Source organism: Limnothrix sp. PR1529 (assembly GCF_002742025.1).
Taxonomy (GTDB): Bacteria; Cyanobacteriota; Cyanobacteriia; order CACIAM-69d; family CACIAM-69d; genus CACIAM-69d.
Genome location: NZ_LIRO01000008.1, coordinates 57,672 through 114,697, shown reverse-complemented (window position 1 = coordinate 114,697; position 57,026 = coordinate 57,672). Strand labels below are relative to the sequence as shown.

55 protein-coding genes and 1 tRNA gene are annotated in these 57,026 nt (G+C 54.9%); 28 read left to right on the top strand and 28 right to left on the bottom strand.

Features of this window, described 5'->3' with window-relative positions:
- The first annotated feature begins 90 nt into the window (after positions 1-90).
- The 5 genes from AMR42_RS01320 (at position 91) to AMR42_RS01300 (ending at position 5,056) form a co-directional block, all read left to right on the top strand.
- A complete protein-coding gene (locus tag AMR42_RS01320) occupies positions 91-597 on the top strand; it encodes a cupin domain-containing protein (protein WP_234406458.1) in 507 nt (168 codons plus the stop codon).
- Between the two features lie 155 nt (positions 598-752).
- The gene (ccmA, locus tag AMR42_RS01315; protein WP_099531656.1) at positions 753-1,604 is read left to right on the top strand and encodes a heme ABC exporter ATP-binding protein CcmA; all 852 of its coding nucleotides are present in this window, start codon (positions 753-755) and stop codon (positions 1,602-1,604) included.
- A 16-nt stretch (positions 1,605-1,620) separates the two neighbouring features.
- A complete protein-coding gene (locus tag AMR42_RS01310) occupies positions 1,621-2,484 on the top strand; it encodes a carbohydrate ABC transporter permease (protein WP_099531655.1) in 864 nt (287 codons plus the stop codon).
- A gap of 223 nt (positions 2,485-2,707) precedes the next feature.
- Entirely contained in the window at positions 2,708-3,610 is a 903-nt protein-coding gene (locus tag AMR42_RS01305) for a Tab2/Atab2 family RNA-binding protein (RefSeq protein ID WP_099531654.1), read from the top strand.
- A gap of 675 nt (positions 3,611-4,285) precedes the next feature.
- Positions 4,286-5,056: a response regulator transcription factor gene (locus AMR42_RS01300; protein ID WP_234406456.1), complete on the top strand. Its 771-nt coding sequence runs from the start codon at positions 4,286-4,288 to the stop codon at positions 5,054-5,056.
- Between the two features lie 308 nt (positions 5,057-5,364).
- Here AMR42_RS01300 and AMR42_RS01295 read toward each other — a convergent pair whose 3' ends face one another.
- Positions 5,365-5,817, bottom strand: a complete 453-nt coding sequence (locus tag AMR42_RS01295; protein ID WP_099531653.1) for a hypothetical protein — start codon at positions 5,815-5,817, stop codon at positions 5,365-5,367.
- Positions 5,818-6,375: 558 nt separating this feature from the next.
- Between AMR42_RS01295 and cobS the strand changes: the two genes are divergently transcribed.
- Positions 6,376-7,263 (top strand): adenosylcobinamide-GDP ribazoletransferase, encoded by an 888-nt coding sequence (cobS, locus tag AMR42_RS01290; protein ID WP_099531652.1) that lies wholly within the window; start codon positions 6,376-6,378, stop codon positions 7,261-7,263.
- A gap of 91 nt (positions 7,264-7,354) precedes the next feature.
- On the opposite strand, the gene AMR42_RS01285 is transcribed toward cobS, so the two are convergent.
- The gene (locus AMR42_RS01285; protein ID WP_158234312.1) at positions 7,355-7,774 is read right to left on the bottom strand and encodes a DUF4359 domain-containing protein; all 420 of its coding nucleotides are present in this window, start codon (positions 7,772-7,774) and stop codon (positions 7,355-7,357) included.
- A gap of 181 nt (positions 7,775-7,955) precedes the next feature.
- Between AMR42_RS01285 and AMR42_RS01280 the strand changes: the two genes are divergently transcribed.
- Positions 7,956-8,028, top strand: a tRNA-His gene (locus AMR42_RS01280).
- Between the two features lie 328 nt (positions 8,029-8,356).
- Here the strand turns inward: AMR42_RS01280 and AMR42_RS01275 are convergent.
- Positions 8,357-9,415, bottom strand: coding sequence for an N-acetylmuramoyl-L-alanine amidase (locus AMR42_RS01275; protein WP_099531650.1), 1,059 nt, complete (start codon positions 9,413-9,415; stop codon positions 8,357-8,359).
- A gap of 505 nt (positions 9,416-9,920) precedes the next feature.
- Complete coding sequence (locus AMR42_RS01265; RefSeq protein WP_099531648.1) at positions 9,921-10,064, bottom strand: chlorophyll a/b-binding protein; 144 nt, start codon at positions 10,062-10,064, stop codon at positions 9,921-9,923.
- Positions 10,065-10,389: 325 nt separating this feature from the next.
- Here AMR42_RS01265 and AMR42_RS01260 point away from each other — a divergent pair, with 325 nt between their 5' ends.
- Positions 10,390-11,211 (top strand): HEAT repeat domain-containing protein, encoded by an 822-nt coding sequence (locus tag AMR42_RS01260; protein WP_099531679.1) that lies wholly within the window; start codon positions 10,390-10,392, stop codon positions 11,209-11,211.
- 58 nt (positions 11,212-11,269) lie between these two features.
- On the opposite strand, the gene AMR42_RS01255 is transcribed toward AMR42_RS01260, so the two are convergent.
- From AMR42_RS01255 to AMR42_RS01245, 3 genes are all read right to left on the bottom strand, one after another.
- A complete protein-coding gene (locus AMR42_RS01255) occupies positions 11,270-12,187 on the bottom strand; it encodes a sulfite exporter TauE/SafE family protein (protein ID WP_099531678.1) in 918 nt (305 codons plus the stop codon).
- 234 nt (positions 12,188-12,421) lie between these two features.
- Entirely contained in the window at positions 12,422-12,997 is a 576-nt protein-coding gene (locus tag AMR42_RS01250) for a rhodanese-like domain-containing protein (protein WP_234406454.1), read from the bottom strand.
- 144 nt (positions 12,998-13,141) lie between these two features.
- Positions 13,142-13,837 (bottom strand): MBL fold metallo-hydrolase, encoded by a 696-nt coding sequence (locus AMR42_RS01245; protein WP_099531647.1) that lies wholly within the window; start codon positions 13,835-13,837, stop codon positions 13,142-13,144.
- A gap of 455 nt (positions 13,838-14,292) precedes the next feature.
- On the opposite strand from AMR42_RS01245, the gene AMR42_RS01240 reads away from it, so the two are divergent.
- Entirely contained in the window at positions 14,293-14,637 is a 345-nt protein-coding gene (locus tag AMR42_RS01240; RefSeq protein ID WP_099531646.1) for a metalloregulator ArsR/SmtB family transcription factor, read from the top strand.
- Between the two features lie 152 nt (positions 14,638-14,789).
- A complete protein-coding gene (locus tag AMR42_RS01235; RefSeq protein ID WP_099531645.1) occupies positions 14,790-15,482 on the top strand; it encodes an HAD-IA family hydrolase in 693 nt (230 codons plus the stop codon).
- Positions 15,483-15,537: 55 nt separating this feature from the next.
- On the opposite strand, the gene AMR42_RS01230 is transcribed toward AMR42_RS01235, so the two are convergent.
- Positions 15,538-16,125 (bottom strand): pyridoxamine 5'-phosphate oxidase family protein, encoded by a 588-nt coding sequence (locus AMR42_RS01230; protein ID WP_099531644.1) that lies wholly within the window; start codon positions 16,123-16,125, stop codon positions 15,538-15,540.
- A 152-nt stretch (positions 16,126-16,277) separates the two neighbouring features.
- Between AMR42_RS01230 and AMR42_RS01225 the strand changes: the two genes are divergently transcribed.
- Positions 16,278-17,846, top strand: coding sequence for a DASH family cryptochrome (locus AMR42_RS01225; protein WP_099531643.1), 1,569 nt, complete (start codon positions 16,278-16,280; stop codon positions 17,844-17,846).
- A 299-nt stretch (positions 17,847-18,145) separates the two neighbouring features.
- Entirely contained in the window at positions 18,146-19,912 is a 1,767-nt protein-coding gene (locus AMR42_RS01220; protein WP_099531642.1) for an alpha/beta hydrolase, read from the top strand.
- Positions 19,913-19,999: 87 nt separating this feature from the next.
- Here the strand turns inward: AMR42_RS01220 and psbN are convergent, their stop codons facing one another.
- On the bottom strand, positions 20,000-20,140 hold the full coding sequence (gene psbN, locus AMR42_RS01215) for a photosystem II reaction center protein PsbN (protein WP_099531641.1): 141 nt from the start codon (positions 20,138-20,140) through the stop codon (positions 20,000-20,002).
- Positions 20,141-20,472: 332 nt separating this feature from the next.
- Between psbN and psbH the strand changes: the two genes are divergently transcribed.
- From psbH to sbcD, 5 genes are all read left to right on the top strand, one after another.
- On the top strand, positions 20,473-20,676 hold the full coding sequence (gene psbH / locus AMR42_RS01210; RefSeq protein WP_099531676.1) for a photosystem II reaction center phosphoprotein PsbH: 204 nt from the start codon (positions 20,473-20,475) through the stop codon (positions 20,674-20,676).
- 490 nt (positions 20,677-21,166) lie between these two features.
- The gene (locus AMR42_RS01205; RefSeq protein WP_099531640.1) at positions 21,167-21,499 is read left to right on the top strand and encodes a TatA/E family twin arginine-targeting protein translocase; all 333 of its coding nucleotides are present in this window, start codon (positions 21,167-21,169) and stop codon (positions 21,497-21,499) included.
- Positions 21,500-21,656: 157 nt separating this feature from the next.
- On the top strand, positions 21,657-22,358 hold the full coding sequence (pth, locus tag AMR42_RS01200) for an aminoacyl-tRNA hydrolase (protein WP_099531639.1): 702 nt from the start codon (positions 21,657-21,659) through the stop codon (positions 22,356-22,358).
- 106 nt (positions 22,359-22,464) lie between these two features.
- Positions 22,465-22,734 carry a DUF3146 family protein gene (locus AMR42_RS01195; RefSeq protein ID WP_099531638.1) on the top strand — a complete coding sequence of 90 codons (270 nt, stop codon included), beginning with the start codon at positions 22,465-22,467 and terminating at the stop codon, positions 22,732-22,734.
- Positions 22,735-22,962: 228 nt separating this feature from the next.
- Positions 22,963-24,420, top strand: coding sequence for an exonuclease subunit SbcD (sbcD, locus tag AMR42_RS01190; protein WP_099531637.1), 1,458 nt, complete (start codon positions 22,963-22,965; stop codon positions 24,418-24,420).
- Here sbcD and AMR42_RS01185 read toward each other — a convergent pair.
- Positions 24,417-24,914, bottom strand: coding sequence for an HNH endonuclease (locus tag AMR42_RS01185; RefSeq protein WP_099531636.1), 498 nt, complete (start codon positions 24,912-24,914; stop codon positions 24,417-24,419). The genes sbcD and AMR42_RS01185 overlap by 4 nt on opposite strands.
- A gap of 118 nt (positions 24,915-25,032) precedes the next feature.
- Here AMR42_RS01185 and AMR42_RS01180 point away from each other — a divergent pair, with 118 nt between their 5' ends.
- Entirely contained in the window at positions 25,033-25,728 is a 696-nt protein-coding gene (locus AMR42_RS01180; RefSeq protein WP_143472884.1) for a hypothetical protein, read from the top strand.
- 69 nt (positions 25,729-25,797) lie between these two features.
- Here AMR42_RS01180 and AMR42_RS20125 read toward each other — a convergent pair whose 3' ends face one another.
- Positions 25,798-25,938 carry a hypothetical protein gene (locus tag AMR42_RS20125; RefSeq protein ID WP_158234311.1) on the bottom strand — a complete coding sequence of 47 codons (141 nt, stop codon included), beginning with the start codon at positions 25,936-25,938 and terminating at the stop codon, positions 25,798-25,800.
- Here AMR42_RS20125 and psb29 point away from each other — a divergent pair.
- The 4 genes from psb29 to AMR42_RS01160 all read left to right on the top strand — a co-directional run bounded on the left by psb29 (position 25,922) and on the right by AMR42_RS01160 (position 28,693).
- Positions 25,922-26,668: a photosystem II biogenesis protein Psp29 gene (gene psb29 / locus AMR42_RS01175; protein WP_099531634.1), complete on the top strand. Its 747-nt coding sequence runs from the start codon at positions 25,922-25,924 to the stop codon at positions 26,666-26,668. The genes AMR42_RS20125 and psb29 overlap by 17 nt on opposite strands.
- A gap of 187 nt (positions 26,669-26,855) precedes the next feature.
- Complete coding sequence (locus tag AMR42_RS01170; RefSeq protein WP_099531633.1) at positions 26,856-27,044, top strand: hypothetical protein; 189 nt, start codon at positions 26,856-26,858, stop codon at positions 27,042-27,044.
- Positions 27,045-27,056: 12 nt separating this feature from the next.
- On the top strand, positions 27,057-27,710 hold the full coding sequence (locus tag AMR42_RS01165) for a type I restriction endonuclease subunit R (protein WP_099531632.1): 654 nt from the start codon (positions 27,057-27,059) through the stop codon (positions 27,708-27,710).
- Positions 27,711-27,814: 104 nt separating this feature from the next.
- Positions 27,815-28,693, top strand: coding sequence for a bifunctional 2-polyprenyl-6-hydroxyphenol methylase/3-demethylubiquinol 3-O-methyltransferase UbiG (locus tag AMR42_RS01160; RefSeq protein ID WP_099531631.1), 879 nt, complete (start codon positions 27,815-27,817; stop codon positions 28,691-28,693).
- Positions 28,694-28,750: 57 nt separating this feature from the next.
- Here the strand turns inward: AMR42_RS01160 and AMR42_RS01155 are convergent, their stop codons facing one another.
- The 4 genes from AMR42_RS01155 to AMR42_RS01140 form a co-directional block, all read right to left on the bottom strand.
- Complete coding sequence (locus AMR42_RS01155; protein WP_099531630.1) at positions 28,751-29,389, bottom strand: response regulator transcription factor; 639 nt, start codon at positions 29,387-29,389, stop codon at positions 28,751-28,753.
- Between the two features lie 6 nt (positions 29,390-29,395).
- On the bottom strand, positions 29,396-30,616 hold the full coding sequence (locus AMR42_RS01150) for a sensor histidine kinase (RefSeq protein WP_158234310.1): 1,221 nt from the start codon (positions 30,614-30,616) through the stop codon (positions 29,396-29,398).
- A 95-nt stretch (positions 30,617-30,711) separates the two neighbouring features.
- Entirely contained in the window at positions 30,712-31,920 is a 1,209-nt protein-coding gene (locus AMR42_RS01145) for an ABC transporter permease (RefSeq protein WP_234406452.1), read from the bottom strand.
- Entirely contained in the window at positions 31,917-33,263 is a 1,347-nt protein-coding gene (locus AMR42_RS01140) for an efflux RND transporter periplasmic adaptor subunit (protein WP_099531628.1), read from the bottom strand. The genes AMR42_RS01145 and AMR42_RS01140 overlap by 4 nt, the downstream gene beginning before the upstream one ends.
- Before the next feature lie 218 nt (positions 33,264-33,481).
- Between AMR42_RS01140 and fabD the strand changes: the two genes are divergently transcribed.
- From fabD to adhE, 4 genes are all read left to right on the top strand, one after another.
- Positions 33,482-34,360, top strand: a complete 879-nt coding sequence (gene fabD / locus AMR42_RS01135; protein WP_099531627.1) for an ACP S-malonyltransferase — start codon at positions 33,482-33,484, stop codon at positions 34,358-34,360.
- 232 nt (positions 34,361-34,592) lie between these two features.
- Positions 34,593-34,874 carry a hypothetical protein gene (locus AMR42_RS01130; protein ID WP_099531626.1) on the top strand — a complete coding sequence of 94 codons (282 nt, stop codon included), beginning with the start codon at positions 34,593-34,595 and terminating at the stop codon, positions 34,872-34,874.
- Between the two features lie 10 nt (positions 34,875-34,884).
- The gene (locus AMR42_RS01125; RefSeq protein ID WP_143472883.1) at positions 34,885-35,232 is read left to right on the top strand and encodes a hypothetical protein; all 348 of its coding nucleotides are present in this window, start codon (positions 34,885-34,887) and stop codon (positions 35,230-35,232) included.
- A gap of 180 nt (positions 35,233-35,412) precedes the next feature.
- Complete coding sequence (gene adhE / locus AMR42_RS01120; protein WP_099531624.1) at positions 35,413-38,046, top strand: bifunctional acetaldehyde-CoA/alcohol dehydrogenase; 2,634 nt, start codon at positions 35,413-35,415, stop codon at positions 38,044-38,046.
- Here the strand turns inward: adhE and AMR42_RS01115 are convergent.
- Together AMR42_RS01115 and AMR42_RS21000 are read right to left on the bottom strand one after the other, a co-directional pair.
- Positions 38,043-39,929: a sensor histidine kinase gene (locus tag AMR42_RS01115; protein ID WP_234406450.1), complete on the bottom strand. Its 1,887-nt coding sequence runs from the start codon at positions 39,927-39,929 to the stop codon at positions 38,043-38,045. The two genes, adhE and AMR42_RS01115, sit on opposite strands and share 4 nt — an antisense overlap.
- A 432-nt stretch (positions 39,930-40,361) precedes the next feature.
- Entirely contained in the window at positions 40,362-40,514 is a 153-nt protein-coding gene (locus tag AMR42_RS21000; protein WP_234406448.1) for a hypothetical protein, read from the bottom strand.
- Between the two features lie 89 nt (positions 40,515-40,603).
- On the opposite strand from AMR42_RS21000, the gene cysE reads away from it, so the two are divergent.
- The gene (gene cysE / locus AMR42_RS01105) at positions 40,604-41,455 is read left to right on the top strand and encodes a serine O-acetyltransferase (protein WP_099531674.1); all 852 of its coding nucleotides are present in this window, start codon (positions 40,604-40,606) and stop codon (positions 41,453-41,455) included.
- 110 nt (positions 41,456-41,565) lie between these two features.
- Here cysE and AMR42_RS01100 read toward each other — a convergent pair whose 3' ends face one another.
- Positions 41,566-46,158, bottom strand: a complete 4,593-nt coding sequence (locus AMR42_RS01100) for a PAS domain S-box protein (RefSeq protein ID WP_099531621.1) — start codon at positions 46,156-46,158, stop codon at positions 41,566-41,568.
- A 719-nt stretch (positions 46,159-46,877) separates the two neighbouring features.
- Positions 46,878-48,137, bottom strand: coding sequence for a glycosyltransferase family 4 protein (locus tag AMR42_RS01095; RefSeq protein WP_099531620.1), 1,260 nt, complete (start codon positions 48,135-48,137; stop codon positions 46,878-46,880).
- Positions 48,138-48,171: 34 nt separating this feature from the next.
- On the opposite strand from AMR42_RS01095, the gene galE reads away from it, so the two are divergent.
- Complete coding sequence (gene galE, locus AMR42_RS01090) at positions 48,172-49,182, top strand: UDP-glucose 4-epimerase GalE (RefSeq protein WP_099531619.1); 1,011 nt, start codon at positions 48,172-48,174, stop codon at positions 49,180-49,182.
- 136 nt (positions 49,183-49,318) lie between these two features.
- On the opposite strand, the gene AMR42_RS01085 is transcribed toward galE, so the two are convergent.
- The 9 genes from AMR42_RS01085 to AMR42_RS01045 form a co-directional block, all read right to left on the bottom strand.
- Positions 49,319-49,771 (bottom strand): DUF29 domain-containing protein, encoded by a 453-nt coding sequence (locus tag AMR42_RS01085; protein WP_099531618.1) that lies wholly within the window; start codon positions 49,769-49,771, stop codon positions 49,319-49,321.
- A 196-nt stretch (positions 49,772-49,967) separates the two neighbouring features.
- Positions 49,968-51,035, bottom strand: coding sequence for an L-histidine N(alpha)-methyltransferase (gene egtD / locus AMR42_RS01080; protein ID WP_099531617.1), 1,068 nt, complete (start codon positions 51,033-51,035; stop codon positions 49,968-49,970).
- Positions 51,026-52,522: a 5-histidylcysteine sulfoxide synthase gene (gene ovoA / locus AMR42_RS01075; RefSeq protein ID WP_234406443.1), complete on the bottom strand. Its 1,497-nt coding sequence runs from the start codon at positions 52,520-52,522 to the stop codon at positions 51,026-51,028. Before ovoA ends, egtD begins: the two co-directional genes overlap by 10 nt.
- A gap of 463 nt (positions 52,523-52,985) precedes the next feature.
- A complete protein-coding gene (locus tag AMR42_RS01070; RefSeq protein ID WP_099531672.1) occupies positions 52,986-53,648 on the bottom strand; it encodes a Na(+)/H(+) antiporter subunit B in 663 nt (220 codons plus the stop codon).
- Positions 53,648-54,379 (bottom strand): hydrogenase subunit MbhD domain-containing protein, encoded by a 732-nt coding sequence (locus AMR42_RS01065; RefSeq protein ID WP_099531616.1) that lies wholly within the window; start codon positions 54,377-54,379, stop codon positions 53,648-53,650. The genes AMR42_RS01070 and AMR42_RS01065 overlap by 1 nt, the downstream gene beginning before the upstream one ends.
- On the bottom strand, positions 54,376-54,651 hold the full coding sequence (locus AMR42_RS01060; RefSeq protein ID WP_099531671.1) for a monovalent cation/H(+) antiporter subunit G: 276 nt from the start codon (positions 54,649-54,651) through the stop codon (positions 54,376-54,378). The genes AMR42_RS01065 and AMR42_RS01060 overlap by 4 nt, the downstream gene beginning before the upstream one ends.
- A 23-nt stretch (positions 54,652-54,674) precedes the next feature.
- Positions 54,675-54,929 (bottom strand): hypothetical protein, encoded by a 255-nt coding sequence (locus AMR42_RS01055; protein ID WP_099531615.1) that lies wholly within the window; start codon positions 54,927-54,929, stop codon positions 54,675-54,677.
- A gap of 57 nt (positions 54,930-54,986) precedes the next feature.
- Complete coding sequence (locus AMR42_RS01050; protein WP_099531614.1) at positions 54,987-55,373, bottom strand: Na+/H+ antiporter subunit E; 387 nt, start codon at positions 55,371-55,373, stop codon at positions 54,987-54,989.
- Positions 55,367-56,977, bottom strand: coding sequence for a cation:proton antiporter (locus AMR42_RS01045; protein ID WP_099531670.1), 1,611 nt, complete (start codon positions 56,975-56,977; stop codon positions 55,367-55,369). The genes AMR42_RS01050 and AMR42_RS01045 overlap by 7 nt, the downstream gene beginning before the upstream one ends.
- Between the last annotated feature and the right edge of the window lie 49 nt (positions 56,978-57,026).

The window sequence follows — 57,026 nt, the reverse complement described above, 5'->3', positions numbered from 1 at the left end:
GTTCAAATTCAACCCGTTCAAATTCAACCCGCTCAAATTCAACCCGTTCAAACCGGCCGAGCCGGCTTCGGAACCATGGATCAATCAGGGATGCCCGTTACTGCCTCGATCGAGTCGTCACCATCGGCCCCTATGCCCGATCGACGCGATTCGGTGGCTCAGCCCACGCAACCGGAACCGGTCGATCAGGCCATTGACGGTGAAATTGTGACCGTTCGCCCCGACGCGAAAACCCTCACGCGCCAGCGATTGCCCTACTTTGTGGGCATTTCAGAAGCCACCGCAGGATCCCGAGGCATTTCCCTGAACCTGGTGATTATTCCGCCCGGGGGGGCAGCCGAACCCCACTTCCATCGGGACTATGAAACAGCGATTTATCTGCTCCAAGGACGGGTTGAAACGCGCTATGGCAAAGGGCTGAAACAATCGATCATCCACGAGGCGGGCGACTTCATTTTCATTCCCGCTGGCGTTCCCCACCAGCCCCACAACCTCAGCACCAGCGAACCGGCCCAAGCGTTGGTGGCCCGCAATGACCCCAACGAACAGGAAAACGTGGTGCTCTATGACCCGGCGGCGGATCAGGATACGGATTAATTGGCGTTAGTTGGCGCGTTAATTGGCGCGTTAATTGGCGTTAATGGGAGCCGCCGCCCGTGGAATTCGGAAACCGTTGTTTAACCCAAACAGGTACAGTAGAAGCCAGTGTTACAAAGCTGTTACAGGCTGGGCAATTCACAGGCAAGAAAACAATGGGCGCGGCGGTTTCCCTGCAAAACGTACAAAAAATCTATAGCGATCGCCCCGTGGTGAACGATCTCAGCTTTGAGATTCAAGCGGGAGAAATGTTTGGGCTGCTGGGCCCCAACGGTGCGGGCAAGTCCACCACCATTCGGATGATCACCACCCTCACTCGCCCCACCGCTGGACAAATTCAGGTGGCTGGGTTTGATGTGGCTCGCCAAATGCAGCAGGTGCGGCAACAAATTGGCGTGGTGTTGCAACAAACCAGCGTGGATGGCGATTTAACCGTTTGGGAAAATCTGGAATTCCATGGCCGGCTGCACCACATTCCCGCTAAAGAGCGCCAAGGGCGGATCGATCGCTGGTTGGACTATGTGGAACTGGGCGATCGCCGCGATAGTCTCGTGAAAACCCTGTCGGGCGGGATGAAGCGTCGGTTGCAAATTGCCCGCGCCCTGTTGCATGAGCCGGAAATTTTATTTTTGGATGAGCCAACGGTGGGGTTGGATCCGCAAACGCGCCGCCGCCTGTGGGAAATTATTCGCGACCTCAATCGCGGTGGCATGACGATGCTGCTGACGACGCACTACATGGACGAAGTGGAGTATCTGTGCGATCGCATCGGCATTATGGACGCGGGCCAACTGATTGAGCTGGGAACGCTGCAAGATTTGCGTACCAAACATGGGGAAGGATTGGTCATGAAACAAACGGCCGATCGCTGGGATTACAAATTCTTCCCCACCCTTTTGGAAGCGAATCAATATCTAGATTCCCAGGCAGTGAAAACCGGGTTGATGGTGCGTCCATCGAACCTAGAGGATATCTTTGTGGAGCTGACAGGCCGCCAACTGGATTAACTGGGGGCAACCGCGCATGGACATTGATCAAACCACTCACCAGACTTTCGGTTCCAAAGCATCGCCCTGGAAAACCCTGGCTCAATATGTGCTTTTGGGGGCGATCGCCCTGGTGATGTTGTTGCCCTTGCTCTGGCTGATGGGCACATCTTTGAAGTCGCCCACGGAAGATATTTTTTCCTTTCCGCCTCGGCTGATTCCCGCCGCGCCGACCTTGGAAAATTTTGTCAAAGCCTGGACGAGCGCCCCCTTTGCGCAATATTTGCTCAACAGCACCCTGGTGGCGGGGTTAACCGTGGCGTTGAACTTATTGATCTGTTCCTTGGCGGCCTATCCCTTGGCGCGGTTGTCGTTTAAGGGACGGGAATGGATTTTTAGCGCGATCGTGGCCACCATTGCCATTCCCTTCCAAATTGTGATGATTCCGCTCTATATTTTGGCGGTGAATTTAGGGCTACGAAATAGTTTTATTGGCTTAATTTTCCCGGCGATCGCCTCGGCCTTTGGCATTTTTTTGATGCGCCAGGCCTTCATGGGCGTGCCGAAGGATTTGGAAGAAGCGGCCCGAATTGATGGCTGTTCTGAGTTGGGAATTTGGTGGCATGTGATGTTGCCATCGGTGCGGCCGGCGCTGATTACCCTGGCAATTTTTGTGTTTATTGGGGCTTGGAGCGATTTTCTCTGGCCGCTGCTGATTTTGGATGACCCGAATTACTACACATTGCCGCTGGGGGTGGCGCGGTTGTCGGGCACGTTTTCCCTAGATTGGCGCTTGATTGCGGCGGGTTCGGTCATTTCGATCACCCCAATTTTGGCTTTCTTTTTGGTGATGCAAAACTACATTGTGCCCAGCGAAACGGGCAGTGGCGTGAAGGGTTAGTCAACGGTTAGGGCTGTTGTCCTGGGTTCAGCCCATGCCGCAAGGGATGATTTCACCGGTTTTTGAGCGATCGCCCGTTTCAACGGAACGGTACAGTTGAGACGGTTTGGAATTTTAGCGTCCTGGGGTTTGGCATGGGGCCGATCGCCCGATCGCCCAGCTTCTGCCCGGGTCGCTGACCAACCGCAAGCCTCAACTTAGCCGTCCGGCAAATTTTTTAGCAATGGCCGTTATCTGGGAACTGGATTTTTACTCGCGTCCGATTTTAGATGCAGACCAAAAAAAGGTTTGGGAAATCTTGATTTGTGAGAGTCCCACTGACTCGCGGGCCGATTGGCAATCCCTGTTTCGCTACAGCAAATATTGCTCCAACAGCGAGGTCAATTCCGTGACCCTGATGCAGGCGATCGAAGAGGCGATCGTCAAGGCAGGCCAGGCCCCCAGCCGGATTCGTTTTTTCCGGCAGGCCATGAAGAACATGATCGTCAAAGCCTGCCAGGATGCGGAATTGCCCTGCGCCCTCAGCCACCGCACCCACGCCATCAAGGATTGGATTGCCGATCGGCTCGAAACGGTCTATCCCCAAGAACCGGGCTACCAAGCCACCGCTCAAACGGCAGGCGTGTTCATGCCGCCACCGGCCGCCCAGCCCTTGCCCGATGCGCTGTTGGGGCAAAAGTGGGCCTTTGTTTCCCTGGAAGCGTCGGCCTTTGGCGAGCTGCATGAATGGGCGATCGACTTTGGTGAGGCGTTTCCCTTGTCCATGGTCAACTTAGCGCCCGATACGCCAATTCCCGGGCTGCTGATTTTTTCGCCTCGGGCCATGGCCATCTCCGCTTGGATGTCGGGTTTGGAAATGGGTTTTGTGCGGATTGAACAACAGGTGAAGCCTTCCAGCCTGTCGAGCGATCGGGAGGAATTTCCCGATCGGGTGATTTTGGAAACTGGCATTGGTGATGCTTGGGTGCTCTCAACCTTGCCCAATGCGGCCCAAAAAGCCGAGGGACAAACCTTTGAAGCCCAAAAGCAAGGGGCCCAAGGAGTGCATTTTCTGGCGGTGCAAACGAACCCCGATGAGGAGCGCTTTGCGGGCTTTTGGCTCATGCGCGATCGCCGCGACAGCTAAACCTCAAATGCTAAACCCCAAACGCTAAACCCCAAACGCTCAACTTCAAACTAAATCTCAAGCTCAACCTCAACAACGCAAGAATCCAAGGCAACTGGGAATCCGCCCAGCGCGATCGCCCCGCAGCCTTCCATCAAAACACGCTCAAAAAAACACGCTCAAACCCCCCAAAAACTATCCGCTCCTACCCGAAACAACGGATAGGAGCGGTCTAGCGGGTTATCAACTTGAAACTCAACTGCCGGGTATTGCGAAAGCTTTAACCGCCCCGTCGAGTGACGTGACCCTTTTTGAAGAGGGAGGGCTTACCTAGGCAACCAGCCCGGTACACAGCCAGTATCCTCCAACTTGAAAACCCTGAGACATACTACTGCTACTACCCATGGGCATCACCTCCTGCTTTATTCAAAGGGCCTCAATCACCTTGAGCCAACTGCTAAAACTTGGACATTGCCCGAAGGCTGAATGCCCGCTGTTTCGCGTTAAATGGCGGACTAGGCCTGATTGCCATTCAAGCTAGCACGTTTTTCAGGAAGGCAGCAACCTGGCAGAGCCGATTAACCTAGCAAGCGTTGGCCACTGGTCTTCTTCAGGCAGTGATTTTCAACTGGCAAGTATTAATCAGCAAGCATTAATCGGCAAGTATCAACTGGCAAGCATTAACTGGCAACAACCATGGAACGCATCACCCCCATGCCCCCAACCAGCGATCCGAAGGCGGAAATTGCCACAATTTTGCTGGTGGACGATGAGCAAGCGTTGGCCGATCCGCTCAGTCGGCTTTTGACCCGCGAGGGCTATAGCGTTGATGTGGCCAGTGATGGGCAAGCGGGCTATCAACTGGCCAGCCAAAACACCTACGATTTGCTGATTTTGGATTGGATGTTGCCAGAAATTAGCGGGGTGGAAATTTGCCAACGCCTGCGCCAAATGGGTCAGGGTGTGCCGGTGTTGTTTTTGACGGCGAAGGACACGATCGACGATCGGGTGGCGGGGTTGGATGCCGGAGCCGATGACTACCTGGTGAAACCCTTTGAGTTGCGGGAGTTGCTGGCGCGGGTGCGGGCCCTGTTGCGGCGGCCCCGAACCACCCCGGACGAGGCCCCAGAAACCCCACCGGGAACCGATCGCCCCGGCCGATTGCAGTGGCAGGATCTCGGCCTCGATTGCGATAACCAGTTGGCCTATCGGGGCGATCGGCTCATTGAACTCTCTGACAAGGAAACCTGTCTATTGGAATACCTGATGCGCCATCCGGGGCAAGTGCTGACCCATGACCAGATCTATGGCCATTTGTGGCCCACGGGCGATCGCCCCAGCAGCAATGCTCTGGCGGCCCAAATTCGCCTGCTGCGACGCAAGATCGAAGCCGTGGGCGAACCCCCAGTGATTCACAGTGTCTATGGCAAGGGCTATCGATTCGGCCTCACGACCGGCGACCCCTAGAACCCAGCTAGCCCATTTTGCGGCCAGCTCGTTACCAGTCAATTTTGCGGGCAAGCTACCAAGCCCGGGACAAAAGCCCCCCTCGTCCCGGGGATTGGTGCTCTGATTCAACAATTGAGCGGCTCAACTCGGAGACGTTGGTCGTGAAGCGATTGACGCTCCGAGGCCATGGCTCGCACACTAACTCAATGGGTCAGTGGGTTGGAGGCTCATCAATTATGAAGACATGATGAAGACGTAGTTCGAAAAAAATCGACAATCGGTGCAAAAGCGTTTACTGAAAGGCTGATCTTCTTGATGGATCAACCTTACAGATAAAAACGCTCTTCATCGTCATCAACCGCTTCAAAGTTTCGCAGCAAGACTCGATCGAAGACAGCATCAAGGGCCGCATCGTCAAAGTCCGTTGATCGCTGCTCTTGCAACGGATTCGATAGGGGATAGAGCTGTAGTTGTCTACGGTCTTGAACTAAATAGAAATAGGGTTCCAAATCCGTTGTTTGGCCAATTTCTAAATAGTCAAAGCTACAAACATTCAGGTAGAGCGTTCGGTTCGCAACCAACGTTGCCTGATGCTCATCGGCAAAGACATCAAGGACGAGACCTTCTCCGGTGCTCGTGGTTGTGCCGTCCTGGATATGCGTGTAGCGCACCCGATTCAGCCCAGCGAGCAGTTTTTGCATATCCTGCTTGTTGGCAATGATGCCACGATCGACAATGCAGGGAGCCGGTAATTGCGTTGTAGATGGACGTTTGTTCATGACAACCCAAGCTGAGGCGCACGCCTAAAGATATCTTGCTCGATCTTATCGGAAGGTCTTCACTTGTGCGCTGAGAAAATTACTGAAGTTGTTGGCTTGAGATTAACTCAGATCGAGAGCGATCGCCAACTGGCAAAAAATCAGGATGATTGAACCGATCGATGGGCCGATCTCAGCATTGCTCTCCCGCGAGAAGCAGCAGCAAAATTGATGCCCAAGAATGATGCCCCCCCAAGGAAATATGTGACCCGCACTGATCGAAAGCCCATCGAAAGCGATTGGAACCGATCGAACCCAATCTCAAACCAAATCGGAATGATGATTCATCCATTTCGACAGTTTCAATCAAAATGGAACCGTAGTTCTACGGAGAGAGAAAGGGGCAAAAACACTCAGTAATTTCCAGGGTAACAACTACCAACGGGCCCTTACCACTTACCGAGCGCGTAACCTGACGGACGAACCGGGGAAATGGCCCACTCCCCAGCCTGACTGTCGATGGCTCAAAGTTGGCTCCCAGAGCCGCAGCGGAGTTGAAATGAATGGAGATTGCTCCCTATGACGGAACCCCGACGATCGGCTAAATCGGCAGCTAATTCTTCGTCTAACCCTGTGCCCAAGTCTTCTTCTAAGCCATCACCGCCCCGATCGCCCCGTGATCCCTGGTGGCAGCCCTGGCGATCGGCCGGTTTGCACCTGCTGGCGGGGTTGGCGTTTTATACGGTGTTGCCTGTTCCCTGGCAAGGATCCTTGGACTTTCGGGGCATTGCTCGCCTTGCGCCGTTGATTGGGGCGTTTTTGGGTCTGTTGGTGGGGTTGGGAGATGGTGTGTTGGGCTGGGTTGGAGTACCAATTCTGACGCGCAGTGCGATCGCGGTGTTGGGGTGGCTGGCTTTGACGGGAGGGTTGCACCTCGATGGGGCGATCGACACGGCCGACGGGCTGGCGGTGCAAGATCCCCAACGCCGTTTGACCGTGATGGCCGACAGCACCACCGGAGCCTTTGGGGCTATGGCTGCGGCCGCAATTCTGTTGTTAAAAACGGTGGCCCTGGCAGATTTGGCGCAGGCTCGCTGGCTGGTGATTGCGGCGGTGGCGGCCTGGGCCCGCTGGGGGCAGGTGGTGGCCATTTTGTCTTATCCCTACCTACGACCCAGGGGGAAGGGGCGAATGCACAAGGATGCGATTCGATCGCCCTGGAATTTGTTGCCCGGTTGGGTGCTGGCCCTCAGTTTCAGTGCGCTGTATGGGGTGTTGTTTCCGGGCAGTTGGCTGCCAGCGGTGGGGCTGGCCTTGGGAGGCGGGGCGATCGCCCTGCTGACGGGTGCTTGGTTTAACCGGCAATTGGGCGGCCAAACGGGCGACACCTATGGGGCGATCGTGGAATGGACTGAAGCGCTGCTGCTGTGTTTGATGGCCACACTGCAACAACCTCCCAATGGTTGATACCCAATGGGTGATAGATATCCAGCGACTGATGCCCAATGGCTAATGGTTCAAAGTTTCAATGGGTTCAAAGTTTCAGTAATCGATGCGATTAAGGTTTGCGGGTTTCGGTGCGATAGGGCAAAATACGCGTCCCGATCGCCAAGCTTTCAGCCTCGTAGCTGGGGAGCTTGTCGCCAAAGGGAGCAGGAACTAACTCTTGAAGGCTCAGCTCGGTGCGGTACAGACTGAAGAGCCAAAAATTCTGGCGATCGGTATTTTGCAAAACCACCTGGCGAATGGCGGGCCGCAGTTGGCCCACGGTTCCCTGGCAAGCCACCTGCAAAAAGCCGGGAGCGTCCTGGCAAGTGCCCTCCTGCACCTCTCGACTGATGTAGTCCGCAGCAAAATCCGCATAGCGATCGGGGTTGGGATTGGTGACGGCCAGACCCGCCCCGATCGCCACAATCACACCGCTAACCACCACAATCGCTTTCACATCCGCCACCTTGAAGAACAATTCGACGGCCACCGATCTTGAATTCCGCTTTTGAATTCGATCCGTCAATCTGGATGATCTTGGCCCTTGGCTTCCATCCTATCGAGCGGCCGTTGTCGGTGCGATCGCCCCCGCCAAAATCAGGCTCCCAAGAAATTTGTCTATAGCGGGTATGCTTTTCAGCGCAAAGTTGTTATAATGACCCACTACAGTGGCGAGCGTAGCCAAGGGGTTAAGGCAGCGGATTGTGGTTCCGCCATTCGTGGGTTCAAGTCCCATCGTTCGCCCTCTTCAAAACTCAATATCCAATGTCTCAAACTCTCAAATTCCCGGAAAGCCGAATCCTGAGAGTCTGGAAACATTGAAAACAAAGGGGTACATTCCATTTTGTACCCCTTTTTGATTGCCTTTAAATCGGCTGTTATTGAGCGGTTTGTTTCCCCAAGCTAGTAGCGTGGCTGCTTTAATTCGCTGGGTTAAATGATATGGCTGTTACCGTCACCTGATCGTTAAGCAGCAAGGGGCTTAAGCCCCTTGTTACCACGACTGGCTCCGCAACTTTAACCCAATGTATTAAGCCTGTCGCGCTACTAGTCTCCCCAAGATTGAGGCTGGCTACTGGGTTGGGTTATTCGGCTTAAAGTCAGAATCCAGGAACAAGCGCGGCGTAAGATCCAGCAGGGGCGGCGGTTCCGGCGTGGGCTTGGGTGGTTCGCTGGCGGTTCCGGTCAGCTCGCGTGCCAGTCGGGTTGCTTCCGCGATCGCCGTTTGGGGCCCGATCGGGGAAATGGGCATGTTGGAATCCTGTTTCCAGGTGGTTTCCATTTCAAAGGTTAGGCGCTGCCCCGCGATCGTCCGCTGTTGAAGTTGGGTGGCCAGTTGCCTCACGCCGCCTGCTTGTTCGATCTCGCTGGCCAGTCGGGGCGAAATTTCAGCCGCACTGTTCAGCAAAATCAAGAAATTGGGCGCAACCTGGGCATTCGGCATCAAAAACAGATAGGTTGGCTCGCTCAGGGCCCGGCTGCGCCCTCCTTCCGAAAAGTTTTGGACTCCATGGCCGATGATGCGGGCCACGTCCAAATCGGGATAGGCATTCAGCAAGGCCCCAATTAAGCGCCCACCGGCCATAATTTGCTCACGGCTGGGGCGTTCGCTGTCTGGGTCGTAGTGAAACTCAATCCCGATCGATCGCATATTGATCCAATTCACCGGGCGGTTGGTTTGCGGATCGGGATAGGCTGCTTGCTTCAGGATGTGAAAGGCCGTTTTGCTCGGTGGCACAGTCATTAAAATGTCGCCGCGCATCCCCACAATAAAATGGGCGCTGACTTCGGCCGGGTCGTTTTGCCACGATCGCGCCACTTGGGCGATCGAGAGCCGTCGCCCACTCAGGGCCGTGTGGTGAATCACGATCGTATCCACCGGGCGATCGGTCGGGCGATCTTCATAGTCCCGTCGCGACAGGGATCCCGTGGCTAAATAATTAGAAATTGCAAACCCGGGCAACCCAATTTGCTGAGTTGGATCAGCAGTCTTGGCGTATTTCAGGGCTGCTTCGGCCCGTCCATCGGGCGGCAAAACTCCATCGGAAGCAGATGCACCCACCGCAATCAAGAGTGCCGCCGCTAACACCAGCAAACAGTAACGCAGTACCTTGCGCGGATTCGACAGCATAATCACGGGATCTCTAGCGATCGCTGATGTGGAAACAAAATTGGGGTTGGTGGCGGAGCGATCGAGCAAGCTGCCCAAAATCAGCCAAAAGGGTCAAATTTCAAGCAGCAGCCTGGAAGTTTGGCGCAATCTTAGCATCTTGCTTTTGCGAGGGACTGTGGCCAGGCGATCGAAACTGATATCGAGAGCCACTACCGCAGTGAATACCAAAAACTCATACTGCAAAAATAAACCCAGGATACAAACCCAAGATATTGAAGGAAATTTAAGGCCGGAGGGGTTCAAGATCGGCAACTCAGGGCTGAAATGGCAAAAACCGCAGCGGCTTGTGGAAACCGTGCGGTTTTTGATTACTGAATCAAACCCAATCAAGGGTTTACGGATGCTTGCCGTTGACTGTCGATGATGATCGCCCGAGCGGCTAGATCATGACATCGATGATGCGTCAGCGGTCTTGAACCAAGAATCTTGCCGAGGGAACCAGGCTGAGACTCGATCGAGCCAATTACAGCAGGCCCAGTTGCGACAGGATGCCTTGGCCGGTGATGAATTCCGTAGCGATACCGATCACGAAGCCCAGCATTGCCAGACGACCGTTCCAGGTTTCGGCGAAGGCAGTGAAGCCGTATTTAGCCTTTTGCTCAGTCATGGTTGAAGACCTCCAAAAAGGGGTTTCGAGCGAATAGATAGAAGTCGAGTTGGGTGAGCGTCCTGGTGTCAAGTTGCTCTATAGAAAATTTAACGCAATTTTTTGTTTACTGCAACGTTTCGTTACGAATCCATGAGTAAAAACTCTTACTGCTGCCCCTGCTGCCCCGCTGGCCTGCCGTAATTTCCCCCCAAATCGCCCTGGACTCATGAAGCCTCAACGTTTGCCCAATCCTTTGTGGGACAATGGTTCGCGGGAATTCATTCCCAAAGATTTGCCCGGAAAGTAGCCCCTTGGGGGCTGGATTTCGCTGCTGTTGAGTTGGGTGGGGATTGTGGCTGTGGATGGGGAAATTTCGGCAAAGTCGTTGACTTTGGAAGAGGCGATCGCCAATTTGCGTAGTGAAGATGCCAGCTTGCGCTACTACGCGGCTTGGTGGGTGGGGCGGTTTCGGGTTTCGCAGCCGGATGTGATTGAGGCGCTGATTGAAGCCTTGGATTACGAGGGCGATCGCACGGAAGCGGGAGGCTTGCCGCTTCAGCGCAACGCGGCGCGGGCTTTGGGGAAATTGGCCGATCGCTCGGCGGTTCCGGCCCTGATTCGATCGCTCACTTCGCCCGATTATTACGTGCGGGAGGCGGCGGCCCAATCCCTCGGGCAGTTAGCGGACGATCGCGCTGTTCCCGGTTTGTTGGCCCTGTTGGCTGGCGGCGTGGCGGCGGCCGTGGTTGCGCCGGGTCAGCCCCACTTGGTGCAGCCCTACGATGCGGTGCTGGAAGCCTTGGGGAATTTGCAGGCTCAGGGGGCGATCGACGTGATTCGCCCCTTCACGGAACATTCCGTGCCCAAAGTGCAATACGCGGCCGTGCGGGCCCTGTATCAGCTCACGGGGGATGACCAATGGGGCGAGCGACTGGTGGCCGCCCTGCGGGGGCCCGATTTACAGTTGCGGCGGGCCCTAATGGGGGATGTGGGGGCGATCGGCTATTTGGCTGGGGCGGAGGCGATCGCCCAAACGGAGGCGGAAAATAGCTTGAAACTGATTGCGCTCAAAGGGTTGGCAGAACATCCCAACGCCACCCCCGACGGCCAAACCCTGACGGATGAGGGCCGCCGGATTTTGGTTTTGATGGATGGGTTGTTGTAGGGCCAGTCAACAGCACTGGACAGGGCGATCGCGCCCCCATGCCGATGAATGGGCGGTTTCATGACCGGAGGCGGGCCGATCGGGCGAACGTCTGTCGGCTGGCCGGTTGGGGGTGATGGGAACGATTCAGTTGCGACAGGGGGTGAGTTGGTGGTTGCTGAGTTTGGGGATTTGGCCCCAGCAGGGTTCGGTAATTTTGCAAGAATACCAGCGAGGCGATCGCCAGCAGAAAATAACCAAACCAGCGCTGTAAGCGATCGGCGGGTACCCATTTTGATAGATAAGCTCCGGGCAACGTTCCCAGGGCCGCCGCCCCCGTGAACGAAACGGTCAGGGGCCAATTGATCGCCACATGGCCCGCGTAGCCTGCCAAACCCGCGATCGAGTTAGCCGCAATAATCACCAGGGACGTGCCGATCGCCTGTTTCATCGGGACATTGCCCAACAGCACCAACGCCGGCACGATCGCGAAACCGCCCCCCACGCCCACCAGCCCGGTTAGCATTCCCACGCCGATACCCTCCGTTAGCAGCCACAGCCAGCAATAGCGACAAACGGGCTGGGGATAGGTTGCCAGGGCCGACTCTGGCGATCGATCCGTCGGGGCTGGTGTGCTGCTGCGACGAATCGTGGCGATCGCTGCCAACAGCATCATGCCCACAAACAACATCATTTGAATGGGGGGTGTAACCCAAGGTTGGGTGGCCAACTTAGCGCCCCCAAAGGCCCCGATCGCCGTGGACAGCCCAAAAATTGCCGCCACCCGCCAGCGCACCCGCCCCGCCCGCCAATGGGGAATGACTCCCAACAGGCTCACGGTTCCCACAATGGCCAACGTCATGGCGATCGCGGGTTTCACCGGCACGCCCATCACCGAGGTCAAAATTGGCAGGGCCAACACCGAGCCGCCCCCGCCCAACAGCCCCAGGGCAATGCCAATCACCACCGCCAAGCCATGGCCGATCGCCCAGATCAAACTATCCATAAACCGTTGATTAACCCTTAAGAAGTGACCCTTAATTGGTTGATTGCGATCCCAATCAATCGCGATTAATCGATCGACTGAGAATCTTGGAAAGCCAGTGCAAAGCCGGCCAATTGCATGGGCGATCGGAGTTGATCCATTTCGCTTGGCAATTGGCAGATTCTGAAGCTTGTTTCTGAAGCTTGTTTTTGAGGTCTGTTGTCGTGCAGTTTCGCTGCTTGTTGCCTAAGCAGAACGCTGGTTATAGGGCAACTTCGCCAGCAGCATGGCCAAAGCGCAGGTGTTGGTGATGCCCGCGAACATCAGCCCAGCCCCCACAAACCCGCTCAACAGCAAGAACCAGGGGGAAACCAACGCGCCCAGCACCGTGCCCGTGAACACCAAGGAACCGGCCACGATTTGCACCTGTCGCATCAAGCTGATCGGGGCCCGACGATCGACCAAAACTTCCAAACCCGCCGCCTTCCAAGCCTGAAGACCACCGATCAGGTCGATCGCTGGCGTGCGGCCCGCTTGCACCAATTGATGGGCCACTTCGGTCGATCGATTTCCCGTTTGGCAATAGAGCACCACCCAGCGATCGGGCTGAGAAACCGGCACTGCCTGCAAATCCAACTTGCTCATGGGCATCGACAGCGCCCCGGGAATGCGTTCTCCGGCAAATTCTCCCGGCTCGCGCACATCCACCACGATCGCCCGATTGGTGGCCAACCAAGCCTGAAGCTCAGTGACGGAAACCCGTTGGCGCACCGGCCCCACAGGCATCGGCTCAGTTGTCCGGACAAAATCATCGACCGTCATCGGTTGAGGTTGGGTTGCGGGCGGTTGAGTAGACGGGGAATTGACTTCAGGTTGAACAGGGGCCATTGATCTAAATCCTGGGAAGATTTTGGAAACAGGGAGAAAAAGGAGGAAAACTCAGGGCCTCCAGGGCGAACAGCGCGTTCAGGCCGTCACCAGTTGCCCACATTGTTGATTGGCGGGCACGGCTTCCGCTATCTTTTGGGGATTCGGCAGCCCCAAGTTTTGCATCAGGGTCATAAAGGTGGCGCGATCGTGCCCCACAAACCGAGGATTGCAGTGTTTTTCTTCCCCGATCGTGGAAACCGAAAAGCCGCGATAGTCATGGCCCGGGTAAACCAAGGTTTCATCCGGTAGCGCGAACAGCACTTCGGTCACCACCTGATAGAGCTGTTCGGCATTGCCGCTTTGGAAGTCCGTGCGACCACAGCCGCGAATGAGCAGGGAATCGCCTGTGAGCAAATGGGTTTGATTTACCAAATAGGCTAAGTGGCTGTCCGTGTGGCCCAGGGTGGCGATCGCTTGAATGGGCACTGAGCCAACCCAAAACACTTCGCCATCGTCCAACTCGCGATCGGCGCAGGCGACCTTGGCCCCCATGGGGACAATTCCTTGGCAATTGGTCAAATCGCGTAGCCGACCGGCCCCGGTCACATGATCCGCGTGGACATGGGTTTCTAGGCAAGCCACCAGGGTCAAGCCTAGTTCCTGAATCAGTTTGTAGTCTCGATCGACCTGTTCCAAAACCGAGTCCACCAAGACCGCTTGGCGACTGTCCCGATCGGCGATCAGGTAACTGTAGGTGCTCGTTTCCCGATCGAACAATTGCCGAAACAACATAGGGCAGTTCCTAAGTTAAGGGTGTTGGGCAAACTAGGAGGCAAATTGCAGGAGCAAGCGGCGGCAGATAATCCAAGATGACCCAAGATCAGTGCTTGGTTTCTCTATGCTTTCTGGATTAATATAACTATATACTCATATTTTGAATTTGCCACCCGATCGCCCCCATTTTTTCCCCGGCTCCGTTAGTCTGGGGGGCCAGTCGTCACCCAGCTTCACTGGAATCGGGTTACCACCAGAATGCTCGATCGCCTTGATTTTGCCCAATACTTTCCTTCAGGGACAATTGAGCCATCCAATGGGGTAGAGTTGCCTTCGCAAGGGGATCAGAATTCTTAACATCCCATGGAGATCTCTCCTGCCCTGTCCGCTGCTGCCCTTGGTCAAGCCCTGATTCTGCATCCATGGCACCCCTCCGCAACTCTCCTTTTCCCTTCGCTTGGACATCGAGTTCTATGGCTAATACCCTTGACCATGAGTTAGACGCACTGGCATTCGTCGCGGACTATCTCAAGGTTTTGTCGGAACGCAATCGATTGCGAGTGCTGTGCTGCTTGCGGGAGGGGCCCCGAAATGTGGCAGAAATTGTGGAAGCAACGGGCCTGACCCAGGCTAATACTTCCAAGCATCTAAAAGTTTTGTCTCAGGCGGGCATGGTTGCTCGACAATCCCAAGGCACCAGCGCCTATTACCGAATTGTGGATCCGCTGATTTTTGATCTTTGTGAATTAATTTGGCGGCGACTGAGCGATCGCTTGGAACAGCAACAACAGGTGATCGCCAGTTTTCGGGTGCAGTAATCGGCTGATCGAATTGCTATACCAACTCGCCATTAGCTCGCCATTAGCTCACCATGGATTCTTCGTGAAAGTGGGTTGCAATCACCGGGGATTGTGCAATTTTTGCTACCGTTCAGACAGTCCCTCGAAATCGCGCCCCTCGAAATTTCGCCATGGTAGCTCGCCCTCGCATCACCCACGTTATCTACGATCTCGACGGTTTGTTGCTGGATACGGAATCAATTAACGAAGCGGTGAACCGGGCGATCGCCGATCGCTACGGTTGTGCTTACGATCCAGCGGTGCGAGGACGCATCGCCGGGCGCGATGCCCACACGTCATCGGCGATTTTGGTGGAATGGTTGGGGTTGCCCATCAGTCCCGAGGAAATGTTGCAACAGCGGCGATCGCTGGTGGCCCAGTGGCAACCGGTGGCTAAACCGATGCCGGGCGCGGTGGAGTTGACCCATCACCTGCACCGATCGGGCGTTCCCCAGGCGATCGCCACCAGCTCCAGCCGTGGCCCCTTTGGTTGGAAGGCCGCGCCTCACCGGGATTGGTTTCGCCTGTTTCACTGCACGGTGCTGAGTGATGATCCGGGGGTGCGCCAGGCCAAGCCCGCGCCGGATCTGTTTCGGGAAGCGGCTCGACGATTGGGGGCCGACCCGCGCCACTGTTTGGTGTTTGAGGATGCGCCAGCGGGCATTGAGGCGGCCCGGGCGGCGGGGATGTCGGTGATTGCGATTCCGGATCCGGCCTTGGCGCGATCGAGTGTGGCCCAGGCCGATGCCATCTTGCCCTCCTTGCAGGCCTTTGAGCCGGCCGATTGGGGATTGCCCGCTCGGGTTCCGGCGGCGGTTTGCTAGCGGTTTGCTAGCGGTTTGCTCAAGAAACGGGGCGATCGATCGGGCTTGTTGCGGTTTAACCGTTTGCTGGATCCCCCTTTACGGGATCACCATCTACTTGATCACTGAGCAGGTAGGTGGGGAGCCGATCGATGCTGGTTTGGTTCTTTGCTTGCCAATAGGCTTGCAGACCGTCGGGGCCTTTGCGCTCCGCCCATTCCACCAACTGAGTGCGATCGCCCTGATAGTCAAACAACGGAACCCCGAACCCACAGGAGGTTTGCACCGACTCCACCGACAGCAACATGATTTGGCGTGTGCCGGGCAGGGCCTCGAATCGATCGAGCCAGGATTGCCAATCGGGATCCCGTGGCCGAATCACGCGCCCCTGGCCATACAGCCGCAAAATCAACGGCGCACCCACAAAGCTGCAAAACATGAGGGTTAACCGGCCGTTTTCCGTCACGTGGGCTGCGGTTTCGTTGCCACTGCCGGTCACGTCCAAATAACCCACCAAATTGGGTTCAAAACAGCGAAAGGTGTCCATCCCCTTGGGCGACACATTCACTCGGCCCTCTTGGGGAGCGGATGCCGTGAAAAACAGCTTCTGTTGTTCAATAAAAGCGGCCAGTTCCGGTGTGATTTGCTCGTAAAATTTTGCCATTTTGTTATCTCTAAACTTCTCTAGGGTTTTCTGAATTTTTCTGAAGTTCTCTGAAATTCTCTAGAATTTAAGCATTTGAAATTTACAGGCTGGCGTGAATTCTCCAGCACCTTCCCCCATCCCTCGATTTTAGGTTATCCCTAGGTGATTCAATGGCTGCTGCTCCTCCATCTGCTAGCTGCGCGATCGTTTGGTTTCGTACTGATTTGCGTCTCCATGATCATGAACCGCTCTTGGCTGCTGCCGAAAATCATCAGGCATTGATTCCGGTTTATTGTTTTGATCCGCGACAGTTTGCGGAAACTGCCTTTGGTTTTCCCAAAACCGGCCCCTTCCGCGCTCAATTTTTACTGGAATCCGTTGTGGATCTACGAGCTGCCTTGAGAGCCAAGGGCAGTGATTTAATCGTGCGATCGGGGCTGCCAGAAGTGGTGTTACCGGCCTTGGCAGCGGAATATGGAGCACAGGCTATTTATTATCACGAAGAGGTGGGAACTGAAGAACAAGCGGTTGAATTGGCCCTCGAAGCAGCCCTGAAAGCCCCAGAAGCGCCCAGGCCGGTTCAGGAAAACATTCAAAGCAAGGTTTATTGGGGCCACACGCTCTATCACCCGGATAATTTGCCCTTTGAAATTGGTCAAATTCCAGAGCTGTTTACGGAATTTCGGAAAACCGTTGAAGCGCGATCGACCATTGATCCTCCCTTGCCCCCGCCCGATCGCCTGCCACCAGTGCCGCCGGGCCTGAACCCCGGTGAGCTGCCCCGTTTGGCCGATTGGGGGTTGGTGGAACCGGAACCCAGCCCCTTGGCGCTGATTTCGTTTACGGGTGGTGAACAGGCTGGTTTCCAGCGGCTTCAGGAATACATTTGGGGTGGCGATCATTTGCGGGTTTATAAGCAAACGCGCAACGGCATGTTGCAGCCCAATGATGCATCGAAATTTTCGCCTTGGTTGGCGCTGGGCTGTCTTTCACCTCGAAAAATTTGGGCCGAAGTGCAAGCCTATGAACAGAAAGTGATTCGTAATGAATCCACCTATTGGCTCATTTTTGAATTGCTGTGGCGCGACTATTTCCGCTGGATTGTGGCCAAACATCGCCATCGAGTTTTTCGGGTAACGGGTTTGCAAGGAATTGCCATTCCTTGGCGACAGGATGCGGCGGCCTTTGCCGCTTGGTGTGATGGGCAAACGGGCTATCCCTTGGTGGATGCCAACATGCGAGAACTCCGCGCCACAGGGTTCATGTCGAATCGGGGTCGTCAAAATGTGGCGAGCTTTTTAACCAAGAATTTGGGAATTGATTGGCGAATGGGGGCCGAGTGGTTTGAATCTTGGTTGATTGATTATGATGTGTGCAGCAATTGGGGGAATTGGAACTACACGGCCGGGGTGGGAAATGATGCAAGAGGGTTTCGCTTTTTCAATATTTTGAAGCAAGCCAAGGATTACGATCCGCAAGGAGAATACGTGAAACATTGGCTGCCGGAATTGCGCCAATTGCCCGCCGGTAAAGTGCATCATCCCTGGACTTTGTTGCCCGTGGAACAGGAGCGATTTGGTGTACAAATTGGCCGTGATTATCCAGGAGCGATCGTGGATTTGTTTGAGTCGGCAGCGGAGAATGAAGCCCTCTATAACCGAGCGATCGGGAAGGGTGCTGCGGGTCGATCAAAGCCGGCCCATCGGGGTTCCCGGCGCGATCGCCCCCGACGACCTTAGGAGGCTGTTTCAAAGATCCAAATTGCGAGCTTGCAGGTCTCATCAATCGAGGCAAACAAGATGCTCAAGCCCCTTGCCCCATGATGGTTAATGCTTGGATTTGTTGATGCTTGGCCCTGCTCAAAAAACACTTTTCAGACATGCTCTGAGGCAGCAAGGGGGGCATTGATGTTCTGGAGCAGTAATGTGGGGCCAGGGACTTGGGATAGATATGGCGGCGCAAGTAATTCTGGGCAAGTAATTCTGGGCGAGTAATTCTGGGCGAGTAATTCTGGGCAAGATTTGGAGGTGAGAGGGTGATGGAGCGATCGATGACAACGGTAGTAACCCAAGTAACCCCGCAAGATCGGGTCAGTCCTGCCGGTTACGGACTGCGACGGCGGTTGGGGCGATCGCTGGTGGCCTTGGGAGCTAGTTTGCTGGCCGGTGGTTTCACGCCCGCCTTGGCCCAGGCCGCCGAGCGGATTGAGCTGACCTTTGGGGCCTTGGGCCTGTCGATCGAAATGAAGTCCCTGGAAGACTTTGTGGCGACCGGCGAAATTTCCGATGAGCTGGAGTTCTATACCCGGTTTCTGACTCCCGATCAATTGGCTCAGGTGCGATCGGCCCTGACCGATCGCCTGGATATCAATTTGTTGGCCGTGTCGCAATTTTTCAATGCGCCCCAAGGGGAAACTATTCTGCGGCGCTTGGCCCAAGTGATCCGCACCGGGCGCAATTTACAAAGCGTGCCGGCCCTGCGTGCTGCGATCGTCCGTTCCGCCGCCGACCCGGAAGGGCTAACCCCCCTAAATTTGCTGCGCTACTATCCCACTCCCAGTATGCGAGTGGACTTGGCCCAAGCCCTGAGCCTGTGGCGACAAATTGAGGAAACCACCATTCACCAAGACCAAGCCACCACCGCCGTGGAAACGGCCTTTGTGGCTCAAGCTGGCTCTCCCATTACGCCGCCCCCCTTTGAGTTGCGACAACCGGGCCCCTATGCGACCGCCAAAACCAACCGCGTGATTCAGCCGCGCGATCGTCGTCCCTTTGCGGCCGATCTTTACTGGCCCTTGGCAGCGACGGGCGATCGCCCCGTGGTAGTCATTTCCCACGGTCTCGGATCCGATCGGCGCACCTATGGTTACCTGGGCGAACACTTGGCCTCCCATGGTTTTATTGCCATTCTGCTGGAGCACCCCGGCAGCGACAGCCGCTACATCCAAGCCCTCATTAACGGCGAGGCCAGCGAAGCCGCCGACCCCAGGGAGTTCATTTCGCGGCCGGCCGATGTGCGCGACATTCTCAATGAACTGGAAACCAATCCCCAAGCTCCCGGAGGATTCACCGGGGCCATTGACCTCGATCGCACGGCTGTGGTGGGGCAGTCCTTTGGCGGATACACCGCCCTGGCCAGTGCCGGGGCCCCGCTGAATTTCAAACGGCTGAAAACCGACTGCGCCTCCGACGACTTGTTTTGGAATACGTCGCTGCTGTTGCAATGTCGGGCTTTGGTGGTGCGCCCCACGCCCGACACGGACTATCTATCCCTGCAAGATGCCAGGGTGAAGGCCGTGGTGGCCATCAGCCCAATTACTTCCAGCCTGTTTGGACGCGAAGGGATTGCCCAACTGCAAGTGCCCACGGCGATTTTGTCGGCTAGTAATGACCCGATCGCCCTGCCTTTGTCGGAACAGTTGCGCCCTTTTGCCCAAATGTCGATCGCGGATAAGTATCTTTTGGTGCTGCGAGGCGGCACGCATTTTTCAACGCTGGGGGCCACGGGCGATGAGACCGTGCAGCTCCCGGCTAGCTTGGTGGGGCCCCGGCCGGACTTGGCTCGCGATTACACGAAAGCCTTCATCACGGCTTTTTTGAAGCGATATTTGGGGAACGATCACACCATGGCGAACCATCTCACCCCCCAATGGGCCAATTCCGTTTCTCAGCCAGAGTTGCCACTGTATTTGCTGAGTCAACTGTCGATCGAGCAGTTGCCGCGCCCCGTGGCCCACAAGCCAACCAAAAATTCCCGATGGATTGCCAATCGCCACCGGCCCGATCAACCCATCCAGGCCCGCTGAAGAAATGGGGCTATGGCGAGTGATTTGGGGCGATCGTCAGGGAAATGAGACGAGCAAGCTCAATCCTCTAGTCTCTGGCCTCTGGGCCTAATCTTCGTGATCTTCAAAGGGATCCGACAAATTCTCAGATGGCGGGCCGAAAGCCACGTAAATCGAGTACCCCGTGATGGCAACCAAAATTGTGCCGAGGGCAATTCCCAATGTTAAAGCAGAGTTGTCTTCCAGCATGGTTTAAGGGTCTCGATGGCCGGGCCGCTAGCCCATTTCTCGCAAATTGTAACAATTAGTTAAGTAAAATCGCAAACTTCTCAGGGAGTCCACCCGATCGCCCACTGCCCGCTAGCCCTAGTTCCCGGGCCACCGCTAGCCCATCCCCACGGAACTCCCCAAACAGCAGGCACAGCCGTTTGATAGAATACCCAATCAAATAGCATTGGCGGCGTGCTGCATTCGTGCGGCAATTGCTGCACTATTTAATAAAAAGCAACATCAACGGCAACGCCCAGTTGCTTCAACGGCTGCAAGACTCCATTGTTGCGAAACACTACGGTAGGGATAAGATGGCTCAACGGACTCGCCTGGGCGACATTTTGCGCCCGTTAAATGCGGAATACGGTAAGGTGGCTCCCGGCTGGGGGACGACCCCGCTGATGGCTGTTTTCATGGGGTTGTTTTTTGTGTTCCTGCTGATCATCTTGCAGGTGTACAACACCTCGATCTTGATTGAAGGCGTTAATGTCGATTGGAAGTCGCTGGGTCAATAGATTTGGGTGAATTGATTGGGGTGATGAGTCTGCATCAACAGATTTCAGATTTCCACCCCAAGAATGGCCCGCCCGATCGACTGGTTTGAGGAACTAACGGCTAGAGAATTGCTGAGTTCTGAGCGTTGGATTCTACAAATCTTTGAGAGTTAAGTCATCAACTGGTCGATCGCCCAGTCCCACAGCCCCGGTGTATCCGGGCTTTTTTATGGGCAACATTTCCCATCCCATGGGCCCCAATCTTGGCTTGTTCCTGAGTCAGGCCGATCCGATGCCTACGCGACGGGGCCTTGGGATGGAATAATCTGAACGTGCAAATTTGCAAATTACTGTTCGATGATTGGTGTTGACCAGTGGCTAGCCAGCTATTCGTTCTCGTTCGCTAGCTCCTGCTTGTGGATTGGGTCTGTTTGATTGGTTCTGTTTCAGTGTTGTTGCTTGATCGTTTGCTTGCGATCGCCCCGGTCATTTCCATTGCAAGGATCGCCCCATGAACATTTTTGGCATTGGCCCAGCAGAGTTGTTTTTGATTGGCGTTGTCGCTTTGTTGGTCTTTGGCCCGAAAAAGTTGCCGGAAATTGGCCGCAGCCTGGGCAAGACTCTGAAATCCTTCCAGGAAGCTTCGCGGGAATTTGAATCGGAACTGAAGCGAGAAATGGATCGGGCCGAATCCCCCGCTTCCACCAGCATGACCGCCACGATCGAGCCGCCTGTGCAACCCGCCCTGACCAGTTCGGAGCCGGCCACCCCTGTCACCCCCGCCGAAGCGGAACCGGCCCCAGCCGCCAAAACCAATGCGGTGGATTCGGTCGATCCGGTTTAAGTGTTTCCGGTTAGATCGCTTCCGGCCGGATTTTTTCCGGTTGGGGTGTTTCTGGTTGGACTATTTCCGGTTGGACTATTTCCGGTTGGACTATTTCCGGTTGGCGTTCTGTTGATTAACCCTTGAAGTCGTCTGCGCTTAAGTCGATTCCAAAGCCATGCCCAAAGGCCAATCCGCATCGTCATCAGAACCCCTAATTCCGAAGCTGATTGTGGGGCTGGGCAACCCAGAACCCAAGTACGATCGCACCCGCCACAACATTGGCTTTGAAGTTCTTGATGAGCTGGCGAAGGTGTGGGGCATTCCCCTGAGCGAAAATCGCCGGTTCAATGCCCTTGCGGGAGAGGGGCGATCGCCCTTTGGCAAGATTTATTTGCTGAAACCCCTGACCTATATGAACCGATCGGGCCAGGCCATCCGCGCCGCGATCGATTGGTATAAGCTGCCACCGGAATCAGTCCTCACGATCTACGACGATATGGATCTGCCCTTGGGACGGTTGCGGCTGCGGGAAACCGGCTCGGCCGGCGGTCACAATGGCATGAAATCCACGATCGCCCATCTGGGAACTCAGGATTTTCCGCGTTTGCGGTTGGGCATTGGGCGGCCCCGGGTGGTCAGCGGCGAAACGGTGTCCCATGTGTTGGGCAAGTTTGCGCCCGATGAACAACCCACGGTGCAAGCCCTGTTGCGGTTGAGCGTGGAGACGATCGAGCGATCGCTCCGAGATGGCGTGGCCAAAGCCGCCAGCTTGTATAACAATCGCGATGTGGCTCCACCCAAGCCTAAACCGGCCCCCGCGCCCGCAACACCGGAAACGCCCGATCGAACTCCGCAGGATCCGCAACCGGTTTCCTAGCCGAGTGTCCAGCGGTCTAGCCTCATCCTGTGGGTTCTGTTGACCCTGTTGATCCTGTCCGCCTGTCCACGGTTCATCTACTAATTCCGCACTGTCGGCCTGTGCCGTGAGTCGTCGAGAAAATCCGTTGCCCCAAACGATTGCCCTTGTGCGCATTACCCGCCAGTCCTGGAATGAGGGCAAACTAGAAGGCGAAGTCAGCGCCGGGGAATTCACCTGGGAATTTGTTTGGCACTTTCGCCAAGGCGGGTTGCGGGTTCAGCCGTCCATGGGGCGGGCCCTGATTCGGGAACCACTGGCCCGATTTCTGGAAACCCACGACTACCAACTAGAAGCGGGCGGCGATTATTCCTTCCCCATCCGGGCCCGGCTCTAGTAGTTCGGCAAGCTTATTTTGATAGGTCAAGTTAAATGACTGTTGCCGTCACCAAATCGTTAGGCAGCAAGGGGCTTAAGCCCCTTGTTACTACGACTGGCTTCGTGACTTTGACCCAATGAATGAAGCCTGTCACGCCACTAGGCACTGCCTCAAGATTTTCTGACTTTTCTGAAGTTTGCCCGCAGAATTCCTTCCCGCGATTGTTCAACAACGGAGCAACGAACCATGGTCAAAATTCTGCACCTGTCGGACATTCACATGGGCAGCGGGTTCAGCCATGGGCGCATTGATCCGCAAACGGGTTTAAACACTCGGCTGCTGGACTTTACGGCGGCCTTGGAGCGTTGCATCGATCGGGCAATTTCGGAACCGGTGGATCTGGTGTTGTTTGGGGGCGATGCCTTTCCTGATGCTACGCCGCTGCCCATGGTGCAAGAAGCCTTTGCACAACAGTTTCGGCGGCTGGCGGATGCGCAAATTCCGACGGTGCTGTTGGTGGGAAACCATGACCAACATGCCCAAGGCCGCGGAGGAGCCAGCCTTTGCATTTACCGCACGCTGGGGGTTCCGGGCTTTGTGGTGGGAGACACGTTGGCGCTGCATCGACTGGAAACCAGCCAGGGGCCAGTGCAGGTGCTGACCTTGCCTTGGTTAACCCGATCGACCCTGCTCACCAAGCGGCAAACGGAGGGCCTGTCGTTGGCGGAAGTGGGGGCGCTGCTGCTCGATCGACTCCAAGCGGCCCTGGAAGGGGAAATTCGGAAGCTTGATCCTGACCAACCCACCATTTTGTTGGCCCACCTGATGAGCGATCGGGCGCAATTGGGAGCCGAGCGGATGTTGGGCGTGGGCAAAGGCTTCTCGATTCCCCTCAGCACCATCACGCGCCCCGAGTTTGACTATGTGGCCCTGGGCCATGTCCACAAACACCAAAACCTGAACCCCAACAATCAGCCCCCGGTGGTCTATCCCGGCAGCATTGAGCGGGTGGACTTCAGCGAGGAAAACGAAGAAAAGGGCTATGTCTTGGTAACGATCGAGCCAGGAGAGCGGGGACAGCGCCAAACACAATGGGAATTTTGCCCCCTGCCGGCCCGACCGTTTCGGACATTGCGGGTGGATTTGGCTGACTGTGACAATCCGTTGGCGGAACTGCTCGGGGCGATCGACCCGGCGGCCATTGAAGGGGCCGTCGTTCGGTTGGTCTATCGTGTGCGGGCAGAACAGCTTCACCAAATCGAGTTGGCGGCCGTGCGCGATCGACTAGCCGCCGCCCACACCTACAGCCTGCAAGCGGAGTTGATTAGCCAACTGGCACGCCCTCGCCTGCCCAACTTGGATGCCACCACCCTGGATCCGCTGTTGGCCCTGGAGGCCTACTTGGGAGAGCGATCGGACTTAAAAAACCTGGCCGACGACATGATCGAGGCCGCCCGAGATCTCTTGGGCTATGCCAGTCCGGCCATTGTGGTGAATCTGCCGGAGCCAGCCACGGCCCAGACTGCCAATCCAGATTTCCCAGATCCAGAATCCAGCCCAGGCCAAAACCCAGCAGTGACATCCACCGCCGAGCTGGCCACCGATGCTGACGATGGCGAGCCGACCTCACCCAGCACCAATGGCCCCGATCGAGCCGCTCAGTCTCCAGCCATTGACCGATCGGGTCAACTCAGACTGCTCTAGAGGCCAATCACGTACTTGCGCCATTCCTGGTGTACGCCGCTCTTCACATGCTTCGTCACTTCAAAGTAGAGACTGCTGTGGGGACGGCGGGGCGGCTGACGCAAAGGCATGTTGGCTTCCTTGGGGGTGCGATTGCCCTTGCGGATGTTGCAGCGCACGCAGGCCGTGACCATATTTTCCCAATGCTCACCGCCCCCGCGCGATCGGGGAACAACGTGATCCAGCGTCAAATCATCGCCCGTGTAGCCACAGTATTGACAGGAGTGGCTATCTCGGTGCAATATGTTTTTCCGCGTTAAGGGAATCTCTTTGTAGGGAACCTTGATGTAGTGGCGCAAACGGATCACGGTGGGCAACGGAATGTTGCGGTAAACCACTCGGCCATTATGCTCGACTTGCTCCGCCTTGCCTTTTAGCAATAAAACGACTGCCCGCCGCCAACTGGTAATATTGAGCGGCTCATAAGAAGCGTTGAGCACAAGTACTTTGCCCATCGGACAAAACCGCAATTAATTGCAAATTATTAAGAATTGCAAACAAAGCTTGCGAAGCGTCGGAGCCAATTGGGACTGATAGTAGCACAACTGACTCGGGGTGTGGTTTGCTGATCCCATGGATTACCCATCGTTCTGTGGCGGCGGATTCCGGACAAAAACCGCCGATCGCGTAACGGCGGCCCGCAAACCAAGATGGCCGATCACCACCACTGAGCGATTGCCTTGGGGACGGGGGTTGCTCTCGGGATTTCTGAGTTTGAGCTTAAGTTTGGGCTTAAGTTTGGTCTTGAGTTTGCTTTTGGGTGGTTGCGGGATGCTGCCCTGGGACGGGCCACCAACGGCCGTGGTGCAACGGGCGGTGGCGTTGCAGTTGCTGCAAACCCAAACCGATCTATTGCAAGAGTTGGGCGATTCCCCGCTGGCCGCCGGTCGCCACCTTGATCCACAGATGTTGGCCGATCGCCCGGTGATCACCCTAGATGACTTGGCGGCGGAACCAGGATTACGAGTCGATCGCCTGCGTATCCAAACCCAACAGGCCGTGACTATCAACGACAAACCCGGTTGGCAACTGAGCGGCACTTACGATTGGAGCCAAGCGGGGAGCCAAGATTCGAGCCATACTCGGGAAAACCAGGGCGATCGATCCCCCGCTTCCCGACAACCGCAACCCAAGGATCAAAAGCACCGATCGCAGCCCTTTTCGGTCTACTTGCAACGCCAGATCCGCGGCCAAACCTGGCGACTGGCGCGGCCTGACCTGACCCAATCCACACCCGATCGGGTGGCTTGGCTCACCTACCGTCTTTAAGGACCGTCTCTAGGGGCCATCTCTAGGGATGTTGGGCGAATCCAAGATCAGTTCAGGATCAATCCAAGATCAATCCAAAAGCAATTCAGCGTTACGACAACAGGCCATCGGGGATCGCGAAAGGGTTGCCCGTTGGCAAAGGCCCGGCCCGGCCCGAAAATAGACAAGCCGATCGCCATAGAACGCGCCTCCCGTGAACGAAATCCGCACCGTTTCAGAAACCAAACGCACCTTCTATTCGCTCCACCAACGGCCGATCAACGCGATCTACCGACGAGTGGTTGAGGAATTGATGGTGGAAATGCACCTGCTCTCCGTCAGCGTCGATTTCCGCTTCGAGTCCATCTATGCCCTCGGGGTGGTGACGGCGTTCGATCGCTTCATGGCAGGCTACCAGCCCGATCGGGACTTGGGTTCCATCTTCAACGCGCTCTGTCAGTCCGTGAGCGGCAACGTGGACGACTATCGCCACCGGGCCGATCGCCTGTTGGAAGCGGCAAAAGTTGCCAGTGCCGACGACCTGGCCGCCGCGCTCAACCGGGCCGAGGGCAGTGGCGGGGCCTTGCGCGAAGCCGCCGACGTGCTCGCCAATGGTCAACCCTTCAAATACAGCCGCCTGTTTGGGATTGGGCTATATACCCTGCTGGAGTCCACCACCTCTGACCTGGCTGGCAATGCCGAGCAGATCAAAGCGTGGATCGATCGCCTAGGGACAACCCTCAACCTCCCGATCGAGAAGCTGCAAAAGGATCTGGAACTCTATCGCGGCAACCTGGAGAAAATCGCCCAGGCTCGGATCACCTACGAAGACATGCTGGAGGCCGAACGCCGCAAGCGCGAACAACGGGCCCTGGAAAAAGCCGCCGCCGCCGAAGCCAAAGCGGCCAGCGAAGCCGCCAGTGAGTCGAATGCTGCCCCTTCGCCTGCCGACCCCAGCTAAGTTCCTCAGCATTGCCCAACTTCCCGCTCATCCAATGGAGGGGCCTAGACCACGCATGGTTTCTGGGCCCCTTCTGGGTTTTCAAAGACCAGCCTGATGGCATCGGTTGCGAGTGACGGTTGGCAATCCAGGCGATCGGTTCAGATCGGTAAGATAAGCGATAGGTATTTTCGGCCCCGACTCCCCAATGACCCCGGACGATCGCGCCGCCGAAGAATGCAACGGTCACATTCAAATCGCTGCCCAATTCAAAGGCAAAATCACCGACAAACGCAGACAAACGATTCGCGAAAACCTCGATCGCCTCGAATGGTTCGGCCTCGCCATCCAACAGGAAAATACCTGGCACTACGCCGCCCCCAGCCCGATCGCCTAGAACAATGGCCCCATGACTCCTAACCCAACCCTCGCTGAAAAACTCACCCTGCGATCGCTTCGGGAACAGTTCGGCCTAACCTACACCGAAGAAGCCGCCTTTTTTCCCGAGTGGCGAGGGGCGATCGACACCCTCCAGCCCGCTGATCGCGATCTTTGTCAGCGGTTGCGGCAACGCTATCGCTACTACCTCGAAAACGATTTGCTGATCGAAGAGGGCATCAAAGTGATGCTGGTTGCGCCCTTACTTGAAGCGGCCGGTTTGTTTGATGCACCGTTTCAAAGTCGGTTTGAAGAACCCGTTGCCTTGGAGCTTGTCAACGCCGATGAAGGGGCGATTGTCTATCGGGGCCGGATGGATACTTTAGTGGTGCAAGATCGCCTTTGGATTTTGGTGATTGAGTCCAAACGAATGAGCTTTAGCTTAGAAAATGGCCTTGCTCAAATCTTGGGTTATATGTTGGCCAATCCCACGCCCGATCGCCCGGTATTTGGATTACTAACCAATGGTGGCCATCATCGATTCTTGAAGCTACAGCACTGCCAAGACCAATGGATCTATGCTGAGTCCGATGAATTTTGGGTGACGCGATCGGGTGATCTCGATCGGGTATTAGCCATCCTCAAAACCTTGACCACTAACCTTGAGTCGGTTCGTCAGCCGTAATTTTGTGGTTTCGTGAACCCGGCAACTGCCCAAGTTGGCACATGCGCACCAAACCCCTAGCCGTGATGCCGATATTCTGAGGGCGATGTTGCTATGTCTTGTCCATGACCGTGAGTAGCCCCGACGCGATCGCCGCCCTCGAAGCCGCCAGAGCCAAAGTCATTGCCGAGTTTGGTGACTGGACGAACCACAACATGCGCCTAGCCGACGGGTGCTACACGATCGCCCCGACCCCGACCCCCTCGGAACCAAAGCTGCGCCGCATGACCCAAATTGTCATGGACTGGTGCGGCGGTTCTGTGGAAGGATTACGGATTCTGGATTTGGCTTGCTTAGAGGGGATGTATGGCCTGGAGTTGGCCATGCAGGGCGCACAGGTGGTGGGCATTGAAGGGCGCGAGGCTAACTTGGCCAAGGCGCGCTTTGTGAAAGAAAGCCTGGGCCTGAGCAACATCGACTTTTACTGCGACGACGTGCGCAACCTGTCTGTGGAGCGCTACGGCCAGTTTGATGTGGTGCTGTGCTTGGGGATTTATTACCACCTGGACGCGCCGGACGTGTTTCGGTTCATGGAGCAAATCGGCTCCGTTTGCACCAAGCTGGCGATCGTCGATACCCACGTCAGCCGCACCGCCGAAACCCAACATACCTATGCGGGGCTGGAACTGTCGGGTTGCCGCTATGTGGAGCATGCGCCGGAAGCTTCCACGGACGATCGCCTGAAAATTCTTTGGGCTTCTTTGGACAACGACTACAGCTTTTGGTTAACGCGCCCGTCGCTGTTTAACCTGATGCAGCACTGTGGCTTCACGTCGATTTACGAATGTCATTCGCCGCTGGTCGAGAAATTCGAGCAATTGCGGCGATCGGGGACGGGCGATCGGGCCACCTTTGTGGCCTTCAAGGGTCGCCCCGTGGCCCTCAAGGCTTTCGACCTCAGCAACGACAGCCGCCCCCTGCCCTGGCCGGAAATCCCCCGCTAAAGGCCCAAGAGAGGAGGAGTCTGGCCCGCTCAGTCGGCGGGCTAAGGGGCTAGGTATTCAGCGCCGGTAATGCTGTTGGGCCCAGAGGGCCGCTTGGGTGCGATCGGTCACCTGTAGTTCACTCAAAATGCGACTGATGTGGTTTTTGACAGTGCCGTGGGCTAAATACAAAATCTGGGCGATTTCCTGATTGGTTTTGCCCTCGCCCAGCAGCCTAAGCACCGCCAATTCGCGATCGCTAAAGCGTTGAGTTAGATCAGCCGGGGTGGTTGGTGGATGGGTGGTTAAATGCGCGAAAACTTTCGGGGCGATCGTCGGGCCTAGTTGACTATAGCCATGGTGGACGCTGCGAATTGCATCGGCCACTTGTTTGGAAGGGGCGTTTTTGAGGATATAGCCCAAAGCTCCTGCCTGGAGTGATTGCCAAATATAGTCCTCGCGATCGAACGTGGTCAGCACCAAAATGCGGATCCAAGGAAATCGCTGGTGAATTTCCTGCGTTGCCCGAATTCCATTACAAATGGGCATTTCAATATCCATCAAAATAATATCGGGTTGCTGTTGCTCAGCCAGGGCGATCGCCGTCTGGCCATTGTCCGCTTGACCCACAATTTCTAGATCCGTTTCTAGGGCCAGCAACGTGGCCAGTCCCTGCCGAAAGAGATCTTGATCATCAACCAATAGCAGCCGAATCATAGCGGCTCAATCCTCAGGGGTTAATCCCCACGATCGGGGAATCGTGATGCGTAGGGTGGTGCCTGTTCCCGGTGTGCTGGCGATCGCAAACTGCCCACCCAGAAGTTGCACTCGCTCTCGCATGCCGCGCAGTCCATAACCAGTGGTGGCCGCACCCAGATCAAAGCCTTGGCCATTGTCCATAATTTCCAAATTGAGCGTGGATGCTGTGTAGTGACTCAGCAAATCTACCCTCGAAGCCCGCGCATGTTTTTGTACGTTGGTTAAGGCTTCTTGAATGATGCAATAAACCTGATGGCTGGTTTGGATATCGATCGCCGGTAGGTTCAATCTTGAGGTAATCACCAGGGATTGGGTGTTGTGAATTTGATTGATTAACCGCTGCAAAGCCACATCGAGTTGAAAAGAGGGATCACGGGTGGTTTGAACCGCTTGGTGTACCGCCTCTAAGCATTGACTGGCTAGGGTTTGTGCATGGTTAAGGGCGGTGGCCGCTTGATCGCGATCGCGCCCTTGCATCACTTGCACTAATTCGAGTTGTAGGCGAAGGGTGGTCAGCGAATGGCCCAAGGAGTCGTGAATTTCGCGGGCAATGCGCGATCGCTCCAAATCCGCCGCTAGGGTTTCGATTGCTTGGGCCAGGGCTTCCGATCGTTGGCGGCTGCGACGCTCAGCCATGATCAAAAAGCCAATCACCATCACCAACGCACTGATGCTGATATATTCCACCGAACTCGACAAAATAATTGCCTGTGGCTTATAAATCTCCTCCCACTGTTGCGATCGGGTGGTTTCAATGAATAACTTTTCAATGATAGGAATCGTCCACCAGATACAGAGCAAATAACTAATTCCTGATCCTGCCACGAGATAGACAATGGTTTTTCGATGAAATAAAAAACAACTTTTGATTAAGATCAAATATAAAAGCAGATGCAAATCGACTAGTAACAGTTGCGCCACTAGAACCAGCGAAATTTCTAGTCCAATATAGACGTATCGCACCCAGTGAGGTTGCTTGATTGGAAAAAACCAACTCAGCAGCCAAAAGATAGTAACAAACACCAAAACCTTGCTGAATAAATCGGGCAAGGTCGGCAATTTATAAAAATACCAATCAATGCCATAGGCCAAGCCATACATTAAGAGTAAGACCCATTCCGCATAGCGCATCATGGGCCGTAACTTAAAAAAAGAGGAACCAAAGTAGCTGCGTAGAGCTTTCATCCTGAAATACAGTGAGTAATTCCCACTGGAGAATAATTCAAAGGGCTTGAAAGCCATTGAAAAATGGTGCGATCGCATCATTTACCGGCATTTCCCTAGGACGTTTTCAAGGCTGTAATCGGGTCGAGCTGGGCCGCTTGACGAGCTGGAACCACGCCAAAAACCAGACCAATGCTTCCAGAAATGACCGTGACCACCACCATGGCCTGTACAGGGACGGTGGGCTTGAAAGGAGTCAAGGTGCCGATCAGGGCCATGCCGCCAGCGCCCAGGGAAATGCCCACAACGCCACCGGCCACGGCCAAGATCGTGGCTTCAATTAAAAACTGCTGCAAGATCGCCTGGGGGGGAGCGCCGATCGCCTTGCGGAGACCAATTTCCTGGGTGCGCTCGGCGACGGAAACCAGCATGATGTTCATGATGCCAATGCCGCCCACCAGCAAGGAAATCCCCGCAATTAAGGTGAGCATTGTCCCCAACGCGCTGGTAATTTGCCCTAACAAATCCTGAATGGATTTATTCGCCACCACTGAGAAATCCTGTTTGCCATGCAAGCGTGTCAACAGATTCGTGACTTGAAAAGCAGCCGATCGAATCTGGGCTTGGTCGCGGGCGGTGATCTCAATTTCATCGATCAGCAGTCCTTGGGGAACTCGTCGCCCTACGACTTGATGGGCCATAGTTGTGATTGGAATGAAGGCATTGGCATCGGGATTTACACCGAGAAATGCGCCTTTTCTTTGGATGATGCCAATGATCTGAAAGCTCTGATAGTTAATTCGGATTTCTTGGCCGATCGGGTTGGTGCGATCGAACAGTTTCCGGGCCAGCTCCCCACCCAACACCGCCACCTTGCGATCCTGACGTTGGGCGGCCTCGTCCCAAAAAATCCCCTGGGCCATGCGAATATTCCGCACCTTGAGAAAGTCGGGCGTGACTCCCTGCACCGTTGCCGTCACGGTGCGACTGCGATGGCCGATCGCCAAGGAACTCGAAATCGTCGGTGACACCCATTGAACGGCCGGTGCTTGGGCGGCAATCAAGTCAGCTTCGGACAGCAGCAACTGGGGCACTTCACCGGTCAGTTCCTTGCTTTGTTGTTCACTCAAAAAAACGTACAGGGAGTTCGCACCCAAGGATTCCACCTTGGTCGCGGTGAAATCTTGGGCCCCCTGACCTAGCCCCACGGTGGCCACCACCGAAGCATTGCCAATCACGATGCCCAACATGGTCAGCAGGCTCCGCATTCGATGGCTGACCAAGGTGCCGATCGCCATGTTGAGCGTATCTAGAGGGTTGATCACAGGCCGCTTCCTTCGGGATTATCAACACCCGGAATCACTTGGTTGATCGGGGGACTCAGCAAAATTCGATCGCCCGCTTGCAGGCCCGATCGCACCTGGGCTTGGCTGCCACTTTCTGCACCAATTTCCACGGTTTGAAAGCGTGCTTCCTGGTTGGGCACAAGTCGCCATACGCCCTTGCGGCCGTCCTTTTGGGTGACCAGGGCAGCGAGCGGCACCACCAACACATTCCGAATTGGCTGGCCCAAAAACGCTAACTTGACGTTCATGCCGGCTTTTAAGGTGTCTAGTCCCGTTTGCAGGGAAACTTTGATGCGAAAGGTGGTGACGTTGTTTTCTGGCACAGCTCGGGGGGCAATGCGCTTGACCCGCCCCTGAAACGTGCGATCGGGATAGCTGTCGCTGCGAATTTCGACGGCTTGGCCCTGGCGAATTTGACCGATCGCGGTTTCGGGAATTTTGGCTTCGACTTCTAAACCACTGAAGAGTTCGGCAATGGCGGCGGAGGTGGCCCCATCACTGCTGGATGCGGTGGTGGTGGGTGCAACAAAATCCCCCACATCGGCAAATCGACGGGTGATGACTCCCCCAAAGGGCGATCGAATCAGCGTGTTTTGTAACTGGATCCGCACGACTTGCAGTTGCGATCGCGCTTCTGCGACTTGGGCCCGGGCCTGGGCAACTTCCTCGGCGCGAAACCCCTGGCGCTGTTTATGGAATTCCTGTTCGGCGGTGGCCAAGCTGGCTCTGGCTTGCTCGACGGTGGCGCGGGCGTTGCGGGCTTCCGTCAAGGTCTCATCCAAGGCATCTTGGCTCAGTACGCCTTCGCTGGCCAAAAGCTGGCGGCGCTGCAATTTTTGGGTGGCTAATTGCCACTTTCCTTCGGCCTCTTGCAACTGGGCTTGCTGCCGTTGCACCTCGGCTTGGGCTTTGGTGATGTCTTCAGGGCGATTCCCCGCGAGTTTCAGTTGCAATTCCGCCTGCGATCGCGCGAGCGCTCCTTGAAATTGGTTGACCTGCGCTTGCAGTTGTTCGCCGTCCATTTGGGCCACCACTTGCCCGGGCTGCACTCGATCGCCCTCGCGCACAAACAAGGCCGCCACCTTGCCGGCCTCCTTGGGGGCCAAGTTGACCTTACGCAGGGGCTGCACCACCCCATTGGCCTGCACTTGCACCACCAAATCTTGCCGCTGAACCAGGGTTGTGTCCTGGGCAAGATCCACCTTGGGGGCAGGCGCTGGGTGAGGGATCACCAGGGCGATCGTGCCCAACAGGCCCAGGGCCCCGAGGCCCCCGGCCCACAGCCGCCATTGCTGAAACTTGAACCGAATCGCAGGTTGCATCGACGTTGCCCAAACCGGGATCAAATGCCACCTCATCACTCTAAAAACATCGCCCCCATCGCGACGACTGCCGCCGGTCATCAGTGCCCATGACTAGAGTCACGATTTCCCAGCGGCCGCCATCAGGGGCGGATTGCCGGAAATTCCCCGCTAGCGCAACGGGCCGGCCGCTTGGTATAAGCACCTTGTCTATACCGATGCGAAGCACAACAAACACAATGGCAAAAACCCTCTGGATGTTCCCGGGCCAAGGCTCCCAAGCCGTTGGCATGACTGCTGACTTGCTCGACTCGCCGGCCGCCCAAGCGAAGTTGGCGATCGCGGATGAAATTTTGGGTTGGTCGGTGGCGGAGGTCTGCAACGGCGACGAGGCGCGACTCTCCCAAACCCAATACACCCAGCCTTGCCTGTACGCGATCGAGGCGATCTTGGTTGATGCGCTGAAAGCCGCCGGTCAATCGCCTGATTTGGTGGCGGGTCACAGCCTGGGGGAATACGTGGCCCTCTACGCGGCCGGGGCTTTCAGCTTTGAAGCGGGTCTGAAGTTGGTGAAGCGGCGGGCGGAGTTGATGCAAGCGGCTTCCGGCGGCAAGATGGCGGCCATGATTGGCTTCAACCGCCCGGCCCTAACCGAGGCGATCGCCGCTACCGAGGGCGTGGTGCTGGCCAACGACAACAGCGATGCCCAAGTGGTAATTTCCGGAACGCCCGAGGCGGTGGATGCGATCCTGGGCAGCGTCAAAGCCAAGCGGGCTGTGCCTTTGGCTGTGTCCGGTGCGTTCCACTCGCCCTACATGGCGGAAGCATCGGCGGAATTTAACGAAATTTTGGCGGCCACGGATTTTACGGACACGGCGATCGGGGTGCTCTCCAACACTGACCCCACCCCGGAAACCAGCGGCGCAGCTTTGAAAGAACGGCTCTCGAAGCAGATGACCGGTTCGGTGCGCTGGCGGGAAACGATGGTGATGTTGAACCAGGTGGCCTGCACGGAGGCGATCGAAGTGGGGCCAGGCAAGGTGCTGACCGGTTTGCTGAAGCGTGCCTGCCCCAACACCGTCCTGGTCAACATTGCCGCCCTCGCCGACATCGCTTAAATCTGCTTGCTGGTGACGTGATGGAGTGATCGCTAGCTATCCATAACAATCAATGGTAACTGGCGATCGATTCCATCAAAATGGGTATTAATTCAGTGAAAAAGTTCATCATCAACGCTTTATTTAAAAGAAGCCTGTAGGGTGGGCAGTGCCCACCTAATAATTGCTTCATAGCATCTGCAATACGACGTACTAACCGTTTTAGGTAAAAGCTGTAAAAGCTCTACAACTGATGAAAGTAATTTATTTAACCCATGTTATTCAGTTTCTTCTGAATCTCTTTGCCCAAGCTCAAGATGATGTTCTGCTTTTGAAGCTGCCCGATGGTCGCGAATTTGTGTTGACCTCCGTTGAGCGATTGCAAAATTCGGCCGAGGATTTGACCACGGAGGTTCAGCAAATTACTCAAAATCCAGAACTGATGGCCCTGTTGCAAGAGCGCAAGACGGATCGATCGCGCTTGAGTTTGGCGGATGCTTACGATCGCCTGGGTCTAGAACAGCCCGAGTCATAAGCTGAGATTCATGAATGATTTTCTAAGGCGGCGCGATCGGTATATGCGTGATAGTTTGGCGGTGCGTTTAGGTGGCATTGCAGCAAATTTGGCGCGGGTCAAATCCTTTGGCAAAAATCCTGATAACGGGCAGCTCATTTCCAGTTTGCTGCGGGAAAGTGGTTGGTTTATTGAATGGGCAGCCCCCGAGACCGATTTACCGGTGGCGATCGAGCTGGTGGCAATTCAGCGGCAGATTGTTCAGTGGTTAGCCGATTGGCCGGTGCTGTGGCCAAATGCCGATCGCCGTCAGGTGGTGTTGGAGCGATCGAGCCTGTGGAGTCAATGGATTTTGGAGCGATCGGGCCTGTTGGACTAGGGGAATGGTCACCAAGCTGAACGATGGTTTTGAGCGATCGGCGGCCGAGCGTTCTGTGAGACTTCGTAAAGGTTCGTTGCAATTCGGGTGAGCAAAACCTAAAAACTTGTCAACAAATCTAACCAAAACAAGGGGATCAACCTAGCGTAAAAACAGAACGCCATTCCTGCGAGGTGCGTTATGACCGTTACCAACGATCGCGAACTCGAAGCCCTAATTGCGCGGGTCAAAGCCGCACAGCGCACCTATGCCACCTTCAGCCAAGAGCAGGTGGATTTGATCTTCAAAAAAGCAGCCTTGGCGGCCAACGCAGCCCGCATCCCCCTGGCCAAGCTGGCGGTAACCGAAACGAGAATGGGGACGATCGAGGACAAAGTAATCAAAAATCACTTCGCCTCGGAATTCATCTACAACAAATACAAAGCCGAGAAAACCTGCGGGGTGATCGAAGAGGACAAGGCCTTTGGCATTCAGCGAATTGCCGAACCCGTGGGGATTTTGGCGGGAATTGTGCCCACCACGAACCCCACTTCGACGGCGATTTTTAAGGCCTTGATTGCCCTGAAAACCCGCAACGCGATTATTTTTTCGCCCCACCCCCGGGCCAAGGACTGCACGATCGAGGCGGCGCGGGTGATTTTGCAAGCGGCCGTGGAAGCCGGGGCCCCGCCGGACATCATTGGCTGGATTGATCAGCCCACCGTGCCCCTGTCGCAGCAGTTGATGCAGCACCCGGATGTGAACCTGATTTTGGCCACGGGCGGGCCGGGCATGGTGCGGGCCGCTTACTCGTCCGGCCACCCGTCCTTGGGTGTGGGCGCGGGGAATACGCCGGCCCTGATTGACGAAACGGCACACCTGAAAATGGCCGTGTCGTCGATTATCCTCAGCAAAACCTTTGACAACGGCATGATCTGCGCCAGCGAGCAATCGGTGGTGGTGGTGGATGCGGTCTATGAACAGGTGAAGCAGGAATTTCGCGATCGGGGGGCCTATTTCCTGGATCCCGAAGAGAAAGTCCGCATGGGCGCGCAAATCCTGATCGATGGGCGGTTGAACCCGAACATCGTCGGCCAATCGGTGGAACAGATTGCGGCGATGGCGGAGATTCAACTGCCGCCGGGCACGCGCCTGATCGTGGGCGAGGCAAGCGTGGTGGGGCCAGAGGAGCCGTTCTCCTACGAGAAGCTGTCGCCGGTGCTGGCCATGTATCGGGCGGCGGATTTTGCCCAAGCGGTGGAGCTGAGTGAGTCGCTGGTGATGTTTGCCGGACGGGGCCACACGGCGGTGCTCTACACGTCGCCGGACAACCGCGATCGAATCAAGCAGTTTGAGGATCAGGTGCAAACGGCGCGGGTGCTGATCAACACGCCCTCATCTCAAGGGGCGATCGGGGATATCTATAATTTCCGGCTGGATCCGTCCCTCACCCTCGGTTGCGGCACTTGGGGCGGCAACTCGATCAGCGAGAACGTGGAACCGCGCCACCTGCTGAACATCAAAACCGTGGCGGAACGGCGGGAAAATATGCTCTGGTTCCGAATTCCGCCGAAAATCTACTTCAAATATGGCTCGCTGCCGGTGGCGCTGCGAGAGCTGGCCGGGCGCGATCGGGCGTTCATCATCACCGACAAACCCCTTTACAACCTGGGGATCACGGCGGGTCTGGAAAGCGTCCTGGATGATATTGGTCTGAAGTACGACACCTTTTACGATGTGGAGCCGGATCCTTGTCTGGGAACGGTGAACCGGATTTTGGAACAGATGCGATCGTTTAACCCGGACACGATCATCGCGATCGGGGGCGGTTCCCCGATGGACGCGGCCAAGATTGCCTGGTTGCTGTACGAGCATCCCGAAATTGAATTCGAGGGTCTGTCGATGCGGTTCATGGACATCCGCAAGCGGGTGTATGAGCTGCCGCCTTTGGGCCAAAAGGCAATCCTAGTGGCAATTCCCACCACTTCGGGCACGGGGTCGGAGGTTACGCCCTTCGCGGTGGTGACGGATGAGCGCACGGGGATCAAGTACCCCCTGGCGGACTACGCCCTCACGCCGACCATGGCCATTTGCGATCCGCAATTGGTGCTGGATATGCCCAAGTCCCTGACGGCCTTTGGGGGCGTTGATGCCTTGACCCACGCCCTGGAGTCCTACGTGTCCGTGTTGGCTTCGGAGTTCACGAACGGCGAGGCCCTGGAGGCGATTCGGCTGATTTTCAAATATCTGCCCTCGGCCTACGAACACGGGGCGGCGGATCCGAAGGCGCGGGAAAAGATGCACTACGCGGCGACGATGGCGGGGATGGCCTTTGCCAATGGTTTCTTGGGCATTTGCCACTCGATCGCCCACCAAATTGGCGGCGCGTTCCACATTCCCCACGGTTTGGCGAATGCGCTGTTGATTTCCCACGTGATTCGCTACAACGCGACGGATGCGCCCTTTAAGCAGGCGGCGTTCCCGCAATACAAGTATCCGAATGCGAAGTGGCGCTACGCTCGGATTGCGGACTATTTGAACTTGGGGGGGACGACGGAGGACGAGAAGATCGATCGGCTGATTGGGGCGATCGAGGCGCTGAAGCAGCAGGTGGGAATTCCCCGATCGATCCGGGAAGCCACCTCGATCAGCGAGGCGGAGTTTTTGGCGAAGTTGGATGATGTGGCCGATCGCGCCTTTGACGATCAATGCACGGTGTCGAATCCCCGTTACCCGATGATCAGCGAGCTGAAAACGCTGTTGTTGCGGGCCTATCACGGAGATTCGCCGCTGTTGTCGGCTCCGGAAGCGCCGGAACCGGTGACGACTCCCTAGGGCCTGGTTAAGCCGTCGCTCGCGAGTGGTTCGATCGGGGCTTGATCGTCTGCGGCTAAAGGGGCTGCTTGCGGTTGGGCTGGATCGGCGATCGCGAGTCGCACCGGTAACTTCAGCGTAAACGTCGTTCCCCAATTGCCCGATTCGCAATCGATCGTGCCGCCGTGCTTTTCCACAATCACCTGCTGGGCGATCGCCAGACCCATGCCCGAGCCTTTGCCCACGGGTTTGGTTGTGTAAAACAACTCAAAAATCCGCGATTGTTCACTGACGGGAATGCCCAAGCCGCTGTCGGTGACCGCCAAGCTGACCGAATCCGGGTCAAGGGTGCGGGTGGTGAGCTTCAGGGTCAAGAGCCGATCGGGCTGTTGGCGGAAGGCCTCATCCAGCGCATCGATCGCGTTCGTCAAAATGTGCATGAACACCTGATTGAGCTGACCCGCATAGCACTCGATCGGGGGCAAAGATCCGTAGTCCAACTGCACCACAATGGCCGGGCGGTGAGCTTGGGCACAGAGGCGCGACCCCAAAATGGTGAGCACGCTGTCCAGGCTTTGGGGCAGGTCGATCGCCTTTACCTCCGCCTCATCCAAACGGGCAAACAACCGCAACGACAGAACGATCGCCCGGATGCGTTCCGCGCCCGATCGCATGGAAGCCATCAGTTGCGGCAAATCTTCCCGCACAAACTCCAAATCCAACTGTTCCACGAGCGATCGAATCTCTGGACTGTGGGGGCCATGGCCCGCCTCATACAGCGTCAGCAACTCCAGCAGATGGCTCACGCCCTCCGTGACATGGATTAGGTTGCCGTAGATAAAACTGGTGGGGTTATTGATTTCGTGGGCTACCCCGGCCACCACCTGCCCCAGGAGCGACATTTTTTCCGTTTGGATCAGTTGCGCTTGGGTGCGGCGCAAATCCATCAGGGTTCTGTAGAGGGTGCGGGCTTGGGAGCTGGCAAAATCCGCCGCGTCCGCCAACTCTTGATTGCGTTCGGCCACCCGCTCAATCAACGTATCAAGAGCCTGGGCCAAGGATCCCACTTCGTCTTGGCTGGTGATGCCCACCCGTTGGCTGAAGTCGCCGGTTTCCGCCACCCCTTGGGCCACCGTGGCCGCCCGCACCAGGGGATTGACGATCGCCCGCGTGACTCGCATTGCAATCACCCCTGCCACCGCCGCCGACAGCAACAGGCTCAGGATCACAACGCCTTTTTCCAGACCTTGGGCCTCTTCGAGCAAAACTTCCGCCTGTTCCGCTTGCCCATGGGCCATGATCACCAGCCGGGACAGGGCGCGATCGGCCCCGGCCAGCGCTTTCCACTCCAAGTCCTCCGCTGCTTCTTTGGCTGCCTTCTGGGCGGCCGATTGATTGGCCTCGTCCGCCTGCTGCATCAGCATTTGCTGATTTGCATATTCCTGAAGATCCGCCACGCTTTGATTGGCCAAGTGCAACAGGCGATCGGGGCGATCGGCCAGCCATTGGGGATTTTGCTTGAGATAGGCGGTGAGTTCGTTGGCTAAGTCGCGGGCTGTTTGGATGGCCGCGATCGCGTCCTGCTGGAATAGTTGCCGTTGTGCGACGGGAATTTCATCATCCCCCGCTTCATCAATGGCGAGGCGAGCCGCCTGCAAGTTGCTGCGTAAATCGCTGAGTAATTGAACTTGTGTGGTTGCGTCGTGCAGTTGGGCCACCCCGCGCCCTTGGAAATGATCCGCCAGGGCGATGCCGGCCAAGGAGCCAACGGCCCCCGTGGCGATCGCCAAGATATAGCCCAACGCAATCTTTTGGCTGAAGTGCCAATTGCTGATGCGTTGTTGCCAATGGCCGAGCCAGCGCGATCGCCCCTTGATCTGGATCTTCATCGTGGAGTGGGACATCGCTGCCGTCGAGTGAGGAGAGGGCAGGGGAAAATTCATTGATTGCGAATTTTAGGGCAGCTCCAACCGCAACAGCCCTACGCCGTGGGCTGATTATGCTTGGTTGTAACCTCAATGGATTGATGCAAACCCTGAAAGATGGATAAATTTAACGATTCATGAGGGATGAAACGTGAATTCACTATCTTTTTTGTGTCATTTTGGAAGGCGAAGGCCGCCGTCAAAGTCGATCCCAATCTATCAGGTGCTTCCTTGAAATGGCGTTAAGAAATGCAATCAAGAATCAACAATATAATCCATCAGTTGATTGCCTAATTGGGTGCGATCGGCAACATGATCAGTATCCAAATGTCCGTATTTGAAGGCCTTGAAAGTCGCAAAGTTTACCAAGCCCTGACCCTAAAAACCGCAATTCTGGTGACGCTGAATGGGTCATGGCTGCCGCAACTGAAATGTTTCGTCCCGATCGCTCAGTTCGCCAACCGATTTCCGGGGAGCATGGCGCTGGGTGGAGTCTGGGGCCTGAGCCAAAACCTGAGCCAAAATATATTCCCCAATGCTTCGGTTGGGGTTCGGTGGCCCCACCCCCCCGCGTCTCGGTCGGTAGGCAGTAGGATTAAAAGTGATTTTGTAATCGATGCAACACAACCTTGAAGCTTTCAGGCCGCCCAACCGTGCTAAACGCTCTCATTGCTGACTTTCGCATCATCTTCGATCGTGACCCCGCCGCCCGCAATTGGCTAGAGGTGCTTTTTTGCTATCCGGGGTTGCAAGCGTTGATTCTCCATCGGCTGGCCCATGGGCTGCAACAGCGCCAATTACCCTTTGTGCCTCGGCTGATTTCCCACATTGGACGACTGTTGACCGGGATTGAAATTCACCCGGGCGCAACGATCGGGCAAGGCGTGTTTATCGATCACGGCATGGGCGTTGTGATTGGTGAAACGGCGATTGTGGGCGACTATTGCTTGATTTACCAGGGCGTGACCCTGGGGGGCACGGGCAAGGAAAGCGGCAAGCGCCACCCCACCTTGGGTGACAACGTGGTGGTGGGAGCTGGGGCTAAGGTGCTCGGCAATCTGAATATTGGCGAAAATGTGCGCATTGGGGCTGGTTCCGTGGTTTTGCGGGATGTGCCTGCCGATTGCACGGTGGTGGGTGTGCCTGGTCGTGTGGTCTATCGATCGGGTGTGCGGGTAGATCCACTGGAGCATGGCAAGCTGCCGGACTCGGAAGCCCAGGCGATTCGGGCCCTGCTCGATCGCATCGAAACCCTGGAGCGGCGGATTGAGGAAATGGAAGCGGAACGGGCCCAAGTGCCGGTGGCCGTGGGTGCGCCGGAGCGCCCTTGCGAAGACTTGACCCTTTGCGATTGGGAACGGATTGCCAAGGTGGCCGCGGAGGTGACGGCGGCCCAACGCCAACTGGGCCAGCTCAATCTTGTGAGTGGTGATGACCCGGCGGGAAAGCGTTGCCGGTTGAGCGATCGAGCCTTGGAAGAGTTCTTTGATGGGGCTGGAATTTAGGGTTAATAATCGGTCTGATCACTTGGGCTGGTCACTGGGCTGATGTCGATCGCGTCGGGGCCGGATGCCGTCCGGCTGGCGGTCTTGCGCCTTGCTGATTTGCGCCTTGCCTAGGGGATCTGGTGGGGCGGCGGGGCCAGCAGGGGAAGTTCGATCGTGAAGCAACTGCCCACTCCCACTTCGCTAACCACATCCACACAGCCCTGGTGCAGTTCCACAATTTGCTTCACCAGCGCCAAACCCAATCCTGTGCCGTCATATTGGCGATTCAAGGCCCCGTCCACTTGGATGAAGGGCTGAAAGAGCTTGGGTAAATTTTCGGCGGCAATGCCAATTCCGGTATCGGCTACTGCAATGCGCACGAAGGTTGTGGGTTGGTTGGCGGGCGCGGTGGGGGCTGGGGGCTGCTGCACCAGGCCCTGGAGATGCATTTTGGACAGAGAGCGCGATCGCACAAATTCCGAGGCGGCGGTTAACGATTCGCTGGTCACGGCGATCGAAAGGGTAATTTTGCCCCCTTCCGGCGTGAACTTCACCGCATTGCTCAGCAAATTAATCAACACCTGGCGCAGTCGTCGTTCATCGACCCACAGATTGGGCAAGTTTTTCGGGCTGTTGAGGTTCAGTTCAATCCGTTTTTTTGTGGCCTGCTGTTGAATAAAAACCAGGCTCGATCGACACATGGGCACCAAGTCCGTGATTGACCAATCCAACTCCATTTGGCCGGACTCAATCTTGGCCATATCCAAAATGTCGTTAATGAGTTCCAGCAGGTGTGTGCCGCTTTGGTCGATCGTCCTGAGCGCATAGTCCTGTTGGGGGGTAATTGGCCCAAAAATTTCCTCTTGCAGACTTTCGGTCATCCCCAAAATGGCATTCAGCGGCGTGCGCAATTCGTGGCTCATATTGGCCATGAACTCATCTTTTAAGCGCGTTGCTCGCAACAGTTGTTGATTCGTTCGCTGCAACTGTAATTCCGCCGCTTGGCGATCGGTAATGTCTTGATAGATGCCCAAAACCCCAATCACCGTTCCTGACGAATCCCGGAGCGGAACCTTGTTGGTTTCAATCTGGATCAGGGAGCCATCCAGTTGTTTTTGGGACTCAATGAGATGTAGCTTGGCCATGCCAGACTCAATCACTTCCCGATCGTCCGCTCGGTATAGCTCGGCTTCGCTGACTCCCCAGGGCAAATCGTAATCCGTCTTGCCCACGATCGCCTCCGGTGAAGGCAGCCCCGCCGCCGCCGCAAAGTTTTGGTTGCACCCCAGGTAAACCGAATTGCGATCTTTCCAAAACACAAAGAGCGGAAATGTATTCAAAACCGTTTGCAAGAATTGCTGCGATTCCTGAAGTGCTTTGCGGGTTTGTTTGCCCTCAGTCACATTCCGAAACATGCTACGAATGGCGATCGGTTTCCCCTCTTGAAAATCGCAGTTGGCATTTCCTTCCAACAAAATTTCTTGGCCATCTTTGCTGAGAAAGCGAGTTTCAATGTCTAAAGAAGCTTCCCCAGCGCAAAGGCGATCTAAATATTGGCGGTAGTCCTCTAAGTCCGCAGGATGGATAACCTGAAAGATCGACAAATCATTTAAATCTTCATCGCCATAGCCCAAGGTTTCTTTCCAAACCCGGTTGACCAACAAGATTTGCCCTTGGGGATCAATTCGTTGAATTAAATCCGTTGCATTGTCAAACAAATCCCTCAGTTGCGCTTCTTGAGCTTGCAGTTCCAAGGTGCGCTGCAACACCCTCGCTTCCAAGTCTTGGTTCAGTTGCTCCAAGGCATCGTTGGCCTGTTTGCGCTGAAGTTCGGCCCCTGCCCGGGAGGCCAACACCCGCAAAAGGGCCATGGCTTGTTGGTGTTTTTCTTCAGAAAAGGGTTGTTGATCTAGGATGCAAAGACTGCCGATCGCCTGTCCTTGATCATCTTGTAAGGCAACGCCCAACAGCCCATTCACTGCTCCAGGAAAGAGGGAACGGGAAATGGAAAAACAGGACTGTCCGTCGGTTTCACAATAGAGTTCGCCATGTTCCAAAATGTAGGAACAGGGTGTGTTTTCTAAGTCCAAATTGGAATTGTCGCCCAGTTGACCATCAACCCAAACACCAAGGGTTTGTAATCGATCGTCCCGTAATTCCGTGGCTACCACATAATCCACATTCAGGGCTTCCGCAATATGCCGCACCAAGTTGGGGAAAAACTGTGCTCCGGTCACCGTGGCCGTGCCTTCAATCACTTGATGCAAAGCTTTTTCGGCCTGCTCTCGGGCCATTTCTGCCAAATGTTGATCGGTAACATCCTGCACCGTGCCTTGGGAATAAAGGGGCGTGCCATCCTCGCCATAGGTTGTTTCGCATTGCTCATGGACATATTTAATCCGCCCATCTGCCAACAGCAAGCGATGGGTGACGGAATAGGGTTCATGATTGACTAAGTGGCGCTTATAGGCTCGATCGACCATTTCCCGATCGTCAGGATGAATGGCGGCCATCAAGGCTTCATAGGATGCACCAAATTGCTGTGCATCCACTTCAAAAATCTCAAAAACTTGATCAGACCAATAGAGTGCGTTGCTATTTAAGTTGAATTGCCAATTGCCGAGCTTGGCAATCCGCTGGGACTCTTGCAGGCGATCGCTCAGTTGGCGCAGGTTCTGTTCCGCAGCCTTGCGATCGCTGATATCCGTGACGAATCCCTCTAAAAACAGAAATTTGCCTTCATCGGAATAAACACCGCTACCCCGCTCCCAAACCCACTTTTCTTGAGCAAACTTGGTGAGAATGCGATATTCGCACTCATAGGGTTCTTGCTTTTGAATGGCGGCTTGGACAATTTCCCAAACGCGATCGGCATCTTCGGGGTGAATTTCTTGACCGCAACTGGTGGTGCGATCGACTAAATATTCATGAGTTTCATAGCCCGTGATGGCCGTTACCCCATCGCTAACAAAAAGCGCGGAGTATTCAGGATTATTAGCCACCCGATAAACATAGCCGGGCAAATTGGCCACCAGGGTCGAAAGACTTTTTTCCTGTTCCGCCAGGGCCAGTTCCACCTGTTTGCGAGCGGTAATATCAACCCCTACGCCTAAGACTCCATATTCACCCTTGGCGGGCAGAAAAATCGGTGACTTGTGCCATTGCAGCCATTGAATGTCTGGATTTGTTCCAAATGGATCATCAACTTGGCCGTTGCCGGAATCTGCCCCAGAGGAACCACCAGCCCCCGATAAATTGATTTCCAAGGCAGTTCCTAGGGTGTTGGTTCCTAAGTTAGATTCGGGGGAAGCATCGAGGAGGGCATCATCCTGCTCCACTGAGGCGATCGAGTCTGACTGAACATCTGACTGAGCAATTTTGCGGCGAATCACCATTTCCTCAGGCAAGAAGAGTTCCTGGCGATTTTCAATGACGAAGCGATTTTCGCTCAAAAACCGAGCATTGGCTTCCGAGGGCCCTAGTAGTTCTTCGTCAGTTTTATTCAGCAGTTCATCAACGGTGGTTCCGTAATAGTCCGCCATGGCTTGATTGGCGAGCACATACCGACCCTCCCAATCTTTGACGAAAATTAAATTGGGGTTGTTGTCAATAACAGATCGTAAAAAGACCTGTTGACGATTAATAAAATCGCGACTGAGGCGCAGCGAAATTTTTGATTTAATACGTTCTTGGTTTTCGCGATGTAACTCCCCGATCGCCTCCTGAAGCTGATTGGTTCGAGATTGAATAATGCTATTTAAGCTGCTTTGAACATTGTGAATTGAAGACTGTACTTCCTTCAGGAAATGCACATTTTTCAGCACGCCCACTCGAATGGCTTGGCAACCATCATCAATAAAGGTTTCCGAGAGCAACATGCTGAGGGCTGGCCGATCGGGCTGCTGGATGGCTAATTCCACATCCCGGCGGTGATAGGGTTGCTGAAGATCGGAGGCGATCGGGGCCTGTTGTTGCACCCAACGGGTCAAAGCGGGCTGGCCCAGGGTAGTGATGGGTTGCCCTTGCAGGTTTTGCTGCTCGATCGCGCAAATTGCTTTTAGCGCGTCATTGGTAAACAGTAATTGCCCACCAGCATCGGCCACATACACACCATCGGGTAAACTTTGAACCGTATGATTCAACCACTGTAATTGGCGTTGTTGCTGATAGGTTTGCCAGCTTTTTTGTAAGGTAATTGGCAATAGCTTGAGATAGGCTCCAGCGGCATCTTTCACCACATAATCGGCCGCGCCCTGTTGCACCAGTGCCAATGCCACATCTGCGGCATCCGCTGGAACCATCACCAGCCAGAGAACCGCCTGGGCTTCCATGAGCTGCAAGAGTTCCCGAAAGCTGGGTGCGGCTTGGTCGAGGAGGTCGGGTTGATCCTGCGTGATCGGGGTTACGGGGCGATCGCTGGGCTGGGGGCTGCGATCGGCCAAGTCTTCAGGCTTGTTGGCGGGACAGCTTTCAGCCCCTGCCGACGGTTCCAAGACCGCCTCGATCGGGGGAATCGCACAGCCATTGAGCAACACCATCTCGACCGGTTGCCGACGCAAATGGGCGATCGCCGCCTGCATGGAAGCCACCACATGCCCTTCACCCAGCCAGGGCCAGTGCTGAAAACAGCGAGCAAATTTTAACTGATCCGTTTCATCAGGTTCCAAGACCAATAATTGGCCCAAAAAGGGTGATGCATTAGCCGCAGCAACGTTGGTCATTGGATGTAAAGAACGCGGGGATCCATTCCCTTAAACACTGAATCACCATCGGCCGAGCGTTGACCCAGAACCCGGAACGCCAATTTGCAAGATACCTAAAAGGGTTTGAACATCAGGTTTGGATAATGACTGAGAACCATGGCTTGACCATCACAAAATGATCAAAATTTGCTCCATGAGCGTTTGGCTGATCCCTCAGCATTGACTGATCTGGCTAGCGGGGCGGTCTGTTGATCGAGGATGCTGAATTTTTCAGTCAACAGAATTTTCTCACGTCTTGAACAAGTCGGATCTATGTTTTAGATCTGATTTGAGCTTGGTTAAAATCCGTTTAGGTTCAACCCAAACTCCTGTTCAAATCTTGATCTCAGCCCTAGCCTTAATGCTTGAAGCCTTTTAGAAACCTTTCTTTGTGAACCGCAACTGTTCCGAGAATCCTGCTCTGTTTTTAAAAATTAACCGTGATGATTGAGCAATCGTTGAAAATTCTTGAGCTGGTGGGGTTGATAATTCTATTTAAGCATTCCCTGCGATTCTCCTAAAGTATTTCAAGGGGCAAAAGCGATCAAATTCAATCAAGAAGGATTTGGGTATAAACTGTCACCAGAGTATGAATTAAATCATTGACTACTGATCATTATTAATACCTAATTCCATCATTGATTGCTGACAATGTTGCTGACCGTTGAAGCCGGCCGCCGAAGTTGACCCTATCGCCCTTATAGGGAAAAAGAGGTGAAAGCTGGCTGTTGTGGGGAGCTTTGCAAAACAGCTTCGTAATGTTGGGCGGCTTGGTCCCAGCTAAAGTCGCGCTCCACGTAGGCTCGGGCCGCTTGGGAGAGTTGGGCCCGCAACTCCGTAGATTCCCACAACCGACCGATGGCGGCAATGTATTCAGCGGGTTGGTTGGCCCGTAAGGCTAAGGGCGGTCGGTCGATCGTCAAGCCCTCGAGTCCCCGATCGCTCCCCACCACGGGTACGCCGGCCGCCATGGCCTCGAGGGTTTTGTTTTTGATGCCCAGCCCGGTGCGCAGGGGCACGACGCAAACGGAGGCCCGATGTAGCTCGGCGGCCATGGAATCCACAGGGCCGGTGACCACTACGCCAGGTCGATCGCCCAGGGCCAACACCTCAGCGCTGGGCCGGGCCCCCACAATCCGAAAGGTGGCGGCGGGATAGGTCGATCGCAGCGGTGGCAGAACGGCATTCACAAAAAACTTCACCGCATCGATGTTGTGGGTGGCATCCATTGCGCCCACAAACACCAATTCATAACCCCCGGGATCTCGATCGCGCAGCGGAAACAGGGCCAAGTCCACCCCGTTGGGAATGACGAAACCGGGCACTTGGGGCGCAAATTGGGCCATGTAGTCCCGATCGTCGGGGGTGGTGGTGACGATCGCGCTGAATTTGTTGGCGTAGCGGCGCTCATAGCGGGCGAGCAAGGGCAAATACAGCCAATCGCGTGTGGGGTGGGGAGATGCACCCAAATCCAGATGCCCCTTGGCCCAACCGTAAACGGAGCTATGAACATCCACAATCGATCGCAGTTTGGGGTAGCGCCGCTGCCAATCGGGCCGCACATAGATTTCATTCACACTGTGCTCGCAGGTGACCACATCAAAGCGATCGGCCGCAATTTGTTGATCAATCCAAGCCTGCATCGGCCGCGAAAAGCGATGCAACACATTGGGCGGCGTGCCCCTCAGCCAAGATTGCCCAAACCGCTTCACCTTGCGGGCCAACTGGCGCGGACTGCGGCTGGCGGCCGGATCCGGTGGCAGCGGAAACACCATCACCTCCTGAACAGTTGCCCGAAGCGCGGCCAGATGGTCATCGGTGACACTAGGATGGCGCTGGGTGGCAATGGTGACCGCATGGCGCTGGGCCAAGCGGGCCAGCAGGTTGTAAGTTCGAATTTCCGTGCCGCCTTTGCTGGGCGGATAAGGAAAGGTAGAAGAAATGGCTAAAATTCTCATGGCGATCGCCCCGTAATTCCCGTCGCTGCCCCCCATGACCGACGCTTGCTCAAAACCCACCATTCTCGTGACCGGCGGCGCTGGCTACATCGGCTCCCATACCGTTCTAGCGCTTCAACAGGCCGGCTATCCGGTGGTTGTGCTGGATAATTTGGGCTACGGCCACCGCGAGATTGTGGAATCGGTGCTGAAGGCTGAGTTGATTGTGGGTGATATTGGCGATCGGGCCTTGCTCGATCGACTCTTTGCCCAGCGCCAGATTGGAGCCGTGCTGCACTTCGCTGCCTACATTGCCGTGGGCGAGTCCGTTGCCAATCCCGCCAAATACTATCGCAACAACGTGGTGGGAACCCTGACCCTGTTGGAAGCCATGGTGGCGGCCCAAGTGCCCCATTTCGTGTTTTCCTCCACGGCGGCCACCTATGGCGTACCCCAAACCCCCAAAATTGCCGAAGATCATCCCCAACAGCCGATTAATCCCTATGGGGAGTCTAAATTAACCGTCGAGCGGATGCTGCGGGATTTTGACCTGGCCTATGGATTGCGATCGGTCATCTTCCGTTACTTCAACGCCGCCGGAGCCGACCCCTCCGGCAACCTGGGCGAAGATCACCAGCCGGAAACCCATCTGATTCCACTGATTTTGCTGGCGGCCCTGGGCCAGCGGGACAACATTGCCATTTTCGGCACGGACTACCCCACCCCCGACGGCACTTGCATTCGGGATTATGTCCATGTGAACGACTTGGCCCACGCCCATGTGTTGGGGTTGGAATATTTGCTGAACGGCGGCGAATCCACGGCATTTAATTTGGGCAATGGCAACGGATTTTCCGTGAAGGAAACGATCGCTGCTGCTCGCCAGGTGACCCAACGCCCGATCGTTGTGGTGGAGCGCGATCGCCGGGCCGGTGATCCGCCCGTGTTGGTCAGCAGCAGCGATCGGGCCCAGGCGGTTTTGGGCTGGCAACCGGAGTACCCAGATTTAGAGGCGATCGTGTCCCATGCTTGGCACTGGCATCAACGCCGCCACGGCACTGAATAACGCCAGCCAGCTTCTATCCAGCAGTTTTTAGTCAGTTACCCAATGAAAGCCGCCCAATTTTTCTCCGTTGAAATCAGATGAAATCAGAGGATAAAAATAGGTCAATGCGGATGAGGCTTGATTTTTTGAAAGAGGCTTATTGGGGTAGAAAATTTTCGTTTAATACCTCAAAAAGTTGGTAGGGACAAGCTTCTGGAAACTGTTCGATCGGTAATTCTGTTTCATCACTGGCTTGCCGACGTGCTCTGGGATAGGCCCAATCTAGGGCCTCAGGTAGGAAATTTTTGAGGCTAGGGGAATCGTCTAATAGGGACTGAATTCGGGTTCGGTGTTCCGTGATGCTTCCTGCCCAGCTTCCCGATCGCATCTCAGGCTGAAATTGCCACTTTAAAAGATGCACAAGAATCACCACCAAATTATGTTTAATGGCACGTTTATCGCTGCGGGCCATTGACTCTAATTCATCTAATAAATTATCCCAATCCACATTGCCGTAGTCACGGCGGCGCAGTTGTTCGATTGTTGCGTCTAACCAAAGGGCATAGTCGCACTCATACAACGTTGCCAAATTGTCCCGGGCCACTGTCATCGCTGTACCTCACGGAAACAAGCAAACTGAGAGGGCAAAAACGTTCACCCTCTCAATTTAGCAGTTCGCCTAAGAAAATGTCTTGACTTCCTTGGAGATCTAATCAAGTCTTGATGGATGATTGATAGTTTTAACTGTCAACTAGACTATCAATCACATGAGCTTGATTGACGTTTGAAGAAAGGAGAACAAGAATCTACGAACTGGTAGCTTGACACAACAGCAGTCCAAACCATTGCTGCGGATCGCTCCAGGTTTTGACGGTGGTGAGGCCGCGCTCTGCGAGTTGTTGAGGCAAGCGATCGAGCCGGAATTTGCGAGAAAGTTCCGTCAAAATCGACTCCCCGGCTTGGAAGTTGGCGACAAAATTCAGGCGATCGAACTGCACTTGGCAATCGCGGTGACAATGGAGATACATCTCGATTTGCGAGTCTGCGGTGTTATAAACCGCTTCGTGACTGAAAGCGTCGAGATCAAAATTGCCCCCAAAACGCCGGTTCAAATGAGCCAGCATGTTCAAGTTGAAGGCGGCCGTCACTCCCTGAGAATCGTTATAGGCTGCCTTGAGGATTTCCAGGTCTTTTTCAAGGTCAACTCCTAATAGGAAATAGTCACCGGGCTTGAGCGATTGGGCCACGCGATCGACAAAGCTGTTGAAGTCTGCGGGGGAGAAATTTCCCATCGAACTGCCCAGGAAAAACAGCAGGCGCGATCGCTCATTGCTGTGGGCTAAATAGTCCAAGGCTTGGTCATAGGTTCCCAATAGTCCTTGGATCCAAAATTCAGGATATTGCGATTGCAGTTGCACCACGCTGCTGTGCAAAATGCCGCCACTAATATCCACCGGGAGATAGTGGCAAGTGTCGGGGCGATCGGCCCAGAGCGATCGATAGGCATCCAACAGTAAGCGAGTTTTGGTGGAACTGCCGCTGCCCAATTCAATCAGTTCGTGGCTGTCGGTGATTGCAGCAATTTCGGTGGCATAGGTTTGCAAAATCCAAGCTTCTGTACGGGTTGGATAATATTCCGGAAGCTGGCAAATGTCCTCAAAGAGTTGCGATCCCCGATCGTCATAAAAATACTTGGGAGACAACTGCTTAGGGGTTTTGCTCAAGCCTTGGATCACCTCTGCCCCTTCTGGGGTGGCGGGCGCGTGGCTGTGATCCAAAACAATGATCGCCCCTGATCGAATATCCGCATCAACTGCTTCAGCGGTGTTTACAGGGCGCGATTGAACAGACGAAGACCGGCTTTCTAGTGGCATAAATCACTTGTTCCTTGGGCAATCCGAAAGCCCACATGTTGATAAAAATGAGGTCGAAACCAATTGCGATAGAATGGCAGGGCCATGGAGCCATTAGTGGCCCAAGAACCACCCAGCATCATCCGGTGATCTTCATCAAAAAAAGGCGCTGACTGATCCTCATAAAGGGGATGAGGTTCAAAGCCGGGTAATGGATTAAAAGCATCAGCAATCCATTCCCAAACATTGCCGCGCAAATCCGCAAGTCCTTGGGCGATCGCCCCGTTTGAATTGACCGCTCGGGGTGAGATCCATTGCCAGTGCAAATTGGGAGGCAATTCAGCCATAGGGCCTGAGTTTTGCCCGAAAGCCTGCCCAAAGTCTTGATCTAGATCTTGGATGAAAGGGCGATTGAAGTGGGGATCTGTTTGCTGATTCCAAGGCTGGAAATCATGACCTTGCGCAGGGTTTTGTGCCTCTGTTGTTGACCATTGCAATGCACGATTCCATTCCGCCTCGCTGAGCAATCGCACGCCTTCACCCTTCCAGCGACAGAAGGCGATCGCCTCGTGATAATTCACTTCTGCGGGCCAGGCGAGGGGTAAATCACATTCAAAAAAGGTCGATCGATACCGGTAGTGATCGCCTTGCGGAATCCAAAATTTGGGGTGGGAAACCTGATGCATTTCGCGCCATTGCCAACCCTCGGCCGACCAGTAGGCTGTGTTTTGGTAGCCACCGGCTGCCACGAATGCTTGATACTCTTGGTTGGTGATGAGGAATTGGCTCGCCCAAAAGCTGGGTACTTCCACTGGGCGGCGACCATATTCACTATCCCAACCATAGGTTTGATCGGTTGGGGATTTCCCGAGGGTGACTGTGCCGCCGGGAATCAGGCGCATGGAATTTTGCGGTGCGGGCAAATCCGTTGGGGCGATCGACCAATCGGCCGGACATCGCAGGTGATTGCGTGGCAATTGGCGCAACAACATCGAAGAGGTTTCAATGTGAATCCGCTGATGTTCGATCGCCATCAACAGGGCCCAAAGGGGATGTTGGGGGTGAATGGGCAATTCAAAATCAACAGTTTGAATCACTTGCTCGATCGTGGCCTTGACCCGATCGCGATAGTCCCAAACAGCCGCCACTTCTGGCCATTGAATCTCGGCAATGACGGCATCCAATTCCGCAGCAGTGTTAGGATCAACCCCGATTTCAAACAACTGCTCATAGTCTGGGTTCAGCCGTTGTGACCACAGGCCAACCCGCACCAACTTATTGACATAAAAAACCGCTGAATGTCCTAAGTAGAAAATCAGCGGGTTGCGTAGGGGATCTGGTCGTAAATAAAAGGTTGCTGGCTCTGCCAAACTGCTTAGCAGCTTATCTTCTAAAGCCCAGGCATCCTGAAAATAATGCAGCAGTTCCTGCGAGCAACAACGGTCTAACCGTGGCACAGTTGGGGCTGAATTCATCCGAATGTCAGCCGGATTGGTTGCAACAGTCATATGGCTAGATCACCATGACGATTTCAAATGATCTGATCTCCAATGGTTTTAGCATTGGGCAATGGCCCGAGCCATCCCTTGAAAATCAAGACTGAATTTTCCCCATTGCGGTCAAAACCGATCCTTCTGGATCGGTTGAGGTCGCTTGCTTTGCAGCGGGTCTTGCCCAATTAGGATTTCAATGAGGCAAGGGCAAAGATTTGGGGAATTGTGTTCCCATCCTCAGTCTGATTTTGGATCCTGAAGGGGAACTTCAGCAATTCTTCAGCGTTATGGGATCTATTTCTTCACAAAGTGTGATTGAACATTTCTTCACAGAGTGTGATTGAAATTCCCTTGAAGAATCGCTGTCAACAATTCGTTTTACAGGTCATGTCTACGCATCCCTTCCCAAGGTCGATCGGGGCGGCCAGCAGCATCACAGAAAACGATCAGTCGGATCACTCAACTGTAAAAGCCAAACCTAAAACAGTCCACGGTAGCGTATAAAAACTAACAGCGCCGCCCAAGATCCCAAGGCCACTTTCACCGCCACCAAGAAGTTTAAAACCGGTAATAAACCGCCGCTGGCGAGGGTCCCTAACTCACCGTGGGGTAATTCATATCCAACTAAGGTGACGACAGCCAAAGCGATGAAAACGAGCACGGAAATTTTTTCCCAGGTGGCGGCTCGCCAGCGTTGATAAAGATTTTGCATCCAGTCTGGCGAAGCAGTAATGGTCACTAGGCCGATCGCAGTGCCCCCCGCCACGCCCGCTGCAAAACCACCGCCGGGGCTGAGGTGACCGCGAATTCCTAGCTCGATCGCGACCAGGGCGGCGATCGTGGCTCCTAACCGCGCCAGCACGATCGAGGGTTGATCCACCAAGCGTTGAATTGAGCAGGATGGATTTTCATTGGCCAATAGAAATTGCGATCCCATGATTGCAATTGTAAAAACCACCACCTCAAAAATGGTGTCGTATAACCGATTGCGAAAAATGATCCCCGAAACAGCATTCGGAACCCCGCTATCGGTCACCACTGCCTGCACAATTTCAGCCCCAATCACATCTGGCGCATAGTTGGGAAACAGCACCATTTTGCAATAGAGCGCTAAGCCTGCCAGTACATAAATCCACTTAATCATGAGGGTTTGCGCTCCTGGGTAAGGGTGACGTTGGCTGACGAATCAGTTGATAAATTGGCTAATAAATTGGCTGACTGATGTGCTGACTGATAAGTAATGGTGGCCAAGTCTGACAGAGGCTTTTCCCGCATAATTTCGTAGAGCCGTTGAACGCGGGTGATGAGTTGTGGCTTTCTGGAATGGGGCTGAGGCGCTGTTGAGTCTTCAGGGGCACTTAAAAGGCTGAATGTGGGCGCATAGATGGCATGAACTTCCCGATCGCCCAAGGCTCGCTGGAGTGCCGTCAGGCTGGGATAGGGAACCAATTCAATGCGGAGGTAAAAGGGCTTGAATGTATTCGCTAAACATTCCACCACCGTGGGATCTAATTCCCCATTGGCAGACTCTTGGGTTAAGTCAGGTGCGTGGGTTTCTGGGTCTAAATGCAGTAGATGAGGCGGGGTAACGACGGTTGGATCTTCTAGATATCCTAACTGCAAAACCAAGGATGATCGCACAGCAATTGCATATAGGGTAATTGCCAGTAATGTGCCCATCAGTGCTTCCGTTAAAGACACATCAGCAGCACCCAAAACCGCATAAACAGCCGCCGCCAAAGCGCCCAAAATGCCACGAATCACCAGTGCATGGTAAGGATTCGATTGAAAAATTACCATCGCTGCCGAGAGCGGCAACAGCGCAGTGATCACATAAATTGGCAGGTCATTAACCCAGTTCAACTCATTCATGGTTGGTCTCCGCTGGTGGAGCAGTAGGCCAAAACATAGCCCAACATAGTGTTCCAAACGGCCAAACAAATCATGGCCAAAATGAGCAATGGCCACTCATTGGGAATCTTTAATAACAATCCAAACACGATCGCCAAAGATCCCAAGGTGTCCGACACCGATAAGCCGTGTAACTTAAAAAGCACCGATCGGCGGGTGAGTAATTGGGTTGTGCCCCAAAACCAAAACACCATCCCGCCCACTAAACAAAGATTGCTGATGCCATCAACCAGAGGCAGTTCTGTCCAGGTCATGTTTAGGCTTCTCCCATTCGTTTCAAAACGTTAGCCAGCAGCATTAATCCAGCATTGCCCACGCTCAACACAATCACGGCTACGACCCCGATCGACCAATCATCTCGCTGCACTGAAACCAGCAAAATGGCGATTGAAACCTTGCTGGAAACACTCGACAGGGCCAACATCTTTTGCCAAACGTCTTCTTCTGTGCAGGCTTTATAAATTGGAATTAACAAAGCCAAAATGGCAGCAATCAAAATGGCATTGGTCATGGTGAATTGAGCAACCTGAGTCAGGAAGTTGAGCAGTCACGGCGAAGCAATCAAACCCTAGGGATCAATTTTGTGAACGGCATAGCCGGTTTCTTTGTCGTATCGGCAAACGATGGTTTTGGGGGTGAAGGTAATGAGAAAGATGTCCAAAAAAATTAGTTGGGTCGATCGCCGCTGAGGAACCTGTTCCCAAACAATGCTTTCCCGACGATGGGGACGGAGCATGATTTCAATGGATTCGATATAGGCCATGGGAATGGCGGTCACGATCTTCCAGAAAACGGTGAGCCAATCTTTGAGGCGATCGGGCGCAAAGGATTGACGCGGCAAAAGCACAGCAACCACAATCCCGATCGCGAGGTTGACCCCACTGCCATCGGCTGTTAGCAACAACCAAATCAGAAGGCGAAATAAAATAATTGCGAGCCGGCCGATCTTTACCATGACAATGCCATCCAAAACAGCACAACAGACGTTAAACTCATGGCCCCCACCAGGTGATCAAATTCTTCGGCCACCTGAGGTAATTTCACAGTGCTTTGACGAATCACAACCCAATAGATCAGCCAGCCTGCGGCAATGGTTAAACCGGCCTTACTGGCACTATCCACCGTGTAAGCCGCTCCATAAAAACCATTGGCCAGCACCAGGCTTCCGAGTAGCAAACTCACAGCAATCCAAAGCCCAAATTTGGGAGTGGTGGCGGCTGCTTTGGGTTCCAAATGGGCAGCACTCGTGCCAGAAAAATCTAGGTTTTGGGTAGCCAAACTTGATGGAGCTAATGCTGCGCTAGCCATGACGGCCACTTCGGGCTGCGGCAGAGCATGGGTTGTGATTTGACCTGCCCCTTGGTCACCGCTGATCGCCTTGCCAAAGGATGGGAATCCATCGGGTTTGAGGAAGATGAATTTCGCAAAGGAAATGGCTGTCCCGATCGCGGCTGCATTCATCAGCATGGTTTGCCAAGGTTGCAGTTCTTTCAGGGTTAAGGCCTTGGCTGCAAAACCAGCCAAAAGGGGCAACCCAGAAATCGATAAACTAGCCAGCAGCAACCCAACCCAAAGGGTGCGATCGATCGTTTGACTTTTTAAAACCTTGAAGTTGCGGCTGGGTAAAGAACCCGCCAATAAAAACAAACAGGACTTCACCAAACCATGGGTGAGGGCATAAAACCCACCGACCAAGGGCGCGGCCAAAACAAACCCCAACTGCGAAATGGTGCTCAAAGCCAACATTCGTTTGGTGTCTTTTTCAAACATGGCGTAGCTAACCCCTAAAAGGGCTGTTGCGACCCCAAAAATTCGGACAATTAAATCCAAATCATCAGACACCAAGGCACAACGTAACAAAGGCAAAATGCTGGCTTTAATGGCAATTCCCGAAAGCAGGGCTGAAACGGAAGTTTCTGATTCTGAGTGGGTGAGCGGTAGCCACAAACCGGAGATAAAAACCCCACCTTTGACCAGCAGTCCTAAAAAGATAAGGGCGATCGCCTCTGGTGGAGCCTTGGCAAGACCTGCTAGGGCAAAAGAATGTTGATGTTGATAAACAGAAACTGCCCCCACTAGGTAAAACAGCATGGCAGCATTGCTAATGAAGAGATAGCGCAGGGCGACCCAAATGGAACGATCGCTGCGGGGATAGGCAATGAGCAAAAAAGCCGCAATGCCGCTAACCTCTAGGGCAATATAAATACTGACTAAATCAGCACAAATAAATGCCGCATTAAGGCTGCCATGGAGCATTAACAATTGGCTGTAGAAAAAAGCTTTTTTGGGGCTTTGCCAGGAATAGCACAAGACTGCGAGGGTGACGATCGCATTGGTCAAAATGAAAAAAGCCGCCAAGGAATCGGCAACCAAAGTCACCCCAAACCGATCCAAGAGGGTTAGCGGTAAGGGAGCATTGGCGGTTAACAGTAGCCCGGCATAAACCGCTGAGGTGACGGCGACCAGCAGGGACAAGACTCGATCGAGCTTGGGCAGCAGGGCAATTACAAACCCCACCATCAGGGAAAAAACAACCCAGCCAACGGTTAAAGGTTCCAAGATAGAAGATGCAAGCATGGTGGCTTCTGGGGGTGGTGAATGAGCCATC

What these genes read in the sequence shown, in the direction of transcription:
- AMR42_RS01170 (WP_099531633.1), top strand. Translation starts at nt 26,856, where the DNA reads ATGACCCCGGACGATCGCGCCGCCGAAGAATGCAACGGTCACATTCAA.
- AMR42_RS01240 (WP_099531646.1), top strand. Translation starts at nt 14,293, where the DNA reads ATGGCTAATACCCTTGACCATGAGTTAGACGCACTGGCATTCGTCGCG.
- AMR42_RS01165 (WP_099531632.1), top strand. Translation starts at nt 27,057, where the DNA reads ATGACTCCTAACCCAACCCTCGCTGAAAAACTCACCCTGCGATCGCTT.
- AMR42_RS01250 (WP_234406454.1), bottom strand. Translation starts at nt 12,997, where the DNA reads ATGACGGTCGATGATTTTGTCCGGACAACTGAGCCGATGCCTGTGGGG.
- sbcD (WP_099531637.1), top strand. Translation starts at nt 22,963, where the DNA reads ATGGTCAAAATTCTGCACCTGTCGGACATTCACATGGGCAGCGGGTTC.
- ovoA (WP_234406443.1), bottom strand. Translation starts at nt 52,522, where the DNA reads ATGACTGTTGCAACCAATCCGGCTGACATTCGGATGAATTCAGCCCCA.
- AMR42_RS01125 (WP_143472883.1), top strand. Translation starts at nt 34,885, where the DNA reads ATGAATGATTTTCTAAGGCGGCGCGATCGGTATATGCGTGATAGTTTG.
- AMR42_RS01140 (WP_099531628.1), bottom strand. Translation starts at nt 33,263, where the DNA reads ATGCAACCTGCGATTCGGTTCAAGTTTCAGCAATGGCGGCTGTGGGCC.
- egtD (WP_099531617.1), bottom strand. Translation starts at nt 51,035, where the DNA reads ATGCCACTAGAAAGCCGGTCTTCGTCTGTTCAATCGCGCCCTGTAAAC.
- galE (WP_099531619.1), top strand. Translation starts at nt 48,172, where the DNA reads ATGACCGACGCTTGCTCAAAACCCACCATTCTCGTGACCGGCGGCGCT.
- ccmA (WP_099531656.1), top strand. Translation starts at nt 753, where the DNA reads ATGGGCGCGGCGGTTTCCCTGCAAAACGTACAAAAAATCTATAGCGAT.
- cobS (WP_099531652.1), top strand. Translation starts at nt 6,376, where the DNA reads ATGACGGAACCCCGACGATCGGCTAAATCGGCAGCTAATTCTTCGTCT.
- pth (WP_099531639.1), top strand. Translation starts at nt 21,657, where the DNA reads ATGCCCAAAGGCCAATCCGCATCGTCATCAGAACCCCTAATTCCGAAG.
- AMR42_RS01230 (WP_099531644.1), bottom strand. Translation starts at nt 16,125, where the DNA reads ATGGCAAAATTTTACGAGCAAATCACACCGGAACTGGCCGCTTTTATT.
- AMR42_RS01115 (WP_234406450.1), bottom strand. Translation starts at nt 39,929, where the DNA reads ATGTCCCACTCCACGATGAAGATCCAGATCAAGGGGCGATCGCGCTGG.
- AMR42_RS01155 (WP_099531630.1), bottom strand. Translation starts at nt 29,389, where the DNA reads ATGATTCGGCTGCTATTGGTTGATGATCAAGATCTCTTTCGGCAGGGA.
- adhE (WP_099531624.1), top strand. Translation starts at nt 35,413, where the DNA reads ATGACCGTTACCAACGATCGCGAACTCGAAGCCCTAATTGCGCGGGTC.
- AMR42_RS01205 (WP_099531640.1), top strand. Translation starts at nt 21,167, where the DNA reads ATGAACATTTTTGGCATTGGCCCAGCAGAGTTGTTTTTGATTGGCGTT.
- AMR42_RS01100 (WP_099531621.1), bottom strand. Translation starts at nt 46,158, where the DNA reads ATGACCAACGTTGCTGCGGCTAATGCATCACCCTTTTTGGGCCAATTA.
- AMR42_RS01300 (WP_234406456.1), top strand. Translation starts at nt 4,286, where the DNA reads ATGGAACGCATCACCCCCATGCCCCCAACCAGCGATCCGAAGGCGGAA.
- AMR42_RS01295 (WP_099531653.1), bottom strand. Translation starts at nt 5,817, where the DNA reads ATGAACAAACGTCCATCTACAACGCAATTACCGGCTCCCTGCATTGTC.
- AMR42_RS01310 (WP_099531655.1), top strand. Translation starts at nt 1,621, where the DNA reads ATGGACATTGATCAAACCACTCACCAGACTTTCGGTTCCAAAGCATCG.
- AMR42_RS01265 (WP_099531648.1), bottom strand. Translation starts at nt 10,064, where the DNA reads ATGACTGAGCAAAAGGCTAAATACGGCTTCACTGCCTTCGCCGAAACC.
- AMR42_RS01085 (WP_099531618.1), bottom strand. Translation starts at nt 49,771, where the DNA reads ATGACAGTGGCCCGGGACAATTTGGCAACGTTGTATGAGTGCGACTAT.
- AMR42_RS01245 (WP_099531647.1), bottom strand. Translation starts at nt 13,837, where the DNA reads ATGTTGTTTCGGCAATTGTTCGATCGGGAAACGAGCACCTACAGTTAC.
- AMR42_RS01220 (WP_099531642.1), top strand. Translation starts at nt 18,146, where the DNA reads ATGGAGCGATCGATGACAACGGTAGTAACCCAAGTAACCCCGCAAGAT.
- AMR42_RS01305 (WP_099531654.1), top strand. Translation starts at nt 2,708, where the DNA reads ATGGCCGTTATCTGGGAACTGGATTTTTACTCGCGTCCGATTTTAGAT.
- AMR42_RS01130 (WP_099531626.1), top strand. Translation starts at nt 34,593, where the DNA reads ATGAAAGTAATTTATTTAACCCATGTTATTCAGTTTCTTCTGAATCTC.
- AMR42_RS01185 (WP_099531636.1), bottom strand. Translation starts at nt 24,914, where the DNA reads ATGGGCAAAGTACTTGTGCTCAACGCTTCTTATGAGCCGCTCAATATT.
- AMR42_RS01065 (WP_099531616.1), bottom strand. Translation starts at nt 54,379, where the DNA reads ATGAATGAGTTGAACTGGGTTAATGACCTGCCAATTTATGTGATCACT.
- AMR42_RS01180 (WP_143472884.1), top strand. Translation starts at nt 25,033, where the DNA reads ATGGATTACCCATCGTTCTGTGGCGGCGGATTCCGGACAAAAACCGCC.
- psbH (WP_099531676.1), top strand. Translation starts at nt 20,473, where the DNA reads ATGGCTCAACGGACTCGCCTGGGCGACATTTTGCGCCCGTTAAATGCG.
- AMR42_RS01160 (WP_099531631.1), top strand. Translation starts at nt 27,815, where the DNA reads ATGACCGTGAGTAGCCCCGACGCGATCGCCGCCCTCGAAGCCGCCAGA.
- AMR42_RS01055 (WP_099531615.1), bottom strand. Translation starts at nt 54,929, where the DNA reads ATGACCAATGCCATTTTGATTGCTGCCATTTTGGCTTTGTTAATTCCA.
- AMR42_RS01225 (WP_099531643.1), top strand. Translation starts at nt 16,278, where the DNA reads ATGGCTGCTGCTCCTCCATCTGCTAGCTGCGCGATCGTTTGGTTTCGT.
- AMR42_RS01275 (WP_099531650.1), bottom strand. Translation starts at nt 9,415, where the DNA reads ATGCTGTCGAATCCGCGCAAGGTACTGCGTTACTGTTTGCTGGTGTTA.
- psbN (WP_099531641.1), bottom strand. Translation starts at nt 20,140, where the DNA reads ATGCTGGAAGACAACTCTGCTTTAACATTGGGAATTGCCCTCGGCACA.
- AMR42_RS01150 (WP_158234310.1), bottom strand. Translation starts at nt 30,616, where the DNA reads ATGAAAGCTCTACGCAGCTACTTTGGTTCCTCTTTTTTTAAGTTACGG.
- AMR42_RS01235 (WP_099531645.1), top strand. Translation starts at nt 14,790, where the DNA reads ATGGTAGCTCGCCCTCGCATCACCCACGTTATCTACGATCTCGACGGT.
- fabD (WP_099531627.1), top strand. Translation starts at nt 33,482, where the DNA reads ATGGCAAAAACCCTCTGGATGTTCCCGGGCCAAGGCTCCCAAGCCGTT.
- AMR42_RS01320 (WP_234406458.1), top strand. Translation starts at nt 91, where the DNA reads ATGCCCGTTACTGCCTCGATCGAGTCGTCACCATCGGCCCCTATGCCC.
- AMR42_RS01050 (WP_099531614.1), bottom strand. Translation starts at nt 55,373, where the DNA reads ATGGTAAAGATCGGCCGGCTCGCAATTATTTTATTTCGCCTTCTGATT.
- AMR42_RS01095 (WP_099531620.1), bottom strand. Translation starts at nt 48,137, where the DNA reads ATGAGAATTTTAGCCATTTCTTCTACCTTTCCTTATCCGCCCAGCAAA.